A 48,554-nucleotide genomic window follows, 5' to 3' on the forward strand; every position below is an offset into this window, starting at 1 on the left:
CTCCGAGGCCGCGGCGATCCGATTCAACAATTCCATGAAGTCGATCGGCGATGCGGGGCGCGAGGCGTTCGGATCGATCGCGCAGGCGATGGCGGATGGTAAGATCACGGCCGACGAGTTCTCATCGGTCCTGACGTCGCTCCAGTCTCGCCTGATCCAGATGGCAGCCAACAAGGTGTGGGACGGAATTTTCGGGACAGCCGCCGGTGCAGCTACAGGCGGCGCGGCGGGAGGCGGCATGTTCTCGTGGATCTCTGGCCTGTTCGGCTCGGCCAACGGCAACGTGTTCGCCGGCGGCAACATCATCCCGTTCGAACGCGGCGGCATCGTCGACAGGATGCAATATTTCCCGCTCGCGAACGGCGGGATCGCGTCGATTGCCGAAGGCAATAAGCCCGAGGTCGTGATGCCGTTGCGACGCACGCCGGACGGCCGGATGGGTGTGGCTGCGACGGGTGTGGGGGGTGGCGGGTCAACGAACTTTACATTCAACGTCGTCAACAACTCGTCGGCGCAGGTCCGCGTCGAGGAGGAGTCGGACGGCCGCGGCGGCCGCAAGCCACGCATCGTGATCGACGAGATGGTCGCCGGGTCGATGCGCCCGGGCGGCGCCGGGAACCGGTCGGTGCTCGGCGCGCTCGGCGCACGCCAGCGGCCGCGGCGAATGGGGGCCTGATCATGGCGGTCGCGGTCTGGCCGGGCGAACTCCCGGAGTACGTGCTGGTCGACGGGTTCTCGCTGACGCAGCCGGACGGCCGGCTGCGCACACCGACCGACACCGGGCCTGGCAAGACGCGCCTCAAGAACAGCGCGGCGATGACGCCAGTCGCGGCGCAGGTTTACCTCAAAGGGCCGAACGACATGGCCAGGTTCCGCCGGTTCTGGGCCGAGGATCTGGCCGGCGGCGTGCTGCCTTTCGTGGTCCGCGATCCGCGTCACGATGGTGCGCTGCTCGGCGACGAGGACGGGCTCGTCCTGGCCGACGAGGACGGCGCGCCGATCGAGGTCTCGGCCTATTGGCTGGCCGAGTTCGACGCGGCGCCGGCCGAGTCGCAGGTCGCGGGCTACTTCTCGCGGCTGTCGTTCACGTTGCTCGTGTTCCCGGGGTGATGGTGAGCCTTCAGCTCGTGGGCGAGCGGGGCGGGCGCACGGGGCTGTGCGGCGTGACCGGGGCGGAACGCTGCGCCGGGACGAGGCGGGCCGCCACAGGATTCGGCGTGTGGTCGAGCATTGCGCCGGAGTTGCCGTCGGCGAGCGCGCCGATCACGCCGCCGACGATGATGTTGCCGGCGCCCGCGACCGCACCGCCGGCGCCGACCTCGGACTTCACGGCGATGGTCTGCGGCTCGAATCCGGACTTCTCGAACGTGACGCTGAATTCGAACTTTCGCGGCAGCGGCATCTCGCACGGCGTGACGCAGGACAGGCCGTTCGAGAGCCGCGCCAGCGCGCCCTCCGGCTCAGACACGAACCGCACCTGTTCGTCGGTGCCACGAACCATGGTGGCGCAGCCGGCGCACATCAGCGCGGCCAGCATGACTGGCAATACACGCATGATCCCCTCCCGTGTAGACGCTGGACGCTACGACCGGCGCGAGCGCGGCACAATCGGGAGGCGGTAGCCCGTGCCGAATGAGATCCCGAGTGTTGTAAAACAGCAACTAAACGCCGAGCGGTCGACGACCGACTACGCCGTGCTGGTGACGATCGACGACGACACGCTTTCGGCGCCGCTCCGGTACACCGACAAGGCGGTGACGCGGCTGTCGAGCGACCCGATCCGCTACGGTCTGGTGTCGGCCGGCGAGACCTACGTGCACGCGCTGCTCGGCAGCGTGCTCCCGGACGACACGAGCGAAAACGCGCAGTCGACGACGATCACCATCGACAACGTCGTCGAGGACGTGTGGTCGTCGATCCGCGGGTTGACCGCCGACGCCACGGTCTCGGTCGCGCTGGTGATGATCGCCATGCCGGACGAGCAGTTCCTCGCCTACACCGGACTGCGGGTCGTGGACCGCTCGGTCAAGTACGAGGCGATCACGCTCGAAGTGTCCCGCCACGCCAACCGCTCGGGCGCTGCCGATCTGCTCTACCCGCTCAGCGGGGAACGGCAGACGAAGCGCAAGGCGCCGGGGCTTTTTAGGTGAGAGGCCCCGCGGCTTCGCGTCTCGGCCACGCGGTCCACCGAGACGGGCTCCGTACTGCCGCAATGAGCGCGCGCGAAGCCGCGAGACGACCCACCAATACAACAACGGCGAGCTGAATGAAACCCCCACCCGATCGTAAGGCGCCGGGGTTTTTTCGCTGAAGGAGAGTCACTATGGATCGTCGATCGTTCTTCCGGTTCGTCGGACTGGCGGCGCCGGCTGCGGCAACAGCACTGCTGCCGCAGCGAGGGTATGCGACGGGTGGCGTCGTAGGTCCGGGTGTGCGCCCGTTTATCCCAGGTGCCGGGCGGATTTGCGAGGCCGGGCCCGAGGCCGTGATGCCGCTGCGGATGACGATCGAGAACCGCGTCGGCGCGGCGATCATCATCTCAGCGATCGGCGGCAAGCGTGAAGCCGGTCACTGATCGCCACTGGTCGGCCGCGTGGCTCGGCATCCCGTACCTGGAGGCCGGGCTCACGCGGGCCGGCGCCTCGTGCTGGGGTCTGGTCCGGCTCGTCTACGACCACGAGCTCGGCATTACGCTGCCGAGCTATGCTGGCGCGCCGTGCGAGGCGGAGCGGGCCGAGATCGCCGGGGCGCTCGCCGGTGACGCTGCGGCCTGGCCGTGGCGCGAGGTGCCCGTGGACCGGGCCGAGCCGTTCGATCTGATGCTGTTCCGCTACGGCCTGACCGAGTCCCACGTCGGGCTGGTCGCATGGCCCGGGCATCACCTGCACGTCATGACCGGCATCACCAGCCGGATCGAGGCCTACCGTCGCGCGCCGTGGGACGGGCTGGTGTCGCGAGTGCTGAGGCACGTGAATGTCGGCTGATCTCCTCACCACGACGCGGCCGGCGCCGTTGCCTGACCTCGGGCTGGTGCGCGCCCGCGTGCTGCCCGACTTCGGGCCATCCGATCGCGCCGTCGACTGGGTGGCGCCACTCGGCGCCAGCGTGCTCGACATGGTGCTCGGCACGCTGCCCGGCCTGCCGCCGGCGATGTACGACCGGTTGCGGGTCACGATCGGCGAGCACGTGATCCCGGTCGAGCGCTGGGGCCGGGTGCGGCCGCGGCCCGGCGTCGTCGTGCTGATCCGGGCGATGCCGGGGGCGACGGACTATTTCCGCTCGGCGCTGTTCCTGGCTGTGGCCGTCGCGTCGATCGCGACCGGTCAGTTCTACGGCGTGGCGGCCGCAAACGCTGCCCTAGGCGCTGCCGGATTGACTGGTTTCACGGCGACGGCTGCGACCGTGAACCTTGCGACGTCGTTGATTTCCGCCACCGCGTTGTTCGGCGGAACTTTGTTGGTCAACGCGCTCGTTCCGGTCCGCGGCGCGGATCAGTCGAAGGACGACCGCGCCGTCTACTCGATCAACGGATTCCAAAACAGGCCGAATGCCAATGGGCCGGTTCCGCAATTGTGGGGTCGCGTGCGCGTTGCGCCGCCCTACGCCATGTTGCCCTACGGCGAGGTGGTCGGGCGGCAGCGCTGGATCCGTGCCGCCTTCCTGCTCGGTCAAGGCCGGATGGATTTATCGGCTGCTGCGCCGGCGATCGGCACCACGGCGCTGTCGAAAATCGACTCCGGCGACTATCAGATCACGTTGCGTGAGGGCACAACAGGCGACGATCAGCTCGTCTACTGCACATCTCAGGTGATCGAAGAGAATCTCAACATTCAGGTTCGGTACGACGAGGGGGCGCAGATTCGAACGACCGCGACCGAGGTCACGGCAGTCGAAGTCGAGATCTTCTTTCCGGGCGGGTTGTTTCACGTCAAGAACGACGGTTCCTACATTGCGTGGACCGCAACCGCCGTCGTCGAGACGCGCGAGGTGGGCGCAACAGAATGGAATACGCTCGGAACGGTCTCGGCTACGGCAATGGAGCGTCGGCCGTTCTGGGCAGCGCAATATTTTGCGCTCCCGTCGCGTGGTACGTATGAAATCAAGGTGACGCGCTACGCCGTCGACGATGGGTCGTCGTCGCAACAGACGGCGTGGTCGTGGTCCGCGCTGCGCTCGTTCCGACCGGAATATCCGCTCGCCTTCGACGCGCCGATGGCGGTGGCCGAGCTGCGCATGCGCGCCTCAGGCCGGCTGAACGGCACCCTCGACAATTTCAACCTGCTCGCGACCCGCATCGTCCCAGACTGGACCGGCAGTGCGTGGGTGACGCAGGCGACCCGCAACCCGGCCTCGATCGCGCGCGCCGCGCTGCAAGGACCGCAAAACGTCTGGCCGGAACCGGACGAGGCACTCGATCTCGATGCATTCCAGGACTGGGCCGAGTTCTGCGACAGCGAAGGTCTGGAGTTCAACGCCTACCAGGTCGACGAGATCACGCGGGACGATTTCCTCACCGACGTCGCCTCTGCGGGCCGCGCCATCGTGATCCGGCGCGGCTCGGTCTGGACGGTCTCGATCGACCGTGAAAGGACGACCTTCTACGACCTGATCAGCCCGCGCAACTCGTGGGACTTGACCGAGACCGACACACCGCCGAATTTCCCCGATGCCTTCGCGATCGACTTTCTGGACGAGACCAACAACTACGCGCCGAGCCGTCGCGTGGTGCGCTGGCCCGGCTTCGTCGGCGATCCTGTCGTGATCGAAGAATTGCGGTTGCCAGGTAAGACGCACCCCGACGAGATCTGGATCGAGGCGCGGCGACGGCAATACGAGGCAATCTATCGGCGCCGGTCGTGGACCGTGTCGCAGGATGCAGAGCACCTGATCCTGACCCGCGGCGACGCCGCTATCCTGGTGCATCCGGTGATCGACCGGAGGCAGACCGGCGGGCGTGTCATTGGCGTCGACTCCGGCGTCGTCTATGTCGACGAAGTGGTGTCGGTCGAGGCCGGGCTCGTTTATCGCGTTGCGTTCCGGGCCGCAAACGGCACCATCACGGATCGGCTGCTCTCGACGCCGGATACAGGGGAGACGCGGCGGCTGGTGCTGGCCGACGCCGGCACGGATCCGGCGGTTGGTGACCTCGCCACGGTCTACACCACGGCCTCGCCGGCGATCGAGGTCATCGTCCAGAAGATCGAGCGCGGCGACAATCACACGGCCGTGCTGACGCTGGTCCCGCACGCGCCGGAGATTTTCACGTCGACCGCGGCCGAGGTGCCGCCAGCGTGGGATCCGGCGATCGGAGACACGATCGGCGATTCGCTGATCCCAGCGCCGGCGACGCCTGTGATCACGTCGATGGTCTCGACCGTCGATGAAATCTCCTGGTTCTTCTCGGCAGGCGACGCGACCCCGGTGCTGCAGTATCAGCTCCGCCACCGCGAGCAGGGGACCAGCACTTGGACGACTGCGACGGCGCTCGGCGGTTCCGACTCCATCACGCTCGACAGCTCACCATACGGCTCTGCCGACGTCGTCGAGTTCGCGATCCGCGCCGTCGGCGTCAACAGCCTCACGTCGAGCTGGTCGGCGACCTACGAGCACACCGTCCCCGGCACCACCTTCGCAGAGGCATGACATGACTGATCCGATTCGATTGCCGAACAAGCCCATCGGCTCCGTGCCAGCGTTCACGATCGGACTGCAGGACGAGGGCGGCGGAAACTACAGCGTCAAGAAATTCCCATCGCTCACCACCAATCCCGGGCTCACCTATTCATCCCGCGCAGCACTGTACGCCGCCACGAAGCCGGCGAACACGCAAGCCTGGGTCAATGGCGACAGCATCCCGGCCTACAACGGAGTGTACGAGAGCACTGGATCGGGGTGGGTGCGAAAGAGCGACCTCCCGATCCCGTTCATCATCGCCGTGGACGCCGGAGCCGGCACGCCGAACGCCATCCTCGCGACGGCTGCCTACCCGATCGGCGAAAGCAACCTCGTGCTGCTCAACATCTACGAGACGAACACGGGGTCGCCTGTGACGGTGTCCTTTGACGGCGGCGGCACGACACTCACGATCAAGACCAATACGGGCAACGACGTCGCAACCGGTGGACTGGTCGCCGGCATGCACGTGCTCGGAAAGCAAGTCGGCGCGACGTTCCGGATCGTCACCGATCAAGTGTCCGCCGCGATCATAGCGTCGGCAGAAGCAGCGGAGGCGGCTGCGGTCGCAGCCAGAGATGCCGCGGTCGCGGCAGCGAGCGAGGCAGTCGCCGCGACGAAGTTCGACCCCCTTCTTTCCATCCAGATTCACGGCTGACAGGAGAGCATGATGTCGACGACGGCCAATTACGCATCGACCCCGCGGTGTGGTGCCGCTCAAGTCTCAGCGGCCAATACCAATCTCGACGGATCCGGGACGGTCGTCATGATCCTGACGGCAGGGTCATCGGGAAGCAGGATCGACAGAATCGACATCAAGGCCGTGGTGACGACGTCGGCAGGTATGATTCGACTGTTCGTGCACGACGGTACGAATTACAGGCTGTGGAAAGAGGTCCCCGTTTCTGCGGTGGAGAAGTCCGCGTCGGTCCCGGCATTCGGAACCACCATCGACATGTCGCACCAACCGCTCGTTCTTCCGTCGGGCTACTCGCTTCGTGCCGCGACCGAAAAGGCCGAGGCTTTCAACATCATCGCGACGGGCGGAGACTTCTGATGCACGCGGGACTATATGGTCGTATCGACAGGCTGCGGGCTCCGGCGTCGCCTCCGATCATTCGCAACCGGTTCGACCCGATCTATGCACATCGGGATTTCGGAATCGGAAACGGAAACGGTGCCGAGCCGGAGGATGCGGCGTTACAGAAGCTCTTCGACGACGGCGCAGGCCGGGTGATCGTGTTCGAAGGGCCTCTGTTGACGGTGTTCCACACTCGTCCTCTGTATGTGAGATCGAACACCCGGATCATCGGTAACGGCGCGACGATCAAGGCTCACCCCGTCGCGGATATCAATTGCACCGGCATCCATCTGACGTCGGAAACTTGGCTTGGTTCCGGCCCATCCAACGTCATAATTCAAGATTTGCGATATGACGGTAACGCGGTTTCACGTCGCGCTGCCGGCGTTCTGCTGCCATATCTCGGTGTCGGACAATTCGGGCAGGCGGCTGCATTCTACCTCATCAACGCCGAGAACTGCATCATCGACGCATGTTCGGTGATAAATGCCGTTTCTGATTGTTTTTATATGGGTGGCACTGTATCAGACGGCAGTTCCACCAATTCCCATTTTCGCAACTGCTATGCGAAGAATAGCAGCAGAAACGGTTTTTCGTTTGTCGGTACGCAAAATTGCACAGCGTCCGGGTGCGTGTCCAAGGACCACAATTACGGAAATAGCAATAGCAATATATCGTGCGGGTTCGATGTCGAGCCGGACGGCGCGGCGACGGCTAACTACGGCTTGATCTTGTCCGGATGCATTGCGACAGATTGCACGACGGCTGGTTTTGCATGTAACAATTCTGCTTATAATTATTCTGTTACATGGGCGTATCCTTACACAAGGTCGTGCGCGGTAGGATTTCATCGTGCCAGCGCTGGCGGAACAAAGATATTCGCTGCTCAATACAATTTCAACACTACGAACTTTGATGGCATCACGGAAAAGATTTCAGGCTTCTGAACGTCCGCGCTGGTGACAAGCTGAAACCCGCGCCCGGCCGGCTGCCGGGCGATCCCCTGAATCAACGGAGAACCGCCATGCCGACCTGGCGTGTCGCGCGCGCGTTGCTCGCGCTGCGTGACCAAATCGACGCCGCGCGCCCGCGGCGGAACAAGAGCCACGACGGGACGATCGGAGACACGTCGCACGCGGCGCGCGCGAGCGACCACAATCCGAACGCGGCCGGCGTCGTCACGGCGATTGACATCACCCACGACCCGTCCGGCGGCGTCGACACCTACGCGCTCGCCGACTGGCTGCGGAAGCGGCGCGACCCGCGCATCAAATACCTGATCTCGAACGGCCGGATCTGCTCGTCCACGGTCTCGCCCTGGACGTGGCGGCCGTACAGCGGCTCGAGCAAGCACGACAAGCACCTGCACATCTCCGTGTCGGCCGACCCGGCGCGCTACGACGATCCGGCGCCGTGGGACCTGTCGATCGGCGCCGCGGCCCCGGCCCGGCCGGCTGCCGCCGCCGACATCCGGTCTCGCATGGGCAAGGCGATCCTTGACTTCGAGGCGCGGCGCGACGCCAAGGGCCGCCTCGCCGTCTACCGGCTGCCTGCCGGCGACGGCGGTGGAACCTACGAGGTGGCCGGCATTAACGACCGCTATCACCCGGCCGAGGCCGCCGCGCTCAAGGCGCTGATCGAGGCCGGTCGGCACGCCGAGGCCGAGCAACGCGCGATCGGCTACGTGCTCGCCTACACGTCCGGCGTCGCCGGCTGGCACCCGGACCCGGGCGTCGAGTTCTTCCTCCGCGACACGGCATTCAACCGGGGCCCGACCGGCGCCGCGCGGATCCTGCAGCGTGCGGTCCGCGTCACGCAGGACGGCGTCGTCGGTCAGACCACTCGGTCCGCCGCGGCCGCGATGCCGCCGGCGGCCCTCCTTGATGCGCTGCGCGCGGCCCGAGAGGGCTACGAGCGCGACGTGGTCGGCTACCGCGCGCAGTTCTGGCGCGGGCTCACCAACCGCTGGGACAACGCACTGACGACCGCCAAGGCGTTCTCGGCCGAGTCCGGGTCGGGCCGAGGCGCGGCCAGTGCGGCGGCCGGCACCGCGGCGGCTGGGGCGGCTGCGGGCGCCGCCGCCGGCGTCGAGCAGGGCTGGGGCGCCACGGAGTGGACGCTGTTCGCCTTCGCCGCGCTGTTCGTCATCGGCCTCGGCGTCATCGCCTGGCACGTCTGGCGGCAGCGCCGGCGCACGGCGGCCGCCATGCCGGCCGAGCCGGTGTCCACCGATCTCGACACCACGGAGGAGTAGTCCATGGACTGGAAAGACCTCGGGGGGCAGCTCGCGCGAGCCGGCGCCCCCATCATCGGCGGGGCGCTCGGCGGGCCGCTCGGTGGCATGCTGGGCGGCGTGGTCGGCAACGTGCTGGCCGACGCGCTCGGCACCGACGCAACCCCGGAGGCGGTCGGCAAGGCGATCGCCACGGCGACGCCGGCCGAAGTGGCAGAGAAGCTCGCGGCGGCCGACGCCGAGGCGCACGCCCGTTGGCCGGCTCTCGCCGAGATCGCCAAGGCCGAGCACGAGGCGCGGGCCCGCGGCATCGAATCCGTCAACGAGACGATCCGGGCCGAGGTGCAGGCGGCGGCCGCGCGGCCGGACGGCTGGTGGTCGTCCTGGCGGACGATCCTCGCCTACGAGCTCGCGGTCGAATGCCCGGTCTGGGCCGCCCTGATGATCTGGGCGACCGTGACGGGCCGTGTCGCCGACGTGGTCGCGCTGTCCGGCCTGCTCACCACTTGGTGGGGCGCCCGCTTCGGCCTGCTCGGCGTGCACGTCTGGACCGGCTCGCACGAGCGCCTCACCGCCATCACGGGCCAGCCGGCGCCGTCCGTCGTGGGCGAGATCGTCAAAGCCGTGAAGGGCAAGAGGTGACACCATGATCTGGATGTTCGCCGCCGTCTCCATCTACCTGATGATCGGCTGCATGGTCGCAGTCCTGATAAGCCGCAGCTCCTGTCCGCACGGTGCGGCGTGGTCAGTCATTCTATGGCCGCTGTGGCTGTTCCCGCGATCTAGCTGAGAGAGAGCATGATCAAGATCGATACACTCATGCGCCCCGGCCAGCACGTCCCGGGCGTCACCCCTGTGCGCCTACCGCCGGCACCTGTCTCGCGGAACGAGCCGAGCCAGACCGCCACGACCGATGTGACGCGGCAAAAGTAGCCCCACCTCTCGGCTCGCGTCCGCGCGCCGCTCTCCCCTGTGTGCAATGTGCGTCGCCGGCCCGGCATATGGGTGCCCCCGAATGGATGACATGGAAATGGCCGAACCCTGCCCAGAGCCGCGGCGCCCTTGCCCTTTCGACGGCGAGGCCCGCGAGCGGATCGCCGTGCTCGAAGCCGAGGCTCGACACACACGGGAGACGCTCGATCGGATCGCGGCCCACGTCGAGCGGATCGACGACAAGGTCGAGAAGGTGAGCAACGAGTTCCTCGCGGCGATCTCGGGCGCCAAGAGCGGATGGTGGGTGCTGGTCCAGGTCGGTGGGCTGGCGTCGATGTTCGTCGCCGGGCTCTGGTATCTGGTCAGCAAGATTCCGTGGTCGAAGCTGTAGTGGCAAGCGCGGCAGGATTCGAACCTGCGCCCGCCGACGTCAAAGGTCGGTGCTCTACCGTTGAGCTACGCGCCTGTGGAATTGGTCAGGGAATTAGAAATCGCCCAACCACGACGCCGAGAACGTAGAATCCGAACAACGTCGCCCACATCCGAACCGGCGATATCGTGATCATCTTCCTCTCCTCCTGCTGCCCGCGCTCGCGGGCGGGGGTCACGTCCGTCGTTGCTGCTCCAACCGGATTAGAAGCCGGTCGATGCTATCCCGCAGCGCGTTGGCTGCTGTCTCGGTCGCCCACCAATCGCGGCGGCTCAGCCCGGCATGGAGCGCCTGCACGTGTCGCTGGCGGATATCTGCAATTATCGAGGAAACCGGGTATGGGTCGCCGAGGAACGTGTCGTTGAGGCCGTTCTGCGCCTCGCCATCAACGCCGGGGACCGTGACGCCGCGCAGCCGCTCGTTCTCCGCCCGCAACCGCTCGATCTGGTCGCGCTGCATTCTGATGTGCCCTGGTAGTCACGGCACTGCTCGTGGCCGGGGTCGCACATCGGGTGATCGGGTTCGTCGTCGTCATCGCTCATCTTGATGAGGCTCCTGCGTCAGATTGCGTCGGGATCGATTTCATCCGGGGCATCGCACTGACGGCACTGCTCCGGCTCGTACTCGTCAAGTTCTTCCTCGGTGCAATGGAACGCAGCCTTCAGCAGATTGCCGCACACGTTGCACCACACCCCGTCGTCGTTCCTGCTCCACCAGTCCATCCCTCATCCTCCATGCGCCAGCGGCGCTGGTGGTCAGTTCTCCGGCCCGTAGTCGTCGCAGTAGTAGTCCAGGACAACGTCATAGATCGCGTTGATTTCAGCACCGGTCAGCGGCGGCTTGAACTCGTCACCGGTCAGCACGGTGTTGAGCGGGACACCGTGCTGGTCCGCGGTGCGCTGCTCGTTCGTCGCCAGCCACCACGTGTCCGGGCCGCCGTCGGCCCACAGTTCGAAGGATGCACCGCGTAACTGGAACTCTTCGTTCAAGCATCGCTCGGCCATGTCGTTCCCCTCTTGACAGTCTCAAATAAACGTACCATAGAAATGCGATGGGACGCAAGCCGAAGAAGACAGAATTACGAGCCCAGGCGGTGAGCATCACGCTCGCCCCCGGTCAGCGTGACAAGATCGACGCCGTCGTGGAACGGGGCGAGGTCTCGTCACGATCGGAGTTCATCCGCCGCGCGGTCGAGGTCGCGCTCAAGCGGGCGGAGAAGAGGAGAGAGGGATGACGGAAAAGTGGCTGATCTACATCGTCGGGTACGGGTACTTCGAGTTTGAAGGAACCGAGGAGCAGGCCGAGCAGAAGCGACGCGACAAGGCGTCGTGGGAGCGCGCCAACGGCTACAAGTGCCGAATGAGCGATGCCGCCGCGGTCGAGAAGCTCAAGGCGCGTGCCGTTCGCGATTGTGAGGTGGTCTAACCGCCCCGCCCGCGCTGGCGGCAGGGTGAGGAGGAGCGCCGGAGGAGCCGGCGAAGGAGGGGTGATGCCGACGTGCATCGTGGATGATGCGTTGCGGCTCTTCAACGAGACGCGGGCGTCGATCGGACTTGCGCCAGTCGATCGACTCCCCAATAGGCGACGCGGCGTTTGGTGCGAGAAAGCGATGTGGGCGAGTGTCGCCCGCCGCCGGCAGGCCGACCAGCACCCGTAGAGGGAGGAGAGGGGATGGAACTGCCACTGCAAGCGCAACAGCGGTTGTGCCGGCCGCGTCCGAAGCGCCATCTTCCCCTGAGATACGCCAAGCCGTACCCGATCGTGCTTGACGACATTCGCCGCTACAGGCTGCGGCGCCTCCCGATCGTGCGGTCGTATCGTGGGAGTTTCCTCGCTGCGTGGTTTCTTTCCTGGAATCGGAGGCGGGCCCGAAAACGTCCCCCAGCAAAATCAACGGCGAGCCGTTAATCACTTCCTAACCATGACCCGCTGCGTCCACTACGTCGGCTTCCGTGACGACGCCTATCTCCGGGCCCGGCGCGTGTTCGGCGGGCCCGCCTTCATTCACAAATGGTGGGATCGCCGCGCCGCCCGCGAGATCGGCCCCGACGACCTCGTGGTATTCGCCACCGGAGAGCACGATCAGCCGCCCCGGCCGTGGAACGCGCCGGACGTCGAGGAGGACAGGGGATGAGCGAAGTGTGCGACATGCGCCACGCGAAGCTGATGCAGGAGCTTCGCCAGTCTGGCGTTACGATCGAGGACATCGCCCGGGCGTGGGCGTCGATCGACGGGAAGCGAGACGCCTTTGACGCAGAGAAGGGCAAGAGCGTGTCCGATGACATCACCGGCCACTATCTCGGCTATCTTTCAGAGGCCGAGGAGCTTGTGACCAGGGCCGCTAAGTACGCGCGCGAGCGGCGCTGAGTTGGGGCGGCGCGCTGGACCATCGAGGAGGGACGAGGGACAACGACCCTCAGCGCCCCTCTCGCCTGGAGAGGAATGCCTTGGCGATGTCTGCGAACACCTCCTCGCCCCAGTCCGACAATGCGGCGTTGATGCTGGCGAGCACGATCCGGCAGTTGCTCTGAACGTACCCGCGGGCCGGGACGATGCGGTCGATCGACGGGGCGTAGGGATCCCAATTCGTCGCCCTCTTCACTTCTTTGAAGAACGGAATACCGGTGACGGCGCACCGCAATCCGTTTCGCTCGACCTCGGCCAACGCCCAATCGAGCGTCAAGTCGCTCTCCACAGCTTTCGAAACTTTCCGACACTTGGCCGCGGCCACCCTGACCCGTAGGGCGCCCTCGATCCGCTGACGCAGGCTGCGTTCGATCGTGTGTGCCGCGGCGGTCACCTTGCGCGCGCGGCTTCTGGCGCGGCGGGGAAAATCCGGGGAATGGGCAACCGTCGTCATTTATCCCTCTGATATTGCTTATCGTTGCCGGCTCTCCCCCAAGAGCCGGCCGCACCCCTTTTATACGCTGAAAAATCAACGAAATCCATCTGTTATCCGGCACGTTCGCGTCGTTTGGTGCACGAACGGAACACGCACACGATGCAACGATCTGGGGAAATTTTGGGGAATCTGTTCACCCTTCGGGCTCGCCCGGCAGGTCGTCGACCCGGCACCACTCGTCGCGCGGCACTACGTGCGCGTAGCGGGCGGCCGAGCGCGGGTCCGACCAGTTCCCCGTCGCCACCAGCCCCTGCACGTCGGCGCCGCCGTACATCCGCATCCAAGTCGCCCATGTGTGCCGGAAGGTGTGGAAGTTCACCCACGCCAGCCGGTAGTCGAGCCGCGGCCGGCGCTGGCCCTTCTTGCCGCGGGGCGGCATCGGCACGTCGCACACCGCGAGCTTGGCGCGCAGGAACTGGTCCTTCAGCCGGCCGCCGTAGGCGAACTGGAACACCCGGCCGGCGCCGGTCTCGGGTCGAATGGCACGGAGCTGCGCCACCAGGTCGGCCCGGAGCTTGGCGGTGCGCGCCTCCCCGGTCTTGGTGAGCCCGACATAGGCCGTCCCACCGGCCAGGTCGATGTCCTCCCACCGCAGCCGCAGCGCCTCGTTGATGCGCATCCCGGTGTAGAGCAGAAGCCGGAGGAGCAGCCCGAGCCGAGCGTCGATCTGGTCGGCCTCGCGGATGATGGCGAACGCATCCGGCTGCGTCAGGAACCGGGTAACGACCCGCCCCTTAGCGCCCTTGGGCCGGCGGATCGGGCGATCGACGCCAGCATGGCGCAGCACGGCCGACAGCGGCGTGTAGAAGCACGTGTTGCGGGTCTGCGGTTGGACGGCCGGATAGAGCTCGACAGCGGCCCGGTCGATCTCGGCTTGCGTGATCCCCGACAGCGGCGTGTCGCCGAACCGGTCCAGGAGCTTCAGGAGGTACTTGCGGCGCCGGCCGGCTCGGACGTAGCCCTCGACGGCGTCGGCGAACGTAGGCTCGTGGCGCGGGGCAGGCGGGGTGCTCCACTCGCCGGCCTCGATCTCGCGCTCTACCTCGCGGAGCCGCCGTTCGGCGATCCGCCGGTCAGGAGAGCCCGCACTGCGCTCGACCGCGATCCCGCGGTGTGTGCCGCGGATTTCCCAGTTCGGCGTCCGGCCGAGGCGGGGCGGGCGGAGACGGAGAGCCATTGCATGGTCTCGGCGATGCGGTCCAGGTCTCGGGGGCTGAACAGCATAGTGCGACCCGCGCGGGTGTAGAAGGGGCGCCCGGTGTGGTCTACGGGGTGAGCCCGCAGCCACGACCGGAGCCAGCGCGGCCCCTTGCGGAACCGCTCGGCAGCCTCCCGGATGGTCAGGAGGTCGGGCATGGTCACCCTCTCTTCGGCATGCGGTTCTTGTTCCACCGGAAAAACTGCCCGAGACAGCGCCAAACCCGGCGGTTGCGCTTCAGACGGAACCTGAACCTCACCTCCAGGAACGGGCTCCCGCGCAACCGCAAGAACCCGTCGGGCACGATCTGGTGCGGGCGGCGCTTCTTCGGCAGCTCGGACCAGGACGGGCGGCGCATGGTCAGGCGGGCTCCATGCCGGACGGCAACGCCTTGCGTGGCGGCGGCGCTTTCTTGGCGTACTCGCGCACGTCCTGGAATATCGGCGCCTTCGTGTCGATCCCGTGCTTCTCGATCCACGCATCGATTGCGGCGTTGACCATGTCGGCGAGATCGCGTTCTTGATCGGCTGTGAAACTGAGGAACTCACCGTCCTCGTTCATCCGGTCTTCGTTCTGGCCGTAGAACAGGTCATACAGTACATCAGCGTCGACATGCAGGTCGAAGTCGCCATCCTGGCACTCGGCGACGAGGCCGTAGCCATAGTCATCGAGACGCGCGAGCGCTTGTTCTTTGGAATCGCACAGATCGGTGAAGAACTCGCCGCCGACATCGGTCGTGAACCACCAGCGATAGGGCCGCTCCGCAGCGACGACGGGAGTCGCCACTGGCGCAGCGGCAGACTCGCAGACAGCCGCAGGGGTGGCGCTGATTGCGGCAACCGCGGGAACAGCAGCGGCGACTTTCAGAACAGAGCGTCTCGAAAATTTGGACATCCTCATCTCCTGTTACCCGCACGCCGGCCGCGCGGGCGGGGTGGTCAGCCCTTCGCCTTCCACGCCCGGAGCGCGGCGATGCAGATCAGCTCGTCAATCGTCACTGCCGCCTCCCCTGGACCGAAACGTCGGCCATCCCAGATGCCGACTGAAACAACTGCTGAGACGCACCCTCACATAGCGTGTTCATCACGCCGGGATCGCCGCGGGACGCGACGGCGATGGTGAGCCCGAGTGAATGGACGAGCCGCTCGATCATGACGGCGGCGCGAGCCGGGTCTTTGCGGGCGTGGACGCACTCGCGTGAGCAAAGCTTGGAGAGCTGGTCGGAGAAGTCGGGGTCGATGGTCATGTCACTTCTCCTCGGCCGGCGGGGCGCTACTGATGCGGTAGTGAGTCGGGAGGATTGTCGTGTCGTCTTGAAATTGAAATACATCATGTCCCGTTAGAAGCCCCCGCCAACGTTGGCCGTCCCAATACCCGTGGCCTAACCGGAGATCACGCCAAGACTTGATCACCGCGGATTTCGGACCCCCACGACAATCGTCAAGCTTCAAATCGCGGTAGAAATACTCGACTTGACACGGCGCGGCGGGGAGATGTTCGATGGGCTCCCACGCGACCCGCTCCGCCGCATCCAGCGCATCCCTGATCAGCGTTTCGGTCACGCTCGGCGGTGCGTCGATCATGTCGCGCAGGATTTCCGCTGCCGCCTCGATCTGCTTCTCGGTCGCCATGGTCACGTTCCTTTGAACGCGTTGGTCAACACGTCGCGGCAGCGGAGCAGCCGGCGGCGTCGCTCCACCGCGCCTTCCCGAACCGTCAGCAGATCATTTAGACGGCCCGACATGTCCTTGAACACGACGTACATAGGATCGTCCGGCGACACGCCGTGCTCGTCAGGACTCTCGTCGAACGAGAGTTCCGCGACTGTCATGGAGTCCATGTCCTCGTCGTCCAGATCGGCCACCATCGTGGCCAGCATCGAGATTGCCATCGCTCTACCTCTCCACCCATCCGTTGCCCTGCTCGCGCGCCGGCCCGGCGCCGCTGGTTTGCACGTTGATCGCATTGACGCGAGCACGCGGGTTCTTTGCGTTGATGAAAAACCTCGTCTCCGAACCGTCCTGATCGGTGATGCAGACAAACCATGACGAGCCCGACATGCGCTCGATCTGCACGTCAGCCCCGCGGGCCACGACCTCGTCGATGGCGCCTGCGTCGTCGTGGCGGAGGTCAGGCATTGGACGGCTCCCGCGCCACCGTGACCGGGACGACCTTCCATCGATCGTCGTCGCCCATGATGCGCCTCGCGTTGTTGAGTCTGATCGCCTCGTCAATGTTGCCGAAGGCCGAAGCAGCCCAGACCTCGCCGAATCCATGCTCCGGGTGCCACGGCGCCCACATCTTGATGGTGGTCTCAGCCATCGGCGTTGCCCTCCATCACCTTTCGGATCGCGTCGCGTATCTCGTGCTGCCGCTTCCAGTAGCGATCGGCCGTGTCGCGCGACACGTACCCGTCCCCGCCATACTCTCCACCGCACAGCGGGCACGGCTGCTCTTCCTCTCCGCAGACGCACAGATCGCCTCCGCAATGGCAGGCGATCTCGCCATCACCGTTGCACCGCGGGCAGAGGACGTGATCAGTCGGGATGCTGGGCTCATGGTAGTCGTCCTCGTTGTCACACATCGGTCTTCTCCGTGCTCTGCAGGCGGGCGATAAGGTCGCTGGCCGTGTGCAAAACAGCCGTGCGCCCACAGGTGCATGTATTGCCGCCGCGACAGAACCCGACGTGCGCAGACCAGCGCGCGATCCATCCTTCACACGCCTCCAGAGCCTCCGCCGCCTCGGCCAGATCGCGCCTGGCGGCGTCTCGGTCGGCCTTCACCCGCGTCAGTTCGGCTTCGTACTCGGGCCACACCTCGCCGCCAGCCGCCGCGCGCGCCAGAAAGTCGGCGGTCTCGGATAGTTCGGTGTTGGTCGTGACGAACGCAGCGCGGATGTTCTCCGGCGCCTCGTCGAGCGACGCGATAATGCCGCGGCCGGCCGTTGATGAGGCACACCAGAAGCAGCACGACGAAGAACGCCACAAGCCCAACCGTAATCGGCCAAAGCGCCACAAATGCTGCAAGGCGCTCATCGCCCGCCCCTCCTCAATCTCTGAGCACGACTGATCCGTCCATGCGCTTCTTCCACCGGCTATCGCGTGAGCAGGGGAAGCGTGACGGCTTTCGGATTCCCAAGTGCTTGGCCTTTCGACGCTTCGCCCGCGCGATCGTCGCGAGGTCGCCATCCGGCCCGTAGGTCTTGGCGTCGGCGCAGGCCTTGTGCGCCGGCCGCAGCTCGCCGCGATCGTCACTGCCACCCAACCCGAGCGCCGTGGGGTGCTCGACGATCCACCCGTCGCCAGCCTCGATCTTCCCGCCACAGCAACAGCAGACCCCGCCGGCGCGCTCGAAGATCGCCAGCCGCTCGCGAGGCGACAGCTTCCGGCGCTGCGTGGTGGAGACGTCGGTCATGCGGCGTTCTCGGCTTGACTGGTGAGCGCGACGCTCGTCGTACCGATCAGGCCCGATACGATATCGAGGACCCGTTGCTTGCTTTCGTTGAACACTTTACCGCCCATCGCTCGCATCGACTGGCTCTTGGCCGTGTAGACCGACACGACTGCTTCTGACACCGTGACCACGGCGAACTCGTCCATCGGTCCGACAAACGCTGCGACACGGTGGGCCTCGGCTTTCGACGCGCAGACGATCGATCGCTCGTCGCAATACCCGGCCTTGATCAACGCCCATTTCCGCAGCGCTTCGGGGTTGGGGAACTGGTCGGCCATGTGCTCGGGGAGGTTCCGCCACGCTTCGGTCAGGGCCGCGAAATAGAAACGATGGCTCTTGGCCGACCGCTGTTCGACCACCTCCAGATTGTACACCTCTCCGACGACGAAGTCCTGATCAGCTCGTTTCCGGAACGAGTTGAGCACAACGAATCCGTCGCCATCCCATCGGGCAGGGGTCATGCCGCACTCCCATACATACGCTGAAGCGTTGCGATCTTCTCGTCCATCTCAGCGAGGAAATCGACGACGGCCTTCTCGATCTCGACGATCTGCTCCTCATCCCACCGAATCCGTCTCACGAACAGTTTCATGGACTCCGGCATCCGGTTGTCGAACGATACAAAGTCGCACCATCGGCGATTGGTGCAGCGCATCTGCCACAGCATTTGCTTGACGTATTTGCTCGGGATTGAGCCGCCGATCAGAGTCTCGATGTGCGTCGCGGTGTTCGGGCACTTGATCTCCACAAGCCCGTCGTCGTCGACAAGCCCATCAGGGCTGGCGCCGGACATCCGGATGACAGGATGCGGGACGAACCCGACCTCCGCCACGGTACTGCCGGTCACGAACTCGTACGCGGCGCGTGCCTCGGCCTCAGTCTCGATCCCCCAGCGCATGGCGTCGGTGGTGAATCCCTCGGCCGGGACGCCGGTGAGCCGCTCCGAGATCAGCGTCGCCATCAGGTTCGCCCGGGACGCGCCCCACCCCGTCTTGGTGCGCGCCATCAGGTCGGCGATGCGTGATGCCGTGACGCGGCCGGCCCTGGCAGCTTTCCATTCCTCTGAGCCCTGGACCAGATCGGCTGTCATGCGCTGGGCTCCGCAGCGCGTGCGGCTTTCGCCTTCAGTGCCGCCACGGCCTTGTCGTAACTGGCGGCCGGGATGTCTTCGATCGCCCCGATTTCGCATTTGCACGCCTTCGCCATGTACTTCAAGAACCCCGGGATGTCCGTCCCCGTGGCGACGATGCGCGTCTGAAGATCGGCCACTTGATCCTGCGTGATGGTGTCCGCCGGCTCGGCGCTCTTGGCGTCGTCGTCGGCGCTGGCCGCGAGCCCGAGCGCGGCTTTGAGCGTGTAGCGAGACAGGTACGTCACGGCGCTGGCGACCGCCTAATGGCTGTTCTTGTTGCCGGTGTCGTCACGCCCGGCGCTCAGCGTGTTCTCCTCGAAATAGCCGTCGCGGTGCGAGATGATGCACGTCACGGTCACCGGCTCGTTCACCGGAGACTGCGTGCGGAACCGGTACGAGAGGCCGTGTCGCGCTAAGATCGGGTCGACGACGCTGGCGATCCCGGCGAGGTCTTCGTGTCGGTAGTGCGTCCTCCCCTTGGTGGACGTGAAGTCGACCTCGCGGTTCTTGAAGATCACCGGGATCTCGGCCTTGGCGTTGGCGATGGCCGCGTTGAACGCCTTGCGAGCCTCGTTCGCCTCCCACCGCTCGTGCAGCGACATCAAACGTTCCATGACGTCGATGCCGGCGCCGCGCTCGACCGCGGCCTGAAGCATCGCCATCGGCGTCATGCCGACTGGCGCCAGCGGCGTGTCTTCGTGAACGATCACCTGTCCCATCTTACTCTCCAGTGCTCCGACGACGCCGGCCGCCGCCTGCCCAATGCTGATTGCGTCGCGCTCGCTCATGCCTCGCTCCCGATGCCGAGCTTGGCCCGCACCGCGGCGATTGCGGCCAGCGTCTCGGCGTCGCCGCGCTCGATCTTGGCGTCGACCTTCCGGATCCCGTGAAGCACCGAAGTGTGATCTCTGCCGCCGAGCACGCGGCCAATCTCGGGCAGGCTGATGCCCTTCACGTCCCGCAGCATCCAGTAGGCCAGATGCCTCGCCCGGACGATCGGCGCATCCCGGCGCGGCGCCCGCAGGTCCATCGGCGAAAAGCCGTAGTGCTGGCCCACGATCTCGACGATGCGGCGATGCGTGATCATGACGTAGCGCGTCGGCACGGTGTGCGGCGACCGATACCGGACCGTGCCGTTCTCAAACCGCACCGCGACGTCGGGGTCGAACTCGACGACGTGGGTGATCGGCGCCGGGCCCGGTGTTGGCTCGGGCGCGCTCTCCGGCACCGGCACCGGGATCGCGATCAGGAACGGCCGGCGCTGTGCCTCCGGATCGGGCCGGGCGTTGGCCGACATGCGGGCGAGGCGCGCCCGGTGGTCGTTGAGCCACGTCGCCGGGTTGAACGGGCGCATCCGGACTTGGCTGGGGGCTGAGGCGTCGATCGCGGGCATGGGCGTCAGTCCAGCGTGATGGTGCAGCGGCGGACGCGGTATCCGGCCTTCTTGGCGGCCCCCCACCCGGCGACCAGGTCGTCGTCGAACATCTCCGCAATGTTTCTCCGCACGTCCTTGGCGAGGCTTTCTGTCGACCATGGAAGGATGACGACGACGCCATCTTCGTCAGTGGTTGTCGCGACATACGCCAGCGTCGATGTGGATTCGCGTGCCATGGTCAAGCCGCCTCCAGCCGCCCGACGACCGTCGCGATCAGCTCGGCGACCGTCGTGTCCCCGCTCACCGCGTCGGCGCCGATCCGGACGCCGAACTCGATCTCGAGCCGCACCGCGATCTCGTCGACCTCCAGCTCGTCGGCGTGCAGCGAGTACAGCGTCCGGTCGTCGGTGATCTCGTCGGGCTCGTAGCTCACGACGCTGCACAGAACGGCGCGAACTTGGTCGGCGGCGGTCTGCTTCGGGTGGACCATGACTTGCTCCTGTCTGGTGGCAGGTTGTGCTTGATCGAGGATTCGCATCGGCGTCGTGAGGTGGCTCATGACGGTGCCGTCCATTCGAGAGCGATCGTCTCGCCGTCCATGTCCCACGTCGCGTCATCGACATTCGCCGGGACCGGCAGGTCTTTGTCGCGCAGCCATTCCAGGATCATCTCTTTCAGGTCCTTCTTGGCGAAGGCGTACCGGCGTGTGATCTGGCGTTCCATCTTGGCCTCACGCTGCATCGTTGGGATCGAACGGGTCGCACACCACCGCGCCGAGGTGCTTCGACGGCGCCGGCAGGTCGACCACCGCGTCGCGCGCGATGGTGTCGATCGCGGCGCTTGGCCGGCAACGGAGGTTGGCCGGCCACATGGCCCGTCTGGCCCGCTGCACCTGCAGCCCGAGTGCGCGGCGATGGATCAGCGCAGGGTCCGCCTCGATCGGGATCACGTCGCCGTCGTGGCGGGTGGCTGGGTCTTGGTTGCGGCGCTGGCGAGCGAACCAGTCGAGCGGCTTGCGGACGATCTGTGCGGTCATGGTGTCACCCATTCATGTTCGGCAGGCATTCCATCGACACGACTTCCTTGCTGCCGAGCGAGATGCCCATTTCGCGCAGATCGCCGTACCCCTCAATGAAGGTCGTGTACTTGTCGACGAGCCCGCGGGCGTAGAGCTGAGCGATATGTTCGATGTGGCGCTCGATGGTGTCGAACGGGTAGAAGCTCGCGCGGTACTCGGCCATGAAATCCGGCGTGAACTTCTTGCGGTCGATCGTAATGCTGACCTCTTGGGTCACAGATACGGTTGTAGTGCGCATGCGCCATCCTCCGTCGATCACCAGCGCTTTGGTATTGCCACGAAAATCTTGTCTGCCCAGTCAGTCCGATCTGGCGTCTTCGCCAACAGAAAGCCTGCGCTCTCGATTGCGTCGATCGCCTCTTTTGCGACGACCTCCGCATTGTCCACGCCGACTCGCCGGTTTGACAGAAGATCGGAGACAATGCGGACCAGCTCGTCATAGTGCGGGCTCAGATTACTCATCGATCACCTTCGACGGCCGCCGCGATCTGGTTGAGATGCGTCCCGAGTTCTGGATGCTCATCGCGCACCAGACTCCGGATGTCGTTCGGGAGCCCGTCCCACGCATCGAGCAACGGGCCGATCAGAGGCATGACGCGAGCGGCTTGCTCCGCCCGGAGCGCAGCGCGCTCGGCCTCAGTGACAGGCTCAGTGCCGCCCTCGGCACGCGCTATCAGCGCCTCGTTCTCGCGAATCTGCCAGTCGATCGGATACGGCGGCTCAGAGTCGTAGGAGTGAAAGTGCTCGCGCAACGCCTTGAGCTTCGCCGTGTTGTTTTTCAGCTCGTTCACGGCGTCGTCGATCAGCTCGGCCGCCATGATGGGCAGAGCGGCATCGGCAGCGCGGTCGCGCCAGTCTTTGGCGTACCATCGAAGCGCTTCGGATACGGTTCTAACGATCTTGGTCATGATAGGCCTCTTACAGTCCTATGGTCTTGGCGAACCTGTCGCGTGCGCCCCGCAGGTATGAGTACGCCTCGGCGCTCGGGAATTTCACATGCGGCTCTTTCCACACCGCATCGAACTCGGCGACAAAATGCATCCCGGCGGCGACAATCTCGACGGTTTGTTCAGGGTGCGGGAGGCGCAGTTTGGAGATAGCGCGCTCTTTCAGAGCGGTGGTCTGCGCGGCGAGGTGGGGACGGTACGGGTAGAGGGCCTCACTTTGGGCCGCGAGGACCAGATCATCGATCATTTTTTCGGCGTCATCTTTGGTCATCCTCACGTCTCCGCAGCATCGGACGTCACGACATGGTCGTTGATAGCTCTCAACGACACGGCGAATGCGTGGTCGCATGGCTGAACGCCATACAGCCTTCCGTTCCCCCACCGCTCTGCCTTGGCGCCGCAGTCATATTCCCAGAACGCGAAATCGTCCTCTGTCTCGTCGGCGCTGTCGTGCAACCGGCTGCCACATGCCGGGCATAAATCGGGCATGATCTTCTTCATGCTTTCTCCAGAATATGAGTTGTTGATGCGATCGAGATCAGCACATCACGGAATGCTGGCGGCGTCGCATTCCTGATGCGCGTCTTGTCCTTTCCGCCGACCATGGCGGTCATCCCGATGCGCCGCGCCTTCTCATAGCCGTAGCGGGCAAGCGCGGTCGGGTGCAGGCGCTGCGCGCCCTTTGACCAGTCCAGTTCGGGGAGTGTCGTGTGAGCGGCGTAGAGCCACGTCGGTTTGCGGCTCATGTGTCCGTAATGGCCTTGTTCGACATAACAGGTGTATCCGATCAGATCGCCGGCTGGCTGCCAGCCTGTGTGACGCTTGGGCCGGTCAATGCCGAAGTGCTTCCACGCATGACTGTCAGCCGGATGTTCGAGGACTCCGCCCCAGCGGCGAACCGCATAGACCGCAGCAGAGAAGCACCCACCGTCATCGCCGAGCTTGAATTGGTGTGGCTTGCGTGTGCTGCCATGCCAAAAGCGGCCCCATCGCTGACACGGCGGATGTGCGACGACCGGCCACGGTCCGGCATAGTTCCTCGCGTCGCGCTGCTCGTCCCACGGGTCGACTCCTTTGATCCCGGAGTAACAACCCCCCGCCTCGACAAACAGCGCGGCAATCACCCCACCCTCCTGATCTGCTCGCGCCCCGCCACGGTCAGCCCGAGCCGCCACAGCCTGGGCAGGCCGCGGGGCTGCACGATCTCCGTGATCTCGACCAGGCCGAGCCGGCTGAGGCTCTGCGCGTGCGACCAGAGGATCGCGCGGGCGCCCGGCGAGATCGGCTTGAACGTCGGCTTGGTTCCCTGTCCGCGGTACGGGTGCAGCACGAGCGCGTGGAGCGCGCCGAGGTGGCGAGTGGTGAGGTCGGTCATGGGGTGCGGCCCTCGGCATCCTGCGCCGCAGGCGAAATAAAATCGCGCACCCACTGCGGTAGCCGCGAAATCCGCTCGCTCGTGATCGCCGCATAATCGTAGTTGGGCTGCTTCGTATCGTCGTAGTGAAGTAGCCACAGAAACGGTTGCTCGATCCACGGGCACACGAACTCGCCGCGGTTCCGAAGCTTCATAAGATTGTGGCAGAGCGCTTCGCGCGCGTCGTGGTAGCCGACCCACACTCCGTCATTCATGTGACCGCTCGATCTGACGTTCCGCCAGTCATCGACTTTTGGCATCCAATTGTATGAGACCTTAGCCGCATTCACGGTGTTGCCGCGGAACGTGTCGAATGACAGCAGCAAGCCGTCCCGGTGGGCGAACACGAAAAAAGTCTCGATCACGCCGTTATGCGACGACGGCCACTCGTCGGCCAGCACTTGCTCGAACCCGAGTCTGTCCAAGATCGATAGGTAGCGCGCGAGGGAGTCGCCATACGTGGTGTCGCCAACCTCATGCAGCGCATCGCGCTTCATCTTGCTGTGCGTGCAGGCGAACAGGAGCCCGAGTGCAGCCGTCTCGTCATTGAGCGACTCCCCCATGCGCTCACCCGTCAACCCTTCGGCCGCAGCCAACGGATCAAAACTCAGCAGGTCGTCGATCTTGCTCACGCTCACCTCCCCGTCATCACGAACCGCGCCGTCTCGGCGCTGACATGCACCGTCGCGCCGACCCGCGGCTCCGACATCACGGCGAGCACCGACGGGACCCAGTGGTCGAGCCGGTACCGCCGCATCCAGCGCGCGATGAGCAGGGCCTCGCGGGCGGCCCGGAACAGCGCCGAGTCCGGGGTCCGCCGTTCCTCGGCGATGCGGCGCTCCCTGATCACGTGCCAGCGCAGCGCCTCGCAGGCCTGCGTCGCGTCGGCCACCTGTCGTCGGATCAGGAGATCGATGACGGGGCCGAACCAGATTCGCGACTGGTCGTTGTCGGGGCCGAGCCGGATCGTGCGCTCGGCCGCCAGCTTCATGTTGTTCGGCTCGCGGAACTCGGCCCGGAACGCGGCCGTAATGCCGGCCTCGTGGGCGGCGAGCGCGTCGGCGCCGGAGGCTTTGGCCTGGGCCGTGGCGACGGCGGCGACGCGCGTGAGGCGAGTACGGCGCGGAACGTGAGTGATGGGCGTGGCGATGCGGTCGAGCATGGCGGGCCTCACATCTTCGAAGACAGGATCAGCAACGACAGCCAGCCGGCGCCGGCACCGGAAAGGAAGCTCGGGATGTCAGCGTCCGGCGACGTCATCGCCACGGCGACGGCGAGCGCGGTCACGAGGATCGTCGACCAGCGGAATGTGGTGGCGAGCATGGTGTTCATCCCCAGAACGAAACGGCCGACGCGATGATCGGCGCAGCGGGATCGGGCAGAGCGGGCGGCGGCGCGTCGGCGAAACGGTCGCAGCACTCGATCAGTTCGGCGCGCTCCGCGGCGTCGGCGTCCCAGGCGCAGATCAGCGTCAGGGCCGAAGCGCGCCAGTTCTCCCAGCGGTCGTGGTCGAGCCGGACCGACAGCGTCGGGCGGCGGGCGCCGAGCTGGACGGCGCGAGAGATGAGTCCGTGCGACGTGGTGAACATGGCGGACTCTAACGTCCGAGCCCGAGGACGACGTATCCCGGCTCAATGCCAAACTGCCCCCCAGTCAGCACGTATTTGATGCGCCGCCGGAGTTCGTAAGGTCGGTTGTCGCTGATGGTACGCGTGAAATTGTTACGCTCTCGATCCCACCGTTTGAGGATCAGGGTATCGCCCTTCTGAAAGCCGCGATCGTCACGGCGAACCTCAAACGTTTTTTCTCCGTTGGAGATCGCGTCCCAATAGACGTCCCAACATTTCAGATCGTGTTCGCGAGCCATCGCATTCATGCTTATCCGGTTGGCACACACAGCCCTAGATGTTGTGGTCATCGCCATCGCCCAAAACTGAGTTGAAACCACGCCCATCGAATCCACCAGATCGTTTCGCCATCGGCTTTGGCAGTTTCGGTTAGGTCGCGTCGAAAGCGTGCGCTCGGCAGAAGCCAGAAACCAAAGGGGTTTAGCTCCAGAGAGATACGAGTGGCGCGCAAGGGATAAGGCAGGGGGTTTTTCATGGCTCATCCTCTTCAGGGGGTCGAAGGCTGTCGATATGCACGCCGCATCGACCGCAAATCTTCGGATCGCTCTTGCTCGCGACGTGGCCGGTGCAAGCCTCTTCGGAAAACCAAGGCCCATACAGTTCGAGAACCTCGCTCTCACCCTCCATCTTTATGACATCGCAGGGGCGGGCGGCGGTTCTGCCGGCTTCCAAGGCCGAATTGATAAATCCAAATCCGGTCGGGACTGGCGCCAACGGATGGTCGCGAAGCCATTGGCAAGAGAGACAGACGCAAGTCTTGGCCTCGTAAGATGCGGAGATCGAACGACCGCAGTCTTCGCAGGTGAAGTGCGTGGCGCCCTCTCGATCAACAAACGGGATCAACATCTAGTATGCCTCAGCGCTTGTGTGCGTTAACCGGATAAGCATGATCGCATTCCTCCTCACAGCAGTCCGTCGCGCCGCAGCGCCGCGGCCAGATCAGCGGCCGGCGCCTGGCGCTTCGCCCGGTACGTGGCGACGTTCATTTCGTGGTTCGCCCGGAACTCCGCCGTGTCGATGCCGGCGTCCCTGATCACGCGCTTGATCCAGCCGAGCGCGGTCGGGTCGTCGATCTTGAGCGCGCAGACCAGTCCGTACAACGCGAGCCGGAGCATCACGCCGTCGGTGAGCGCGCGGCCCGGCAGCATGGGGATGGGCTCGCTCATGACGCGGGCTTCGTGGTGCGGGCGGCGGCGAGGGCGGCGTTGACTATCGTAATTGTATAACGACGCTCGGGCACAAGCCGGATGCTAGGAGCATGCAGTCGAGCGATCTGAGCGCCTCCGTCAGCTTCTCGATCAGCGCGGCTTGGCGTTCGATATTCGCGGTCAACCGGCCGTTCTCGGCCATCAGGTCGCAGACTTCGTCGTGGTGTCCCATTATCCCCTCCTCACGGCCACAAACGGCCAGAACGTCCTCGCATCGGGCAGCCGGCGCCTGACCGGCGGCACATGGCTGGCGACGAGCCGCGCCGTGACGCTCGGACCGCGCCCGGCATCCCAATCGGCCCGCAGCTCGGCGAGACGGCGCGGCTGCTCCGGGAGGCGGCGGGTCATGATCAGGACTCGCTGCCCGCGACCTCGACCGGATGACCGGACTCGTCGAGCGAGTACCAAGTCATCGGTGTGATGCCCTCGCGGCCGACGATGCCGGCCCAGACGTGAGTAATCGCGCCGTCATCGTCACGGCGATCGAGATGCAACGCCGATCCTGCAACGCCCCGCACGCGGCCGTAGCGACCGCTCGCATGGGCGGTAGCCGTAGCGTGCATGGCCGAGGCCGCGCCCCTGTAGCCGGTGGCCGAGGCCGCGCCCCTGTCGCCGGTGGCCGAGGCCGCGCCCCTGTAGCCGGTGGCCGAGGCCGCGCCCCTGTAGCCGGTGGCCGAGGCCGCGCCCCTGTCGCCGGTGGCCGAGGCCGCGCCCCTGTAGCCGGTGGCCGAGGCCGCGCCGCTGTCGCCGGTGGCCGAGGCCGCGCCGCTGTCGCCGGTGGCCGAGGCCGCGCCGCAGTTGCCGGTGGCCGTTTCGCCCTCGATCGTTGCCCGCGACCACACATAATCCCAGGCGCGCCGCACGAGGTCGCTGATCGAGAGTTCGACGTTGATCGTGATCCGTGCCGCAGCGATCTTCGTGTCGCTGTCGTTGCCGTCCATCTCGCCGGACAGCGTCACCTCGGCGTAGCGGTTGCTGGCTGGCGCGTAGTAGCCGAAAACGTCAAGCGGGTGTTCGCAGGCGTGGAAGCCCGAAGCGCAGGCTTCGATCTTGCCGGCGTGCTCGTAGGTCTTCCCGACCTCGTACTGATAGCCGCGGCAGCGAAGCTGCGCGTCGAAGCCCTTGAAGGCCGTGACAATATTCTCCACGGCCGGGGCGATTTCTGCGGTCGTGGCAGTCACCTCGGTCTTGCGTCTGCGAGCCATGTCGGTGGCCTTTCGGAGTGATCAGGATCGGAAGGGTGAAAGCGGCAGGGTTTGAGCCCCGCCTACTGCATCAGCGGTCCAGCGCGGCGCCGAGCCGCTGCGCCTCGATCCGGTCGGTCTCGACGCCGTCCCGGGCGTACCGCTCGCACGCCGCGTCGTAGGCCGCGGTCAGGTCGACACCGACGGGCACCGGCGGCGGGAACATGGGCGGGTGCTCGGCGAGCATCGCGGCGTGGCGAGCCGCGGCACGGGGCGGGACGGCGCCCGCGCTGCTAAAGCTGATGCGGTCGGTGATGGTCATGATCACTCTCCCCCCGGCGCGGCGGCAAAACGCTCGGCCGCGGTATGGAAGGCATCGACATTCGTGATACCGAGACCGCCGAGAACATCCGCGGCGAGCAGCGCGTCTTCTCCGAACATCGTCAGGAAAAAGCGGGCAAGAACGGCGACGACCACATGGTCGTCGATGTCGATGGCTGCGTCGGTGGTCATGGTCCTCTCCTGATCAGTTCAGCAAGTGGGGGCTTTCGCCCCCGCCGTCACTTCAGCTCGATCAGGTCGGCGAGGAACTGAACTTCCTCGATCAGCTTCGCGCGCTCCCGGGCGTTCTTGGTGCGAGCGACCTGGGCGGCGACCCGGTCGTATCGGGACGCCAGCTCGAGGCGGGCGGCTTGTCCGTGGCGGCGGTTCAGTTCGTTGCGGCGGCGGCTGGTCATTGGTAGCTCCCGTTCCCGTGCTTCGATGGTCTAAATGTACACGAGGTGCACACGGATGTCCAGGGGGCATGTGCATGTCATGTAAAAAAATGTTCAGCAGACCTTGCCGCCGAGAGGCGGCTGGGTCATCTTTGATGCGCGTGTCGTTGCTGAAAGGCCGGGCGAAGACCTCGGCCGCAGGGCAGGCAGGCAAAAAGAAAGCCGGGCAGGGTGGCGACCCTCCCGGCTTCGATCGGGGGCGTGCTGAAAAGCCCCGACCGCTTGGTGTGTACGGTTTACATAGCGGCCGTTACAAAATCAAGCGTCTTCCCTTTCGGGTCAGCACAAATCGCCGGCATAGGGCGCGCACCTCGTCGTGTGTTGCGCCTCCGCCCGCGATAGAGGGCCGAACCCGCGGAGCATGACGTGGGGGGACGAGACCGGCGAGAGCCGGAGACGAGCGGTGCCGGCAACGGCACCTCGGAGCCCTCGATCCCACGAGGGTCCGGACCGGGCTCCGGCTGGCGCCGACCCGGTGGGCGCGCCCGGCTGGCGGATCGGCTTGGCGATAAGCGCCCGCGTCAATGACAGACGTAAAGCCGACAGCGTGACCCCGGCTTCCCTTCCTCGACGAAGGTCGTTCGATCCGTCCGTGCTCGTGGCCTCGCCTAACTTCGGGGTTCAGAGGATGGCTTCGCCCTCGCTGGCGAAGCTATGCCCGGACCAGCAGCCTTCATCGAGGTTCAGGGGCCTTCTGAAGTTGCTTCTACCCTTACGAGAGTCTACGGTTGAGAGATCAACGCAGGGGTGGTTTATCATGCGCAATGTGATTGCAATCGCTGCACTTTCGTTTTTCGTCGCGGCCGGATGCGCCGGCACGCCGACTGCGCCTCCTGTCGCAATCGCAGCCGAGCCGCCGCCGGCGCCGGTCGTCATCACGTCGAAGATGCGGTCGGCGATCGAGCGGGGCGCCAGGCAAGGCCTTAAAGACCCCGACAGCGCGCGATTCGGCGACATGAAAGCCTCCACGGGCAAGGAGGGCCTCGTCAACGTTTGCGGTTGGCTGAACGCCAAGAACAGCTACGGCGGGTACACCGGCATGGGTCCGTTCACCGGGCAGCTTGCGGGCGAAACCTTCGTGCTGCTCGGGTCCGGGACGTTCGATTCGATCGGCGGGCGCGCTGTCTTGGAGATCTGCCGGACGCGCTATGGGCTGCCGCTCGACTAATCGACACGGAGTCGGGCGATGCTGCCGTCGCGGGAGGGTCAGTGCTTGTCGTCCAGCACGGCCCGGGCGTGGCGGGCGATCTGCCGGCGCTGATCGGGTTCGGCTGACGAGAGCAGCATGTCGAGCTCATCCGGCTCGTCGGGATGCCGGGTCAGCAGCGTGATCGGGTCGGTGCCGTACACCGCGGCGAGCGCCTCGAGCAAGTCGCCTGTGTAATCCTGCACGCCACGCTCGATTCTGGACAAGCTGGCGTGGCTGTAGTCGATCTTGGCGCCGACCTCCTCAAGGGTCATCTCGCGCTTTTCCCGCCACTCTCGCAGGTAGTTCCTGCGGCGGCAGACCCTTCGCCTCTTTGCACTAACCATCTTTGCCATGTGCACATGATGCACCGGCCATCCCTGTGAATCCATGTCGCTGGGTGCACAAGGGGGCTGGACGATCATGTGCACAGGGTGTACATTACGCGACATGACGAAGACCTCGAAGCCCAAGACGAAACTCGCGGCCTGGATGAAGGACAACGGCATTACGGATGCCGACCTCGCCGAAATGGTCGGTACGTCCCGCGAGCAGATCAACCGCGTCCGAAATGGCGTGAGCTCCCCGTCGTGGGGGCTTGCGGCCAAGCTGAAGGCCGCGACACGAGGCGTCATCACGGCTGACGACTTTCTGCCGGACGCCGCGGCATGACGCTTTCAGTTGCACCCGCCGCGCGCCGGCATCCGCAGCACGCCAGCCGGCGCCACGATGCGCGCCACCACCACGCGTTCGCGGGTGCGGCCGTCCAGGCTGGTCTGCTCCGTGTAGAGCGTGAGCCGCTCGTTCGGCCCGATCTGTTCGATGGCGCCGATGCCGTCCGCATACACGTCCGGAATGGGCGTGATCTCGACCAAATGCGTCCTGCTCATCGCAATCCCCTGGCGCGCTCTTCTGTCGGCGCGCGGGAATTGTGTGCGCGGATCGCTGTTTCATCAACCTGAACTGGTAAACGATCATCTGATTAGCTCCCGGCTTGGTTAAGGCGAGCATCTGACGATCTGATCAGATCATCGGTTGTTGCGTGAAACCTCGTAAGCGTCTGTCCGTAGGAAAAACGGGTGATAGCATGAGCATTGACACGCAAGCAGACCAGCGCCGCCACACGCACCCGGCGCCGCCGCGGATGCCGCCGGACGTGGAGCCGATCACACAGCCGCTCGTCTTCACACATCGCCCTCTGTCGGATGTTGAGGTCGCCGTGCTCCGCACGATGCGACCGGCGGGCGATCTCTACGTCCACGAGCCCGACCTCTCCCTCCACGTCATCAGCATGGCCCTCGCCGCGATCTCCGGCGCGCTGGTGGGATTCGTCATCAGGGGGCTGCTGTGAGCCCGGACCTGCACTCCACGCGCGTCCGCCCCGAGTTGGCCGGCTCCGCCCTCATCGTGCTGCTCGGCTTCATCGTCGCGGCGGCGCTGATCACGATCCTTGTGCTGGTGGTGGTGTCATGACCCAGCACCGCACCGAAACCGACCGCCTCGTTGCGATGTGCTCGCCCGTGGTGGCGGACGCGCGGCGGACCCGGATCGCGCTCGACGCTCTCGCTGCGCACATCGAGTGCAGAACCGCCGTGCTGCGGGAGATGCGGCGCGAGGCCGCGATCGGCGCGCGCGTCGCCGAGCTGAAGCGCATCTCCGGAGCGAGCTGATGAACGACGTCCGCCCTTGGCACACCGAAGTCGGCACCACCCTCGTCACGATCCCAGCCGTCCTGCTCGGCAGCACGTGGCTGCTCATCAACCTCGCGGTCTGGCTCGCCTGGAGCGCCAGCCTCTTCGTCTCCGCGCCGCTCGCCGCCGTGTGCCGCGCGGTCGCTGCGGATGTGGCGGGGCCGCGATGAGCACTCTTCGCGCGCGCCGTCGAGCACGTGATGTGGCCCCGCGGGCTTGCCTGCACCTGTGCTGCAATAGGCATGAGGACGGGTCCTTTGCGGGGCGCGTGTCGGCGATCGAGGTCGCCCGCCGGGGCGAGTCCGTTGCGCTGGAACACTGGTCCCGCGGCGTTCGTCTGACGCTCGACGACGGCGGCCTGCGGCTTCTGCGCCGTCGGTGTGTCGTGCTCGACAGCAAGCAGTGGGTCGGGAACTGGTCCTGGAACCTCTACGTCGTCCCGGTCGCGGACGTCGCAGCCGTGATCGAGGCAGCCATGTCGGCCGGGTTCACGTGCGAGTCGGCAACCGGCGAGCACGCGATTCACCTGAGTGAGCTGCTCGACGCGCGCCGAGCCGGGCCGTGGGCCGGGTCGTCGGCTGAGATCGAGATTGCCCTCGCGGCTTTCGGTGAGTGCGCCTGACATGCAGATCCCCACGCGCACCCGTTCCTCCCGGTGCTCCATCCCCCGCGGGGCCACTGGCGCCGGCTCGCTGCTCCGTGTGAGCGCGGCCGGCGCCTCTTTCATCACGAGGTTCGCGCCGGCTTCGGCCGTGCGCCTCAAGACCCTGGCATCGCCACCGACGCCGATCGATGCGGTGGCGTTTGCGATCCCGCTGGCAGACCGGGTGGGGCACGTCTGCATGGTGGGGAGCCGGGCCGCGGACGCCTCGCGGCCCGGCTCCTTACGCCCTGCGACCCGGTACGCGAGACCGGTCCGGACCGCGGCGGCGAACGTGATTTGCTCATTGGTTTGAACGGTGATCGTCATGACCACATCGTCCTCTGCGACCGCGGTTAAGGCAAATGGGCGGGGGTACAGCTCGGCTGTCATTCGCAGCCAACCTGGCACCGCTCAGTCGATTTTGTCGAAGTTCTTCAACGAAAGGATTGGTCGGCAGCGGAAACCGTGGGCGCTGCTCTGCGTGTGGCTCGGGATCGACGAACACACCGCCAAACACAGGCTCGCCGAGCGCCGGGATTTTTCCCCAGATGACATCGTGACCGCGCTTCGCGGCGAACTCGGCGGCGACCTTCTAGCCGCGATCATGGGCGACTCCAAGGCGGCTTGGTACGCCAAATACAAACGCACGCTCGACATTGCCAACCTCAGGAAGTTGCAAGCCGAGCACCAACGACTGCTCGAAAAGTTGGAACAGGACGCTGCCGAATGAACGGGTTTTTGTCTGATCTCTGCATTTGGCAGTCCACACGACTGCTGATCCGCTCGCGCCAATGGTCCGAGTGGGCGCGGATGCTCAATCACTCCGATCGGCTGACGGCCGTGCGGAGACTTTACGAGGCTCATTGGCGCGAACGCGCAGTTGCAGGGCTACAGCCGAGCCGTCGCGATTAGGCGCTGAGAACGCGCCGCAGGCTCCACCTCCGGCCTGCAGAGATCGCGTCACAGGAGGAAGAGAGGGTGGAAATGTTGGACCGTCTATTTGGAACTGCCGAGCCGATGGCGCCGCGTGCGCCGGTCAAGACAGGCATGGGTGACCCGGACGTGCTGTCGTCCATGAAGGACACTGGGGACGCCCGCAAGCGTCTGCGCTGGTGGTGCCAGGAGGCGAACAAGGAGCCACAGGCGCACTTCTTGACTATCGACCCCTCGATGGCGTGCGCCATGATGGAGCGGAACCAGGACGACGAATGGCGCAATCGCCCGTCGAGCGAGAAGGGCGTGCGCCGCTACGTCCGCGCCATGAAGACTGGGTGGAAGCTCACAGGCGAGACGATCGTGTTCGGCCGCAGCGGGCGTCTGCTCAACGGTCAGCACCGCCTCAAGGCGTGCATGGACTCCGGGGCGACGTTCCCGTGTCTCGTCGCGTTCGGGATCGACGACAACGCCTTCACGTTCATGGACAGTGGCATCAAGCGGACCGCCGGGCACATCTTCGCGATCGACGGGGTGCCGAACGCTGCCGGTGCCTCGGCTGCGGCTCGTCTTCTCTACGGCTACGACAAAGAACGGGATTGGGGCGGGAACGCGCCGGACGTCGACAGCGACCCGCTGCTTGCCTTTTACCACGAGAACGAAGGACTGGCCGAAAGCGTGAACGTCGGCCAGCGTCTGTATCACACCCGCCTGATGGTCATCAGTTGGGCGTCGTTCCTGCATTACGTGATGACGCGCAAGAGCCGGTCCGAGGCCAACGACTTCTTCGAGAAGCTGATCACCGGCATTGGGCTCACCAGTAAGAACGACCCGGTGTGGAAACTTCGGAACAAGCTCGAAACCAACGCGCGGTCCGACAGCGCCAGTCTCAGCCTACCGCACATCGGCGCGTTTACAGTCCAGGCGTGGAACGCCGTCCGGACGGGGTCATCTCGTGACCTGTTCCGTTGGCGCGGCGAGCAGGCCCCCAACCAGTCCTTCCCGCGAGTGGTGTGACGTCATGAAGCTGGACAACATCGAAGTCTCGGCGGTCATCGTGCCGCCGGGTCGGCGGGAGCCAAACATGGCACGGGTCCGCGAGATCGCGGAAAGCATCCGCCGTGTCGGGTTGCTCCAGCCGATCGTCGTGCGCGAGCAGGCGCACGGCTACAAGCTAATCGCCGGGCGCCATCGGCTCGCGGCGGTCACTCTCTTGGAAGAGCCGTTCATTGACGCCTTCTTGTTCAAAGGAGACGACATCGGCCAACGGCTAGCCGAGATCACGGAGAACCTGCACCGAGCGGACCTGACGGCGCTTGAACGCGACGAGCAACTAGCCGAGTGGATTAGGCTAACTGAGGCGCAGCAAGTTCAATCGTTCCAATCTGAAACGATTGAAAGCAAGCGAGTAGACGGCAAGGGGCATCGGCAAGAGGGCGGCGTTAATGCTGCCGCCCGCGACCTCGGCGTCAGCAAGGCAGACGCCCACCGCGCCATGAAGGTGTCGACCTTGTCAGAGTCGGCTAAGCAGGCCGCTCGCGACGTCGGACTCGACAACAACCGCACGGCGCTGCTGAAGGCGGCGGCGGTGCCGGTCGATCGTCAGGCCGAAGCGATCAGGCAAGAAGCCGAGGCGCGCAAGAAAGACAACAAGGCCCGCAACGAGATCATCCGCGACGACCACACGGAAGAATTCGCCGAATGGCTATATCAGCACGGCGGGCAGGAGCTCCCGTCGCTGATCTCGTGGCTTGAAGTCTGCAAGCCGAAAGAAGTGATCGAGGCATTGCGGCGCATTTCACGAGGGGCCGCCGCATGACCGGCACCTCGTCCTACGACACCCTGAGCCCCGGCTGGACCGACGAGCGCGTGGCAGAGCTGCGCCAGCTGTGGGCTGACGGACTATCGGCCTCTCAGATCGCGGTCGAGCTTGGCGGCGCGACGCGGAACGCCATTCTAGGCAAGGTCAACCGGATGAAGCTTGAAGCGCGAGGCCGCGGCCACATCGTCAAGCCGCGCGGCGAGCCTCGCCCCAAGCCCGACAAGCGCAGCCACGCCCGGAAGCCCGACACGGATAAGCGCGCCCCGGTCCGCCGTCCGCCCGTGATCGAGCCCGACGACACCCCACTGAGAGCCGCGCCGATCGAGTGCGTGGTCCCGCTGCTCGACCTGACCGAAGGCATGTGCCGCTACCCGTCCGGCGACGGTGCCGACATCCGGTTCTGCGGCGCCCCGAAGGCGCGCGGCTCGTGGTGCGCGACGCATGCCGCGCTCGTGTACGTGCCGCTGCACCGCCGGCCGGAGGGCGTCGACTACCGGGTGAAGCGGGGCGACGCGATGAATGCGATCCGCTGGCGGCAAGGTCGCGGCACGACGCAATACGCGGCTGAGTGATCACGACAACCGAAAGGCACCAGCATGGACAAGGAAATGCACGCTTTGGCCGAGCGGTGGGCCAACCTGGAAGACCAGCGGAAGCAGATCGCCGACGACATCAAGGATCTGCGCGCCGAAGCCGAGGGCCGAGGCTACGACCCGAAGCTGCTCGCCAAGACCGTGCGCATCATGCGCATGGAGGCCGACAAGCGCGCCAAGGAACTGGACCAGCACCAGTTATTCGATGTGTACCTCGCCGGCTGCGGCCTGATCGCGAGCGCTCCGGTCGGCCGAGCCGTGGAGCGCGCGGCGAAGAGCACCAAGCCGCGCCGCGCCACCCCAGACCACGACTCCGACGGAGTCATCCACGAGCCGGCGAGCCACGACGAGGCGGCCTGCACGCTCGACACGGAGGAGGGCGACAAGGCCGACGACTTGGACCCGGCTGGCCGCGATTGGGAGCCGCCGCCGGCCGATAACGAGGTCAGGGAGGCGACTGCCGCCGCGAACGAACTCGCTCGCCTGCTACGTGAAGACGGCGCGACTGGTTCGCTGAGCTTCCGCGACGAAGACGGGACCGAGCGCGACATCACGCCAGCCGTGATCGCTGCGGTCGGCCGGTCCGCGATCGACGACGGCCTCGACATCCCGGCCAACCTGCGGCGGTTCTGATGACCGCGATCGTCCTCGACCTTCCGATTCCGCCCCTCGTGAACCGCACCCGTCGCATCGACTGGTCGGCGCACCGTTTGGTCAAGGCGTGGCGCCGCACCGCCGACGGCCTGATGCTCGTCGCACGCTGTCGCAAGGTCGATCCGATCAGGCTCGCCGCGCCGCTCGACAGGTTCGAAGTCGAGATCATGCTCTCGTCCGAGCACACCAAGGGCGACCTCGACTCGGTGATCAAGACGACCATCGACTACCTCAAGCACGCCGGCCTGATCGTCGACGACGCGCAGAAGCATCTCCGCCGGCTGACCGTGGGTTGGACATGCTCCGAATACGCGAGCGAGGGCATGCGCGTCACAGTGCGGGAGGTGATTTCCTGATGCTCGACCACAGTTGTCAGGTTCAGAGAGCCCCGCTATCCGAGCGCGGAGACGACTTCTATGCCACCCCGCCGGTCGCGGTCGAGGCGCTGTTGCAGGTCGAGCGGTTGCCGCGCCTGATCTGGGAACCAGCATGCGGCGACGGCGCGATTGTCAACGTGCTCCGCGCGGCCGGATATGACGTGGCCGCCACGGACTTGGTCGACCGCGGTTGTCCGGACAGCGCGGCCGGCATCGACTTTCTGATGGAACACCGCGCGCCCGCGGGCGTCCAATGCATCGTGACCAATCCGCCGTTCAAGCTGGCGGAAGAGTTCGTCGTCAAGGCGCTCGATCTCTGCCCGCGCGTCATCATGCTTCTGCGCCTCGCCTTCCTGGAGTCAGAGCGGCGGTCGTCAATTCTGGACTGTGGCCGGCTGGCGCGCGTGCATTGTTTCTCGCGCCGCATCCCGATGATGCACCGCGGCGGGTACGAGGGAAAAAAGATTGGCAACAGCGGCATGGCGTTCGCGTGGTTTGTCTGGAATCGCGACCATCGCGGGCCGACCGAAGCCATGAGCCGGATGAACATTGAGCAGCGCGATTTGATTATCGCTCTGGCGAAGGCCGGCACGCCACCAATCGAGATCGTGCGCAAGCTGGCCGACTGCTACCAGCGCGTCGGGCTGGAGACGGTCAGAAACGTCATTACCTATGAGCGAAGCAGGGGGCGGCTGATTCCCCGCTGCACCCGCCGCGGCGCTCCGATTGTCATGCCAGACGTCAAGGCCAGCCTGAGAGAGCACGCTACTCGACGCCGGATGACGGTCCGGGCGCTCGCGCGGGAGATCATCACGACTGTGGTTGCGTCCGGGATGGTTGATGCCGTGCTCGACGACGGGGTGCAGCCATGACGCCTCAATCCCGCGACCCGCTGCACCGGGAGATCGCCGCGCTTCGTGAGCAGGTCGAGGGGCTGCAAGCGGGGATCGATCGGCTTCGGCAGATCAATGCAGTCGACCCGTTCGAGCCGCCGATCCCATGGGCGCAGACGCAGGCTGCGATTGATCGCCGATACATGCGGCTTTTGATCAAACGCGCCAAACTCAGCCGCGCCTACCGGGACGTCCTACAGACAATCGTGAACCTCTGGTTCCGCAACCGGAGCAACGGCGGGGTCATCCATCCCGGCAGGTCCAAGATCGCAAAGATGGCCCGGGTCTCGGTTCCGACCGTCACCCGAGCACTGTCGGAATTCCGCGAAAGGTCGTTCATCAAGGCGACGGCGTACCAAGATGGGGGAGCAAGGGTGACCCGTTATCTGGTCGACCTGAACGCCATCCGAGACGCGCTTACGCCGCCCCATCTCATCCCCGTGACGGTTCCGGGCACGCTCGGCAAGATCGTTGATCTGAGAGAGCGCGATCTGCCGAAAGAATACGACGAACCAATCGGTTACGATGCATGGCTAGCCGATACCGACTATCACTGTAACCCGGATCAAAATGATCCACGGATAATAGACTCTCCTAGAGATGAATTCGACCAGCGCTCTCCCGAGCCGATAGGCACGGAAGGCCCCGGCCAAGAAGAGACCGGGCAGGATGTCCGGCTCCCTGGTTCCAATGTCATCCCGTTTCGCCCGTGGTCGTCCATCTTTTGGCTAGGGTCATCTTCGATGCTCACGGCTTCGTCGCCACGTCAGCTCCGCCCGCATCAGCAGTCCGCAATCGACATGCTTCGGGACTCGCTTCGCGCCGGGAACAAGCGAGTGATCCTTCAAGCGCCCACAGGATTCGGCAAGACGATCACGGCCGTAAAGATCATCGGCGCTTCTCTGGCTAAGGGGCACAGGGTGCTGTTCACGGTGCCGAGGCTGTCTCTGGTCAATCAGGCGATTGCCGATTTCGAGCGGGACGGTCTGTCTCATGTCGGCGCGATGCAGTCCGACCACCCGCGAACCGACGACAGTGCTCCGGTTCAGGTCGCCACGGTCCAGACGCTCAAGCGTCGGCTGCGCAATGGCAACATGGACGAGAATTTCGGGTTGGTGATCGTCGACGAATGCCACGAGGATTTCACGGTCATTCGCGAAATGATGGCCCGCTGGCCGACGCGAGTGTTCGTCGGTCTCTCTGCGACGCCATGGACGATCGGGCTCGGCAGGCACTGGCAAGACCTGCGTATTGCCGCGACGATCGGATCGCTGATCGAGGCGGGCTACCTGTCGAAGTTCGTAGCGTTCGCCCCGGACAAGCCGGACTTGAGCAAGGTCCGAACGGTTGCTGGGGACTATGCCGAAAACGACCTTGAGCAGGTGATGAGCGAAAACAAGCTCGTCGGCCACGTCGTGCAGACGTGGCTTGAGAAGGGGGGAAACCGGCCGACGCTGGTGTTCGGCGTGAATTGTAGTCACGCCAAGGTTTTGCAGGAACAGTTTCTGAGAGCCGGGGTGTCGGCGGGATACTGTGACGCACACACCGACATCGTGGCGCGCGAGCATTTGAAGCGCCAATTCATCAGCGGCGAGATCAAGGTTGTCTGCTCAGTCCGGACGCTCACCACAGGCGTCGACTGGCCGGTGTCGTGCATCGTGGACGCCGCCCCGACCAAATCCGAAATGCTCCATGTGCAGCGCATCGGCCGTGGGCTCAGGATCAACCCAGGCACCGAAGACCTCGTGATCTTGGACCACGCCGGGAATTCGCTCCGGCTCGGGCTCGTGACCGATATCCACCACGCGGTGCTCGACAAGGGTGAGGGCGGGAAGGCGAAGGCGCGGCGGAAAGCGGAAAAGCTCCCGAGGGAATGCAGCGCGTGCGGCGCGCTCCACACTGGCCGGGTCTGCCCTGAGTGTGGACACGAGAGCCGGCGCCCGTGTGAGGTCGAGACGGTTGACGGCCGCTTGGTCGAGATCACCGGTCGGGCGAAGGCGCCAACCCAAGCCGAGAAACAACGGTTCTGGAGCATGGCGCTCGACATGGACGACCATCGGAAGCGTGGCGGAAAGCTGGCTCTCGGGCTCTACAAGTCGAAATTCGGTGTGTGGCCCCGCGGCTTGCTCGACGTGCGGATCCCGTTCGACGGCGCGTTCCAGCGCTACGAGCAGAGCCGGAGAATTAGGTGGGCAAAGAAGATGGAGTCTGAGCGTCGTGCTGTTGGGGGCGTTCGATGAAGGACCAGACGAAACTCGAAACGCGCCTCGGGCATGGCGTTTGTGGGGTTTATTCGATCGCAACGCCAACGGGAAAAGAGTACATCGGCTCAAGTGTTGACGTTCGCCGGCGGTGGTATGAACATCATTGGCGAATGAAGAACGGGAGGTCGAGCAGCCCTCAGTTGAGCAGGGCGTATGGGAAATATGGCTTGTTGTTGAAATTCTCCGTTCTGGAGGAATGCGACCCAGGCGAACTGAGGCGTCGTGAACAGTGGCATATAGACACACGAAAGCCTGCTCTGAATGCGTCTGATAATGCTTATTGTGCCGCGTTGTGGGCGGCCAAGAAGGGGGCGCAATTATCAGCGGGTGCTCAAGCGCGCCGCTGCGCCGTTGAAGATAGCATGGGCCGCCTGTACGAAAGTATTACATTTGCGGCAAAGACTATGGGTTGCTCGCAAGCGATGATGGCTCGGCGGATAGCCCACCATGATCCGTTTCCATGTGGGCTCCGATTTAGACGAATCGGTGAGATTTGGAAGCCGCTTCGCCCATCTCCTGAGGTGCGGAAGCGTGATGCCATAATCAAATCTCAGATTGAGCGACGCGCGGCTGGTAAGCTGGTCCACAGTGAGAAGGCGAAACTTGAGAAGAGCCTACGGACTAAGGGGGTTCCGTGGAGTCAGGAGCGACGGGCTAAGTTCTACGCCAAGAGCATGCTGAAGCAGCGTGGTGCCGCCTGATGGCGTTTCACGAGAAGACAGCCCTGGCGGCGACCGGGAAGTGGCGCGGCATCCTGCTCAGCTTCGGCGTTCCGGAGCGCGCCCTGTCAGGCAAACACGGCCCGTGCCCGATCTGCGGCGGGACTGACCGGTTCCGGTACGACGACAAGGACCGTCGGGGCACCTGGATATGCGGCCAGTGCGGGGCAGGCGATGGGATGAAGTTGGCGATCGAGTTTACCGGCAAGCCATTTTCCGAGGTCGCGGCCCGCATCGACGAGATGCTCGGCAACCTAAAGCCGGATTCGACGCTGCCGAAGGTCGACTTGACGGACGAGCAGCGCATCAAGGCTCTGAGGGCCATTTGGGTTGAGACCCGTCCTGTGACCCCGGGCGATCTGGTGCATCGCTATTTCGATGCGCGCGGGATTGAGGAGCGGGTCGTCTATCCGAGGGCTCTTCGGTTCGGCGAGCGCCTCAGGGACGGGGATGGTGGTGTCCGACCAGCTTTGGTCGCCATGGTCGGGTTGTTCGGAGTGCCGAAGTTTGTGTCGATGCATCGGACGTTTTTGCGGCCGGACGGACTCGCTAAGGCCGAAATGCCATCGCCTCGCAAGCTGATGCCCGGGAGCCTCCCGGATGGTGCCTGCGTCATGCTGAGCGACTACACCCACGGCCCCCTTGGGATCGCCGAGGGGATCGAGACTGCACTGAGCGCCAGCATCCTGTACGAAATGCCGGTGTGGGCTGCGATCAATTCGGCTCTCATGGCGAAATGGCACCCGCCACCAGCGTGCGATGAGGTCGCCATTTTCGGGGACAACGACCCGAAATACGGCGGTCAGTATGCGGCCTATTCGCTCGCCCACCGTCTCGCCGTCAAGAATATCGAGGTGTCAGTGCATATCCCCCCGATCGTCGGGCAGGACTGGAATGACGTCCTTATGGCGTCCCGGGGCCTGTCAGGCGGTGCCTAGCAGAAAGGGCAAGCGGCATGACCCTCACCGTCCACAACGCACCAGAGCGGCCGTCTCAGCCCGCTGTCGCGGCCGGGGCTTACCCGTACTGGCTCATCGCCCTGATCGAGCCGCAGCACGAAAAGCGGGCGCGTGACTGGCTATGGGAGTCCGCCGAGATCCCGAGCTATCTGCCGGTCGAGCGGGTGACGCAGGTGCGGCGAGGCCGAAAGGTCGATGTCGAAAACCTGATGATCCGGGGCTACCTGTTCGTGCCGGCGCTGTACGCCAACCATGCCCAGATCCAGCGTGACGAGGTCCGCGGCATCCGAGGTCAATGGCGTTACGCCAGCGGCGCGCTGAAGCTGGTGCCTGACGCCGCGCTCAACCCGATTCGGACGATCGAGGCCAACCTCAACGACCCGGCGTGGCTCGCCGGCAAACCGCGCAAGTATCGAGCGGGGCAGGCCGTTCGGCTGATCGATGGCGCGTGGCGCGGGCTGATTGCCACGGTCGACTCGCTTCGGGATGGGCAGAGGATCGTGGTGGACATCGGCGGGGTGCTCGGGCACGTCGAGCTTGGGGAGGAGCACGTAACCCCGGCCTGATCCGCTTGACAAATCAACATGAGTCTGCATTACCTGCATGCAGCGTAGCGTGACCGCCCCGGCAATGCCCTGAGAGATGGGCGAGGACCGCGCACTTGGGCAACGGTCCAGGCTCAGGACACCGTTCTGAGTCGGCGTGCTGCTGCATCCACCGAAATCGCGAGACGAGATGCCCAGGCCACCGGCCATGCCGGATGAGGCACGGGCATCCGGTCCCATAGGACCCGACATGACCGTCACCCTCGTGCTGTGGCTGATCGTCGGTGGTGTCGACATCGCCGGACCGGGCATCCGCATGCCGGACCTCGCTACATGCCAGGCGCAGGCCGAGAAGTTCATGGCGATTGCGCCCCCCGATGAGGCGCAAGCCTACGGTGCGGCGTGTCTGATCACCCTTGGGAGCCGCAGCTAGGTGGCTCGCCTATCAGCCCGACAGCGTGGCTACTCGACCGCGTGGGACAAGGCCAGGGCTGGCTTCCTGCGCGATCATCCCTGGTGCGCGATATGCCTCAAAGCAGGCCGCTACACCCAGGCAACAGTGGTTGACCACATCAAGCCGCATCGCGGAGATCAATCTCTGTTTTGGGATAGGTCGAACTGGCAAGCCTTGGACGCGACATGCCATTCGAGTGCGAAGCAGAAGGCGGAGAAAAGCGGCAAGCCTGTGAGGGTGACCGGGGTAGACGGGTGGCCGATCGATTGACCCCTACCCGGGTCTGGATCTTGGGGGAAATAGGGGCAGGACCGCGCCGGTAGTTGACTTTTCATAACCGGCCCCAAAAAAGGTTCCATAACACATGACGCCTCGCGGACGGAAATCTGCCGCCTCGCTTGAGGTTCTTCCGGCGAAAATTGAGGCTGTTCAACGACCTGACGCGCCATACGACCTGACGGACGAGCAGGCGGCGGAGTGGTGGGCGGTCGTCAATCGGATGCCGGCGGACTGGTTTCCGCGCGAGACGCACGGGATGCTGACCGCGTATTGCCGGCACGTTGTGGCGGCGCGCCGGGTGGCGCAACTGATCGAGCAGGCCGAAAAAGCCGACCCGTTCGACGTCGCGAACTACAACACGCTGTTGATCATGCAGGAGCGCGAGGGCCGGGCGCTGTCGTCGCTCGCCACCCGGATGCGTCTTTCTCAGCAGGCCACGTTTGACAAGAAAAAGTCCAAACCGATCCAAGGCAAGAAGCCTTGGGAGGCCTGAGACCCGCGCTGAGCGGAACATCCGGTGGATCGAGGAATTTTGCCGAATTCCAGAAGGGCGCGACGTCGGCAAGCCGGTTCGGCTCAGGCCATGGCAGCGCGACGAGATTCGTAAGATCTACGACAACCCGGCCGGCACGCGCCGGGCGATCCTGAGCTTCGGGCGGAAGAACGCCAAGACGACGCTGTCGGCGTTCCTCTTGCTTCTCCACCTGTGCGGCCCGGAGGCGCGGCCGAACTCGCAACTGTTCTCGGCGGCGCAATCCAGGGATCAGGCCGCGCTGCTGTTCGCGCTGGCTGCGAAGATTGTCCGCATGTCGCCGGACCTCTTGGGCGTGGTAACGCCACGCGACACGGCAAAGCAATTGTACTGTTCCGATCTCGGGACGCTATACCGAGCGCTGTCGGCAGAGGCCAGCACGGCATACGGGCTCAGCCCGGTGTTCATCGTCCACGACGAGCTTGGCCAGGTGAAGGGGCCGCGTTCCGAACTCTACGAGGCGCTGGAGACAGCAACCGGGGCGCAGGACAGTCCGCTATCGATCATCATCTCGACACAAGCGCCGACTGATTCAGACCTGTTGTCGCTTCTGATTGATGATGCGATGGCTGGGCACGACCCGCGGGTCACGGTCTCACTCTATACGGCGCCGCAAGAGGACGACCCGTTCGTCGAGGCGACCATCCGAAAGGCCAACCCGGCGTTCGGAGACTTCCTGAACGCCACCGAAGTCCTGGCGATGGCGGCTGACGCCAAGCGGATGCCGAGCCGCGAGTCGGAGTACCGCAACCTCGTCCTCAACCAGCGCGTCGAAGCGGCGTCACCGTTCGTTTCTCGTGCCCTGTGGCAGTCCTGTGGCGCCGACCCGTTGTCGATCGAAGACGTTGAGGTGTACGGCGGACTGGACCTCTCAGCGGTCAACGATCTGACAGCGCTGGTCCTGATTGGAAAGGTCTCCGGGGTTTGGCAAGTCCACCCCACGTTCTGGCTCCCCCGTGACGGGCTGGCAGACAAATCAAGGACTGATCGCGTCCCCTATGATCTGTGGGAGCGGCAGGGTCAGCTTTGCACCGCGCCTGGGCGATCGATCGACTATGAGTTTGTGGCGAGCATTTTGCGCGAACAATGCCGAGCGCTCGACATTCGCAAGATCGCGTTCGACCGTTGGAACTTCAAGCACCTCAAACCGTGGCTGCTTCAAGCCGGGTTCACAGAGGACGAGATCGCGGAACGGTTCGTCGAGTTCGGGCAGGGCTTCCAGTCGATGAGCCCGGCGCTGCGCGACCTCGAAAGTGAGATCTTGAACGGCCGGATCGCACACGGCAACCACCCGGTTCTTGCGATGTGTGCGGCGAACGCCGTGGTGCAGACAGACCCGAGCGGGAATCGCAAGTTGGCGAAGAACAAGAGCAGCGGGCGGATCGACGGCATGGTTGCTCTTACCATGGCAATGGGCGCGGCGCCGTCGGAAGACGAATCCGCCCCCCGCCCCTTCATCACCTTCCTCTGAGGCATCGGTCGTATGAGCTGGAGGAAGTGGCTGTTCTGGAAGACTCCGACCGAGGTCAAAGCGGTCGAGTTTTCGCCGGAACTGCTCTCCGCGATCCTGACCGGGTCGTGGGGCGGCCCGGCCAAGTCCGGCGCCTCGGTGTCGACCGGCTCGGCCCTGCAGGTGGCGGCGTGGTGGCGCGGCATCAACGTGATCGCCGACGGCATCCGCCAACTGCCGGTCGAGATCTACCGCGAGCTGCCGGACGGCCGCGGCTCGGAGCCGGCCAAGGACCACCCGCTCTACGACGTTCTGCGGCACAAGCCGAACCAGCACCAGAGCGCGGCCGACTTCTGGGGCACGGTGCTGCTGCACGCCGCCGGCGCCGGCCGGTCGGTGAGCTACAAGAACACGGTCGCCGGGCAGGTCCGTGAGCTCATCCCGGTCCGGCCGGACTGGGCGCATGTCGAGACGCTGGCCGACATGAGTCTGCGCTACCGCGTGACGTTCGAGAACTCGCGCAGCGCGACGCTCGAGCAGAACGAGGTGTTCCATCTCCGCGGCCCGAGCTGGGACGGCGTGGACGGGCTCAACCCGGTCGACCTCGGTCGCGAGGCGCTCGGCCTCGCCATGGCGACCGAAGAAAGCCATGCGAGGTTCCACGCCAACGGCGCGCGGCCCAGCGGCGCGCTGGTCGCGGACAAGGCGGCGAAGGCACTTGACCCTGCGGAGATCGACCGGCTCCGCGCGATGTTCGAGGAGAAGTACGTCGGCACGGCCAATGCCGGGAAGCCGATGATCCTGCAGGGCGGGCTCGACTGGAAGCAGATGCAGATGACGGGCGTCGACGCCCAGCATCTCGAAACCCGCAAGCACCAGGTCGCCGAGATCGCCCGCGTGCTCCGGCTGTGGCCGATCATGCTCGGGCTCGGCGGCGACGAGAGCCCGACGTTCGCGAGCGCCCTGGAGTTCATGCGGGCGCACGTCCGGTTCAGCCTGCAGCCGTGGCTCACGTCTATCAAGGGGGCGATCGAGTGCCAGCTTCTGACGCCTGAGGAGAGGCGCGAAGGCTACCACGTCAAGATCGACACGGCCGAACTGCTCCGCGGGTCACCGCAAGAGCGCGCCGAGGCCTACAAGGCCGCGCTCGGGACGAACTCGTCGCCGGGTTGGGTGTCGATCAACGAGGTCCGCGAGGACGACGGGTGGAATCCGCTTGAGGGTGACCAGTTTTCGCGCCCGTGGACGCCGAAAGACTACGGCATGGACGGCGGAACCGCTGACGATCAGGGCGCGCTAGCTGATGGCGAGTTCTACGACGAGAACGGCGACCCGGTCGAGCCCGATCAGATCGTGAAGGTCGACGGCGAATGGTACGAGATCAAGCGGAAGGTTAGCAAGAAACCGGCCGGTGGCGCGCGACCGGACTTTCGCGAGGAGCTGCACCGCCGGGACCGCGGCGGACGGTTCGCGCCGAAGCCCGATGCCAACCGCGGCGCCGCGCCGTCTCGTGATTATTCCAGCTATACCATGGACGACGGCGCGCTCCGGGCCGGGCGCGACGCTGGGATCTGGACCGACGAGGCCGACGCGAAGCGGCTGGTCGACAAGATGATGTCCGGGGTGCCGGTGGGTGAGCGGCTGCAGGTGACCGTGACGCGCATGCCGTCCGGCGACATCTTCGTCCGCGGGCAATCGGCCGGCGCGCGCGTCGAGCGCAGCTTTACGCGCGACGTCGAGTACGAGGCCGAGACGGGCCGCGTCGGTTACAAGGCCCGACACGAGCTGTTCTCGCTCGCGCCGAGCTATCAAGGCGGCGGGCACGCCAAGAAGATGCTCCGCGACGCGATCGACGAGTATCGGGCTCGCGGAATCACGGCGATCGAAGCGCAAGCGAACATCGACAAGGGCGGGTACGTGTGGGCGCGCCTCGGTTTCCGGCCACAGGCGCGAGCGACGAGGTTGATCAGGTCGGACACGCTCGATCACGTCGCGAAGTCGACGAAGCTCTCCGCTGCGCACAAGAAAATCATCACGGACATCGTGAACAACAGCAGCGACGACGACCTGATGTTCAACCTCGCCGCAGCGCGCGGCCCGCGCGGCAAGAAGATCGGGTACAGCCTGCTCGCCGGCTCAAACTGGTTCGGACGGCTCGACCTCACAAACGCAAAGGCCTACCGACGCGCCGTAAGGGCTTTGGCGTCCTGATCAATCTGATCTGGCGTTGTCTTGGTCTGCACCATCAGCGTCAGCAGCATGGAGACGGGCTTCGGAACAGGGTACTCACCGGAAAGCCACCGCCTGACCTGCCGTCCGTTGCCGTGGCCTAGAAAGCGACCGGCGGACTCTTGGGAAAGCCTGAGTTTGTTGAGGGCGGCGCGTAGCTGAGACGGGGTCATGGTCAGCCCCGCATCTTCGCCTGCCGTTGGTTCGGGGTCAGCGCAAACCACCGGCGATTGATCTCGGCAGAAATCAGGTCGAGATTGCGCTGAGCCATGGCGCGGGTCTGGGGCCGGCTGGTGGTGTCGGCGACGTCCTGGAGCCGGAGCTGCTCGGCTCCGAGTTGTTCGGTGGCCCATGTCCGGTACTCGGCGCGGGCGGCGGCGGCGGTGTTGAGGTTGGTGGTCACTGGTTTCCCCTCCGTTTCAATATCTGAACTATAGCGGACAACTCGTCCTAGGTCAAGCGGTCCTATGAAAGATTCCGTGGTCTACGACTTTTCCGGTTTTGCTCCGGCTGATGCGACCGACGGCACGGAAGAACTCCTGCCGGACGGCGATCTCGACGACCTCGACGATGACGAGGCGCTGGTCGGGTTGCTGAAAGATGCCATCGCCGCCGGGGCGGCTGGCGAGAAGGACTAACGCAATGGACATCCACGTCCTCGGCGCATCGCTCGAAATCAAGTTCATGGACGGCGGCGACTGCGCGCCCGGCACGTTCGAGGGCCTGGGAGCGGTTTTCGGCAACGTCGACAGCGTCGGGGATCTGATCGAGCCCGGCGCGTTTTCCAAATCGCTCTACGCCTGCAAGGCCTGCGGCAAGTACCCGCCGATGCGCAAGATGCACGGCATGGGCGCGTCGAGCCTCGACCCGATCGGGGTCTGGGATCACATGGAGGAGGACAGCCGCGGCCTGATTGTCAAGGGCCGGCTCGTTGGGCTCGACACCGAGCAGGGCAAATGGAACTACGCGCAGCTCCGCGAAGGCGCGCTGAAGGGCCTCTCGATCGGCTACCGCGTGTCGCCGAATGGCTCGCGCCGCGGCTCCGGCAAGATGGGCGAGCCAGCCCGCTACCTGAAACAGATCGACCTCAAGGAGGTCAGCCTCGTCGACATGCCGGCGAACGCGCTGGCCACGGTCACGGCGATGAAGAGCCTGTACGGCGCCGCCGCCGACATCAGTTTCGATCCTCGCGAGATGGAGGGCGCCCTGCGTGATGCCGGGCTCTCGCGCGCCGACGCCGTCAAGGGCGTGGCGGTCTTCCGCACCTACCTCCGGCGTGATGCCGGGGATGCCGATCCTGCCCTTCGTGACGAAGCGGCCGCGGCTGAGCTGGTCACTGCCATCAAGGCGGCGGCCGATCGCCTCCGGGCCCTGTAGCCCGACCGCACGAAGGACCATCATCATGGAAGACGCGAAGCAGGCCATCGACGGCCTGATGACGGCGTTCGAGGAGTTCAAGTCCACGAACGACGCCCGTCTGAAGGAGATCGAGAAGAAGGGCACGGCCGACCCGGTCGTGACCGACAAGCTCAGCAAGATCGAGAACACGATCGCTGGCTTCGAGGGCATCAACCAGCGGCTCACCCAGGCCGAGGCGCAGAAGAAGGCGCTCGACGACCTGAAGAGCCAGTTCGACGCGATCGAGCTGAAGGTCGGGCGCATCGTCGGCAAGCCGCGCGACGAGGG

The 48,554-nt window shown here is 65.2% G+C and carries 87 protein-coding genes, 1 tRNA gene and 1 pseudogene (2 of these 89 only partly in view); 43 read left to right on the top strand and 46 right to left on the bottom strand.

Annotation, left to right across the window (positions count from 1 at the left end; all coding sequences use genetic code 11):
* Positions 1-676, top strand: partial view of a phage tail length tape measure family protein gene (locus CCR97_RS08005; protein WP_111355260.1) — the final stretch only. 2,108 nt of this gene lie to the left of the window's left edge; the window shows 676 of its 2,784 coding nt (coding positions 2,109-2,784); the start codon falls outside the window, past its left edge; its stop codon occupies positions 674-676.
* A 2-nt stretch (positions 677-678) separates the two neighbouring features.
* On the top strand, positions 679-1,110 hold the full coding sequence (locus CCR97_RS08010; RefSeq protein ID WP_111355261.1) for a hypothetical protein: 432 nt from the start codon (positions 679-681) through the stop codon (positions 1,108-1,110).
* A 10-nt stretch (positions 1,111-1,120) separates the two neighbouring features.
* Here CCR97_RS08010 and CCR97_RS08015 read toward each other — a convergent pair whose 3' ends face one another.
* Positions 1,121-1,555: a translation initiation factor 2 gene (locus tag CCR97_RS08015; protein WP_201159427.1), complete on the bottom strand. Its 435-nt coding sequence runs from the start codon at positions 1,553-1,555 to the stop codon at positions 1,121-1,123.
* A 70-nt stretch (positions 1,556-1,625) separates the two neighbouring features.
* On the opposite strand from CCR97_RS08015, the gene CCR97_RS08020 reads away from it, so the two are divergent.
* The 11 genes from CCR97_RS08020 (at position 1,626) to CCR97_RS08070 (ending at position 10,311) form a co-directional block, all read left to right on the top strand.
* Positions 1,626-2,150, top strand: coding sequence for a hypothetical protein (locus CCR97_RS08020; RefSeq protein ID WP_146618617.1), 525 nt, complete (start codon positions 1,626-1,628; stop codon positions 2,148-2,150).
* Between the two features lie 173 nt (positions 2,151-2,323).
* Positions 2,324-2,575 (top strand): hypothetical protein, encoded by a 252-nt coding sequence (locus tag CCR97_RS08025; protein ID WP_146618618.1) that lies wholly within the window; start codon positions 2,324-2,326, stop codon positions 2,573-2,575.
* Positions 2,559-2,984, top strand: coding sequence for an NlpC/P60 family protein (locus tag CCR97_RS08030; RefSeq protein WP_111355263.1), 426 nt, complete (start codon positions 2,559-2,561; stop codon positions 2,982-2,984). Before CCR97_RS08025 ends, CCR97_RS08030 begins: the two co-directional genes overlap by 17 nt.
* Before the next feature lie 58 nt (positions 2,985-3,042).
* Entirely contained in the window at positions 3,043-5,643 is a 2,601-nt protein-coding gene (locus tag CCR97_RS08035; protein WP_201159428.1) for a host specificity factor TipJ family phage tail protein, read from the top strand.
* A gap of 1 nt (position 5,644) precedes the next feature.
* Complete coding sequence (locus tag CCR97_RS08040) at positions 5,645-6,331, top strand: hypothetical protein (RefSeq protein WP_146618619.1); 687 nt, start codon at positions 5,645-5,647, stop codon at positions 6,329-6,331.
* Between the two features lie 9 nt (positions 6,332-6,340).
* Positions 6,341-6,730, top strand: coding sequence for a hypothetical protein (locus tag CCR97_RS08045; protein ID WP_146618620.1), 390 nt, complete (start codon positions 6,341-6,343; stop codon positions 6,728-6,730).
* A complete protein-coding gene (locus CCR97_RS08050) occupies positions 6,730-7,701 on the top strand; it encodes a right-handed parallel beta-helix repeat-containing protein (RefSeq protein WP_146618621.1) in 972 nt (323 codons plus the stop codon). Before CCR97_RS08045 ends, CCR97_RS08050 begins: the two co-directional genes overlap by 1 nt.
* 77 nt (positions 7,702-7,778) lie before the next feature.
* The gene (locus CCR97_RS08055; RefSeq protein ID WP_111355267.1) at positions 7,779-9,008 is read left to right on the top strand and encodes a lysozyme family protein; all 1,230 of its coding nucleotides are present in this window, start codon (positions 7,779-7,781) and stop codon (positions 9,006-9,008) included.
* Positions 9,009-9,011: 3 nt separating this feature from the next.
* Positions 9,012-9,629, top strand: coding sequence for a hypothetical protein (locus CCR97_RS08060; protein ID WP_201159429.1), 618 nt, complete (start codon positions 9,012-9,014; stop codon positions 9,627-9,629).
* 4 nt (positions 9,630-9,633) lie between these two features.
* Positions 9,634-9,777, top strand: a complete 144-nt coding sequence (locus CCR97_RS08065; RefSeq protein WP_170145732.1) for a hypothetical protein — start codon at positions 9,634-9,636, stop codon at positions 9,775-9,777.
* A 240-nt stretch (positions 9,778-10,017) separates the two neighbouring features.
* Positions 10,018-10,311, top strand: coding sequence for a hypothetical protein (locus CCR97_RS08070; RefSeq protein ID WP_111356248.1), 294 nt, complete (start codon positions 10,018-10,020; stop codon positions 10,309-10,311).
* Here the strand turns inward: CCR97_RS08070 and CCR97_RS08075 are convergent.
* The 4 genes from CCR97_RS08075 to CCR97_RS08090 form a co-directional block, all read right to left on the bottom strand.
* A tRNA-Gln gene (locus CCR97_RS08075) sits at positions 10,312-10,386 on the bottom strand. It abuts the gene before it with no gap.
* Between the two features lie 138 nt (positions 10,387-10,524).
* Positions 10,525-10,809: a hypothetical protein gene (locus CCR97_RS08080; protein WP_111356249.1), complete on the bottom strand. Its 285-nt coding sequence runs from the start codon at positions 10,807-10,809 to the stop codon at positions 10,525-10,527.
* A 101-nt stretch (positions 10,810-10,910) separates the two neighbouring features.
* A complete protein-coding gene (locus CCR97_RS08085) occupies positions 10,911-11,072 on the bottom strand; it encodes a hypothetical protein (protein WP_170145733.1) in 162 nt (53 codons plus the stop codon).
* 33 nt (positions 11,073-11,105) lie between these two features.
* Positions 11,106-11,339 carry a hypothetical protein gene (locus tag CCR97_RS08090; protein ID WP_146618679.1) on the bottom strand — a complete coding sequence of 78 codons (234 nt, stop codon included), beginning with the start codon at positions 11,337-11,339 and terminating at the stop codon, positions 11,106-11,108.
* Between the two features lie 104 nt (positions 11,340-11,443).
* Here CCR97_RS08090 and CCR97_RS08095 point away from each other — a divergent pair, with 104 nt between their 5' ends.
* From CCR97_RS08095 to CCR97_RS08110, 4 genes are all read left to right on the top strand, one after another.
* Complete coding sequence (locus CCR97_RS08095) at positions 11,444-11,584, top strand: ribbon-helix-helix domain-containing protein (RefSeq protein ID WP_201159430.1); 141 nt, start codon at positions 11,444-11,446, stop codon at positions 11,582-11,584.
* A complete protein-coding gene (locus CCR97_RS08100; protein ID WP_111356252.1) occupies positions 11,581-11,775 on the top strand; it encodes a hypothetical protein in 195 nt (64 codons plus the stop codon). The genes CCR97_RS08095 and CCR97_RS08100 overlap by 4 nt, the downstream gene beginning before the upstream one ends.
* Positions 11,776-12,271: 496 nt before the next feature.
* A complete protein-coding gene (locus CCR97_RS08105) occupies positions 12,272-12,484 on the top strand; it encodes a hypothetical protein (protein ID WP_111356253.1) in 213 nt (70 codons plus the stop codon).
* A complete protein-coding gene (locus CCR97_RS08110; RefSeq protein ID WP_111356254.1) occupies positions 12,481-12,717 on the top strand; it encodes a hypothetical protein in 237 nt (78 codons plus the stop codon). Before CCR97_RS08105 ends, CCR97_RS08110 begins: the two co-directional genes overlap by 4 nt.
* Positions 12,718-12,766: 49 nt before the next feature.
* On the opposite strand, the gene CCR97_RS08115 is transcribed toward CCR97_RS08110, so the two are convergent.
* The 38 genes and pseudogenes from CCR97_RS08115 to CCR97_RS08305 all read right to left on the bottom strand — a co-directional run bounded on the left by CCR97_RS08115 (position 12,767) and on the right by CCR97_RS08305 (position 28,606).
* Positions 12,767-13,210 (bottom strand): hypothetical protein, encoded by a 444-nt coding sequence (locus CCR97_RS08115; protein WP_111356255.1) that lies wholly within the window; start codon positions 13,208-13,210, stop codon positions 12,767-12,769.
* A gap of 175 nt (positions 13,211-13,385) precedes the next feature.
* Positions 13,386-14,429, bottom strand: coding sequence for a tyrosine-type recombinase/integrase (locus CCR97_RS08120; RefSeq protein ID WP_111356256.1), 1,044 nt, complete (start codon positions 14,427-14,429; stop codon positions 13,386-13,388).
* Between the two features lie 381 nt (positions 14,430-14,810).
* The gene (locus tag CCR97_RS08125) at positions 14,811-15,344 is read right to left on the bottom strand and encodes a hypothetical protein (protein WP_146618680.1); all 534 of its coding nucleotides are present in this window, start codon (positions 15,342-15,344) and stop codon (positions 14,811-14,813) included.
* A 100-nt stretch (positions 15,345-15,444) separates the two neighbouring features.
* Complete coding sequence (locus CCR97_RS08130) at positions 15,445-15,696, bottom strand: hypothetical protein (RefSeq protein WP_111356259.1); 252 nt, start codon at positions 15,694-15,696, stop codon at positions 15,445-15,447.
* Position 15,697: 1 nt separating this feature from the next.
* Entirely contained in the window at positions 15,698-16,081 is a 384-nt protein-coding gene (locus CCR97_RS08135) for a hypothetical protein (protein ID WP_111356260.1), read from the bottom strand.
* A gap of 2 nt (positions 16,082-16,083) precedes the next feature.
* Positions 16,084-16,341 carry a hypothetical protein gene (locus CCR97_RS08140; RefSeq protein WP_111356261.1) on the bottom strand — a complete coding sequence of 86 codons (258 nt, stop codon included), beginning with the start codon at positions 16,339-16,341 and terminating at the stop codon, positions 16,084-16,086.
* Positions 16,342-16,345: 4 nt separating this feature from the next.
* Entirely contained in the window at positions 16,346-16,588 is a 243-nt protein-coding gene (locus CCR97_RS08145; RefSeq protein WP_111356262.1) for a hypothetical protein, read from the bottom strand.
* Positions 16,581-16,772, bottom strand: a complete 192-nt coding sequence (locus tag CCR97_RS08150) for a hypothetical protein (protein ID WP_111356263.1) — start codon at positions 16,770-16,772, stop codon at positions 16,581-16,583. Before CCR97_RS08150 ends, CCR97_RS08145 begins: the two co-directional genes overlap by 8 nt.
* Positions 16,765-17,034 carry a hypothetical protein gene (locus tag CCR97_RS08155; protein WP_111356264.1) on the bottom strand — a complete coding sequence of 90 codons (270 nt, stop codon included), beginning with the start codon at positions 17,032-17,034 and terminating at the stop codon, positions 16,765-16,767. The genes CCR97_RS08150 and CCR97_RS08155 overlap by 8 nt, the downstream gene beginning before the upstream one ends.
* On the bottom strand, positions 17,027-17,485 hold the full coding sequence (locus CCR97_RS08160) for a hypothetical protein (protein ID WP_170145734.1): 459 nt from the start codon (positions 17,483-17,485) through the stop codon (positions 17,027-17,029). Before CCR97_RS08160 ends, CCR97_RS08155 begins: the two co-directional genes overlap by 8 nt.
* Before the next feature lie 13 nt (positions 17,486-17,498).
* Complete coding sequence (locus CCR97_RS08165; RefSeq protein ID WP_111356266.1) at positions 17,499-17,864, bottom strand: hypothetical protein; 366 nt, start codon at positions 17,862-17,864, stop codon at positions 17,499-17,501.
* Positions 17,861-18,364, bottom strand: a complete 504-nt coding sequence (locus CCR97_RS08170; protein WP_111356267.1) for a hypothetical protein — start codon at positions 18,362-18,364, stop codon at positions 17,861-17,863. The genes CCR97_RS08165 and CCR97_RS08170 overlap by 4 nt, the downstream gene beginning before the upstream one ends.
* The gene (locus CCR97_RS08175) at positions 18,361-18,993 is read right to left on the bottom strand and encodes a lambda exonuclease family protein (protein ID WP_111356268.1); all 633 of its coding nucleotides are present in this window, start codon (positions 18,991-18,993) and stop codon (positions 18,361-18,363) included. Before CCR97_RS08175 ends, CCR97_RS08170 begins: the two co-directional genes overlap by 4 nt.
* Positions 18,990-19,823 (bottom strand): annotated as a pseudogene (locus CCR97_RS32260) (ERF family protein). The gene CCR97_RS08175 and the pseudogene CCR97_RS32260 overlap by 4 nt, the downstream one beginning before the upstream one ends.
* The gene (locus CCR97_RS08190; RefSeq protein ID WP_170145735.1) at positions 19,820-20,428 is read right to left on the bottom strand and encodes a helix-turn-helix domain-containing protein; all 609 of its coding nucleotides are present in this window, start codon (positions 20,426-20,428) and stop codon (positions 19,820-19,822) included. The pseudogene CCR97_RS32260 and the gene CCR97_RS08190 overlap by 4 nt, the downstream one beginning before the upstream one ends.
* Before the next feature lie 5 nt (positions 20,429-20,433).
* Positions 20,434-20,646 (bottom strand): hypothetical protein, encoded by a 213-nt coding sequence (locus tag CCR97_RS08195; protein WP_170145736.1) that lies wholly within the window; start codon positions 20,644-20,646, stop codon positions 20,434-20,436.
* Between the two features lie 2 nt (positions 20,647-20,648).
* The gene (locus CCR97_RS08200) at positions 20,649-20,900 is read right to left on the bottom strand and encodes an acyl carrier protein (RefSeq protein WP_207199411.1); all 252 of its coding nucleotides are present in this window, start codon (positions 20,898-20,900) and stop codon (positions 20,649-20,651) included.
* 65 nt (positions 20,901-20,965) lie between these two features.
* Entirely contained in the window at positions 20,966-21,133 is a 168-nt protein-coding gene (locus CCR97_RS08205) for a hypothetical protein (RefSeq protein WP_170145737.1), read from the bottom strand.
* A 7-nt stretch (positions 21,134-21,140) separates the two neighbouring features.
* Positions 21,141-21,446, bottom strand: coding sequence for a hypothetical protein (locus CCR97_RS08210; RefSeq protein ID WP_146618681.1), 306 nt, complete (start codon positions 21,444-21,446; stop codon positions 21,141-21,143).
* Between the two features lie 4 nt (positions 21,447-21,450).
* Complete coding sequence (locus CCR97_RS08215) at positions 21,451-21,726, bottom strand: hypothetical protein (RefSeq protein WP_111356275.1); 276 nt, start codon at positions 21,724-21,726, stop codon at positions 21,451-21,453.
* Between the two features lie 17 nt (positions 21,727-21,743).
* A complete protein-coding gene (locus CCR97_RS08220; RefSeq protein WP_111356276.1) occupies positions 21,744-21,950 on the bottom strand; it encodes a hypothetical protein in 207 nt (68 codons plus the stop codon).
* Entirely contained in the window at positions 21,947-22,396 is a 450-nt protein-coding gene (locus tag CCR97_RS08225; protein ID WP_111356277.1) for a hypothetical protein, read from the bottom strand. The genes CCR97_RS08220 and CCR97_RS08225 overlap by 4 nt, the downstream gene beginning before the upstream one ends.
* Before the next feature lie 10 nt (positions 22,397-22,406).
* On the bottom strand, positions 22,407-22,706 hold the full coding sequence (locus CCR97_RS08230; protein ID WP_111356278.1) for a hypothetical protein: 300 nt from the start codon (positions 22,704-22,706) through the stop codon (positions 22,407-22,409).
* A gap of 2 nt (positions 22,707-22,708) precedes the next feature.
* On the bottom strand, positions 22,709-22,936 hold the full coding sequence (locus CCR97_RS08235) for a hypothetical protein (protein WP_111356279.1): 228 nt from the start codon (positions 22,934-22,936) through the stop codon (positions 22,709-22,711).
* Positions 22,933-23,559, bottom strand: coding sequence for a hypothetical protein (locus tag CCR97_RS08240; RefSeq protein WP_111356280.1), 627 nt, complete (start codon positions 23,557-23,559; stop codon positions 22,933-22,935). Before CCR97_RS08240 ends, CCR97_RS08235 begins: the two co-directional genes overlap by 4 nt.
* Positions 23,556-23,810, bottom strand: coding sequence for a hypothetical protein (locus CCR97_RS08245; protein WP_111356281.1), 255 nt, complete (start codon positions 23,808-23,810; stop codon positions 23,556-23,558). Before CCR97_RS08245 ends, CCR97_RS08240 begins: the two co-directional genes overlap by 4 nt.
* Positions 23,807-24,481, bottom strand: a complete 675-nt coding sequence (locus tag CCR97_RS08250; RefSeq protein WP_111356282.1) for a hypothetical protein — start codon at positions 24,479-24,481, stop codon at positions 23,807-23,809. The genes CCR97_RS08245 and CCR97_RS08250 overlap by 4 nt, the downstream gene beginning before the upstream one ends.
* Positions 24,482-24,483: 2 nt before the next feature.
* Positions 24,484-25,011, bottom strand: a complete 528-nt coding sequence (locus CCR97_RS08255) for a hypothetical protein (protein ID WP_111356283.1) — start codon at positions 25,009-25,011, stop codon at positions 24,484-24,486.
* An 8-nt stretch (positions 25,012-25,019) separates the two neighbouring features.
* Complete coding sequence (locus CCR97_RS08260) at positions 25,020-25,172, bottom strand: hypothetical protein (protein ID WP_170145738.1); 153 nt, start codon at positions 25,170-25,172, stop codon at positions 25,020-25,022.
* Between the two features lie 5 nt (positions 25,173-25,177).
* Positions 25,178-25,438: a hypothetical protein gene (locus CCR97_RS08265; protein ID WP_111356284.1), complete on the bottom strand. Its 261-nt coding sequence runs from the start codon at positions 25,436-25,438 to the stop codon at positions 25,178-25,180.
* An 8-nt stretch (positions 25,439-25,446) separates the two neighbouring features.
* A complete protein-coding gene (locus CCR97_RS08270; RefSeq protein ID WP_244670331.1) occupies positions 25,447-25,803 on the bottom strand; it encodes a DUF3850 domain-containing protein in 357 nt (118 codons plus the stop codon).
* 576 nt (positions 25,804-26,379) lie between these two features.
* Positions 26,380-26,643, bottom strand: a complete 264-nt coding sequence (locus CCR97_RS08275) for a hypothetical protein (protein ID WP_111356285.1) — start codon at positions 26,641-26,643, stop codon at positions 26,380-26,382.
* A gap of 43 nt (positions 26,644-26,686) precedes the next feature.
* Positions 26,687-26,857 (bottom strand): hypothetical protein, encoded by a 171-nt coding sequence (locus CCR97_RS08280; RefSeq protein WP_170145739.1) that lies wholly within the window; start codon positions 26,855-26,857, stop codon positions 26,687-26,689.
* Positions 26,857-27,033, bottom strand: a complete 177-nt coding sequence (locus CCR97_RS08285; protein ID WP_170145740.1) for a hypothetical protein — start codon at positions 27,031-27,033, stop codon at positions 26,857-26,859. The genes CCR97_RS08280 and CCR97_RS08285 overlap by 1 nt, the downstream gene beginning before the upstream one ends.
* 2 nt (positions 27,034-27,035) lie before the next feature.
* Positions 27,036-27,890 carry a DUF7666 domain-containing protein gene (locus CCR97_RS08290; RefSeq protein WP_207199412.1) on the bottom strand — a complete coding sequence of 285 codons (855 nt, stop codon included), beginning with the start codon at positions 27,888-27,890 and terminating at the stop codon, positions 27,036-27,038.
* Positions 27,891-27,960: 70 nt separating this feature from the next.
* The gene (locus CCR97_RS08295) at positions 27,961-28,191 is read right to left on the bottom strand and encodes a hypothetical protein (protein ID WP_111356287.1); all 231 of its coding nucleotides are present in this window, start codon (positions 28,189-28,191) and stop codon (positions 27,961-27,963) included.
* 2 nt (positions 28,192-28,193) lie between these two features.
* On the bottom strand, positions 28,194-28,382 hold the full coding sequence (locus CCR97_RS08300) for a hypothetical protein (protein WP_111356288.1): 189 nt from the start codon (positions 28,380-28,382) through the stop codon (positions 28,194-28,196).
* Positions 28,383-28,429: 47 nt separating this feature from the next.
* A complete protein-coding gene (locus tag CCR97_RS08305; protein WP_170145741.1) occupies positions 28,430-28,606 on the bottom strand; it encodes a hypothetical protein in 177 nt (58 codons plus the stop codon).
* 796 nt (positions 28,607-29,402) lie between these two features.
* Between CCR97_RS08305 and CCR97_RS08310 the strand changes: the two genes are divergently transcribed.
* The gene (locus tag CCR97_RS08310; RefSeq protein WP_146618683.1) at positions 29,403-29,813 is read left to right on the top strand and encodes a hypothetical protein; all 411 of its coding nucleotides are present in this window, start codon (positions 29,403-29,405) and stop codon (positions 29,811-29,813) included.
* Between the two features lie 38 nt (positions 29,814-29,851).
* On the opposite strand, the gene CCR97_RS08315 is transcribed toward CCR97_RS08310, so the two are convergent.
* Complete coding sequence (locus CCR97_RS08315) at positions 29,852-30,340, bottom strand: helix-turn-helix domain-containing protein (RefSeq protein WP_111356290.1); 489 nt, start codon at positions 30,338-30,340, stop codon at positions 29,852-29,854.
* Between CCR97_RS08315 and CCR97_RS08320 the strand changes: the two genes are divergently transcribed.
* Entirely contained in the window at positions 30,282-30,503 is a 222-nt protein-coding gene (locus CCR97_RS08320) for a helix-turn-helix transcriptional regulator (RefSeq protein ID WP_201159424.1), read from the top strand. The two genes, CCR97_RS08315 and CCR97_RS08320, sit on opposite strands and share 59 nt — an antisense overlap.
* A 5-nt stretch (positions 30,504-30,508) precedes the next feature.
* On the opposite strand, the gene CCR97_RS08325 is transcribed toward CCR97_RS08320, so the two are convergent.
* Positions 30,509-30,721, bottom strand: a complete 213-nt coding sequence (locus CCR97_RS08325) for a hypothetical protein (RefSeq protein WP_146618684.1) — start codon at positions 30,719-30,721, stop codon at positions 30,509-30,511.
* Between the two features lie 197 nt (positions 30,722-30,918).
* Between CCR97_RS08325 and CCR97_RS08330 the strand changes: the two genes are divergently transcribed.
* The 21 genes from CCR97_RS08330 to CCR97_RS08425 all read left to right on the top strand — a co-directional run bounded on the left by CCR97_RS08330 (position 30,919) and on the right by CCR97_RS08425 (position 46,850).
* Positions 30,919-31,182 (top strand): hypothetical protein, encoded by a 264-nt coding sequence (locus CCR97_RS08330; RefSeq protein WP_111356292.1) that lies wholly within the window; start codon positions 30,919-30,921, stop codon positions 31,180-31,182.
* On the top strand, positions 31,179-31,304 hold the full coding sequence (locus CCR97_RS32030; protein ID WP_274611497.1) for a hypothetical protein: 126 nt from the start codon (positions 31,179-31,181) through the stop codon (positions 31,302-31,304). The genes CCR97_RS08330 and CCR97_RS32030 overlap by 4 nt, the downstream gene beginning before the upstream one ends.
* The gene (locus CCR97_RS08335; RefSeq protein ID WP_111356293.1) at positions 31,301-31,501 is read left to right on the top strand and encodes a hypothetical protein; all 201 of its coding nucleotides are present in this window, start codon (positions 31,301-31,303) and stop codon (positions 31,499-31,501) included. Before CCR97_RS32030 ends, CCR97_RS08335 begins: the two co-directional genes overlap by 4 nt.
* Entirely contained in the window at positions 31,501-31,692 is a 192-nt protein-coding gene (locus CCR97_RS08340; protein ID WP_111356294.1) for a hypothetical protein, read from the top strand. The genes CCR97_RS08335 and CCR97_RS08340 overlap by 1 nt, the downstream gene beginning before the upstream one ends.
* Before the next feature lie 98 nt (positions 31,693-31,790).
* Positions 31,791-32,144: a hypothetical protein gene (locus CCR97_RS08345; protein ID WP_146618685.1), complete on the top strand. Its 354-nt coding sequence runs from the start codon at positions 31,791-31,793 to the stop codon at positions 32,142-32,144.
* A gap of 346 nt (positions 32,145-32,490) precedes the next feature.
* A complete protein-coding gene (locus CCR97_RS08350; RefSeq protein WP_146618610.1) occupies positions 32,491-32,895 on the top strand; it encodes a hypothetical protein in 405 nt (134 codons plus the stop codon).
* 248 nt (positions 32,896-33,143) lie between these two features.
* A complete protein-coding gene (locus CCR97_RS08355) occupies positions 33,144-34,115 on the top strand; it encodes a hypothetical protein (RefSeq protein ID WP_146618611.1) in 972 nt (323 codons plus the stop codon).
* A gap of 4 nt (positions 34,116-34,119) precedes the next feature.
* A complete protein-coding gene (locus CCR97_RS08360; protein ID WP_111355229.1) occupies positions 34,120-34,917 on the top strand; it encodes a ParB/RepB/Spo0J family partition protein in 798 nt (265 codons plus the stop codon).
* Positions 34,914-35,492, top strand: a complete 579-nt coding sequence (locus CCR97_RS08365; RefSeq protein ID WP_111355230.1) for a GcrA family cell cycle regulator — start codon at positions 34,914-34,916, stop codon at positions 35,490-35,492. The genes CCR97_RS08360 and CCR97_RS08365 overlap by 4 nt, the downstream gene beginning before the upstream one ends.
* A 24-nt stretch (positions 35,493-35,516) precedes the next feature.
* Positions 35,517-36,146 (top strand): DUF2312 domain-containing protein, encoded by a 630-nt coding sequence (locus tag CCR97_RS08370; RefSeq protein ID WP_111355231.1) that lies wholly within the window; start codon positions 35,517-35,519, stop codon positions 36,144-36,146.
* On the top strand, positions 36,146-36,523 hold the full coding sequence (locus tag CCR97_RS08375) for a RusA family crossover junction endodeoxyribonuclease (RefSeq protein ID WP_111355232.1): 378 nt from the start codon (positions 36,146-36,148) through the stop codon (positions 36,521-36,523). The genes CCR97_RS08370 and CCR97_RS08375 overlap by 1 nt, the downstream gene beginning before the upstream one ends.
* Entirely contained in the window at positions 36,523-37,416 is an 894-nt protein-coding gene (locus tag CCR97_RS08380; RefSeq protein WP_201159425.1) for a hypothetical protein, read from the top strand. The genes CCR97_RS08375 and CCR97_RS08380 overlap by 1 nt, the downstream gene beginning before the upstream one ends.
* On the top strand, positions 37,413-39,677 hold the full coding sequence (locus CCR97_RS08385) for a DEAD/DEAH box helicase (protein WP_111355233.1): 2,265 nt from the start codon (positions 37,413-37,415) through the stop codon (positions 39,675-39,677). The genes CCR97_RS08380 and CCR97_RS08385 overlap by 4 nt, the downstream gene beginning before the upstream one ends.
* Positions 39,674-40,402 carry a GIY-YIG nuclease family protein gene (locus tag CCR97_RS08390; RefSeq protein WP_111355234.1) on the top strand — a complete coding sequence of 243 codons (729 nt, stop codon included), beginning with the start codon at positions 39,674-39,676 and terminating at the stop codon, positions 40,400-40,402. The genes CCR97_RS08385 and CCR97_RS08390 overlap by 4 nt, the downstream gene beginning before the upstream one ends.
* Positions 40,402-41,358 carry a toprim domain-containing protein gene (locus tag CCR97_RS08395; protein ID WP_111355235.1) on the top strand — a complete coding sequence of 319 codons (957 nt, stop codon included), beginning with the start codon at positions 40,402-40,404 and terminating at the stop codon, positions 41,356-41,358. Before CCR97_RS08390 ends, CCR97_RS08395 begins: the two co-directional genes overlap by 1 nt.
* Positions 41,359-41,375: 17 nt before the next feature.
* Positions 41,376-41,945, top strand: coding sequence for a transcription termination/antitermination protein NusG (gene nusG, locus CCR97_RS08400; protein ID WP_111355236.1), 570 nt, complete (start codon positions 41,376-41,378; stop codon positions 41,943-41,945).
* A 229-nt stretch (positions 41,946-42,174) separates the two neighbouring features.
* On the top strand, positions 42,175-42,357 hold the full coding sequence (locus tag CCR97_RS08405) for a hypothetical protein (protein WP_111355237.1): 183 nt from the start codon (positions 42,175-42,177) through the stop codon (positions 42,355-42,357).
* A complete protein-coding gene (locus CCR97_RS32510) occupies positions 42,358-42,648 on the top strand; it encodes an HNH endonuclease (protein ID WP_111355238.1) in 291 nt (96 codons plus the stop codon). It abuts the gene before it with no gap.
* A 94-nt stretch (positions 42,649-42,742) separates the two neighbouring features.
* Positions 42,743-43,150: a hypothetical protein gene (locus CCR97_RS08415; protein WP_146618612.1), complete on the top strand. Its 408-nt coding sequence runs from the start codon at positions 42,743-42,745 to the stop codon at positions 43,148-43,150.
* Positions 43,098-44,660, top strand: a complete 1,563-nt coding sequence (locus CCR97_RS08420) for a terminase large subunit (RefSeq protein ID WP_111355240.1) — start codon at positions 43,098-43,100, stop codon at positions 44,658-44,660. Before CCR97_RS08415 ends, CCR97_RS08420 begins: the two co-directional genes overlap by 53 nt.
* A gap of 12 nt (positions 44,661-44,672) precedes the next feature.
* Positions 44,673-46,850 carry a phage portal protein gene (locus tag CCR97_RS08425; protein WP_111355241.1) on the top strand — a complete coding sequence of 726 codons (2,178 nt, stop codon included), beginning with the start codon at positions 44,673-44,675 and terminating at the stop codon, positions 46,848-46,850.
* Positions 46,851-47,043: 193 nt separating this feature from the next.
* Here the strand turns inward: CCR97_RS08425 and CCR97_RS08430 are convergent, their stop codons facing one another.
* Positions 47,044-47,271: a hypothetical protein gene (locus tag CCR97_RS08430; protein ID WP_111355242.1), complete on the bottom strand. Its 228-nt coding sequence runs from the start codon at positions 47,269-47,271 to the stop codon at positions 47,044-47,046.
* A 76-nt stretch (positions 47,272-47,347) separates the two neighbouring features.
* Here CCR97_RS08430 and CCR97_RS08435 point away from each other — a divergent pair, with 76 nt between their 5' ends.
* The 3 genes in view from CCR97_RS08435 to CCR97_RS08445 are tightly spaced (at most 25 nt apart) and all read left to right on the top strand, a layout consistent with a single transcriptional unit that may run on beyond the window.
* On the top strand, positions 47,348-47,506 hold the full coding sequence (locus CCR97_RS08435) for a hypothetical protein (RefSeq protein ID WP_170145652.1): 159 nt from the start codon (positions 47,348-47,350) through the stop codon (positions 47,504-47,506).
* A gap of 4 nt (positions 47,507-47,510) precedes the next feature.
* Positions 47,511-48,245 carry an HK97 family phage prohead protease gene (locus CCR97_RS08440; protein WP_170145653.1) on the top strand — a complete coding sequence of 245 codons (735 nt, stop codon included), beginning with the start codon at positions 47,511-47,513 and terminating at the stop codon, positions 48,243-48,245.
* A 25-nt stretch (positions 48,246-48,270) separates the two neighbouring features.
* A protein-coding gene (locus CCR97_RS08445) for a phage major capsid protein (protein ID WP_111355244.1) crosses the window boundary here: on the top strand, positions 48,271-48,554 show its beginning. Its footprint extends 979 nt past the window's final position; the window shows 284 of its 1,263 coding nt (coding positions 1-284); its start codon is at positions 48,271-48,273; its stop codon lies beyond the right edge, outside the window.

Source organism: Rhodoplanes elegans (assembly GCF_016653355.1).
In the GTDB taxonomy this organism is placed as follows: domain Bacteria; phylum Pseudomonadota; class Alphaproteobacteria; order Rhizobiales; family Xanthobacteraceae; genus Rhodoplanes; species Rhodoplanes elegans.

Bases quoted from the DNA above. Each gene is read 5' to 3' on its own strand.
- CCR97_RS08010 (WP_111355261.1), top strand. From the start codon at position 679: ATGGCGGTCGCGGTCTGGCCGGGCGAACTCCCGGAGTACGTGCTGGTC.
- CCR97_RS08015 (WP_201159427.1), bottom strand. From the start codon at position 1,555: ATGCGTGTATTGCCAGTCATGCTGGCCGCGCTGATGTGCGCCGGCTGC.
- CCR97_RS08025 (WP_146618618.1), top strand. From the start codon at position 2,324: ATGGATCGTCGATCGTTCTTCCGGTTCGTCGGACTGGCGGCGCCGGCT.
- CCR97_RS08040 (WP_146618619.1), top strand. From the start codon at position 5,645: ATGACTGATCCGATTCGATTGCCGAACAAGCCCATCGGCTCCGTGCCA.
- CCR97_RS08045 (WP_146618620.1), top strand. From the start codon at position 6,341: ATGATGTCGACGACGGCCAATTACGCATCGACCCCGCGGTGTGGTGCC.
- CCR97_RS08050 (WP_146618621.1), top strand. From the start codon at position 6,730: ATGCACGCGGGACTATATGGTCGTATCGACAGGCTGCGGGCTCCGGCG.
- CCR97_RS08055 (WP_111355267.1), top strand. From the start codon at position 7,779: ATGCCGACCTGGCGTGTCGCGCGCGCGTTGCTCGCGCTGCGTGACCAA.
- CCR97_RS08060 (WP_201159429.1), top strand. From the start codon at position 9,012: ATGGACTGGAAAGACCTCGGGGGGCAGCTCGCGCGAGCCGGCGCCCCC.
- CCR97_RS08065 (WP_170145732.1), top strand. From the start codon at position 9,634: ATGATCTGGATGTTCGCCGCCGTCTCCATCTACCTGATGATCGGCTGC.
- CCR97_RS08070 (WP_111356248.1), top strand. From the start codon at position 10,018: ATGGCCGAACCCTGCCCAGAGCCGCGGCGCCCTTGCCCTTTCGACGGC.
- CCR97_RS08080 (WP_111356249.1), bottom strand. From the start codon at position 10,809: ATGCAGCGCGACCAGATCGAGCGGTTGCGGGCGGAGAACGAGCGGCTG.
- CCR97_RS08085 (WP_170145733.1), bottom strand. From the start codon at position 11,072: ATGGACTGGTGGAGCAGGAACGACGACGGGGTGTGGTGCAACGTGTGC.
- CCR97_RS08100 (WP_111356252.1), top strand. From the start codon at position 11,581: ATGACGGAAAAGTGGCTGATCTACATCGTCGGGTACGGGTACTTCGAG.
- CCR97_RS08105 (WP_111356253.1), top strand. From the start codon at position 12,272: ATGACCCGCTGCGTCCACTACGTCGGCTTCCGTGACGACGCCTATCTC.
- CCR97_RS08110 (WP_111356254.1), top strand. From the start codon at position 12,481: ATGAGCGAAGTGTGCGACATGCGCCACGCGAAGCTGATGCAGGAGCTT.
- CCR97_RS08115 (WP_111356255.1), bottom strand. From the start codon at position 13,210: ATGACGACGGTTGCCCATTCCCCGGATTTTCCCCGCCGCGCCAGAAGC.
- CCR97_RS08120 (WP_111356256.1), bottom strand. From the start codon at position 14,429: ATGGCTCTCCGTCTCCGCCCGCCCCGCCTCGGCCGGACGCCGAACTGG.
- CCR97_RS08125 (WP_146618680.1), bottom strand. From the start codon at position 15,344: ATGTCCAAATTTTCGAGACGCTCTGTTCTGAAAGTCGCCGCTGCTGTT.
- CCR97_RS08130 (WP_111356259.1), bottom strand. From the start codon at position 15,696: ATGACCATCGACCCCGACTTCTCCGACCAGCTCTCCAAGCTTTGCTCA.
- CCR97_RS08135 (WP_111356260.1), bottom strand. From the start codon at position 16,081: ATGGCGACCGAGAAGCAGATCGAGGCGGCAGCGGAAATCCTGCGCGAC.
- CCR97_RS08140 (WP_111356261.1), bottom strand. From the start codon at position 16,341: ATGGCAATCTCGATGCTGGCCACGATGGTGGCCGATCTGGACGACGAG.
- CCR97_RS08145 (WP_111356262.1), bottom strand. From the start codon at position 16,588: ATGCCTGACCTCCGCCACGACGACGCAGGCGCCATCGACGAGGTCGTG.
- CCR97_RS08150 (WP_111356263.1), bottom strand. From the start codon at position 16,772: ATGGCTGAGACCACCATCAAGATGTGGGCGCCGTGGCACCCGGAGCAT.
- CCR97_RS08155 (WP_111356264.1), bottom strand. From the start codon at position 17,034: ATGTGTGACAACGAGGACGACTACCATGAGCCCAGCATCCCGACTGAT.
- CCR97_RS08160 (WP_170145734.1), bottom strand. From the start codon at position 17,485: ATGAGCGCCTTGCAGCATTTGTGGCGCTTTGGCCGATTACGGTTGGGC.
- CCR97_RS08165 (WP_111356266.1), bottom strand. From the start codon at position 17,864: ATGACCGACGTCTCCACCACGCAGCGCCGGAAGCTGTCGCCTCGCGAG.
- CCR97_RS08170 (WP_111356267.1), bottom strand. From the start codon at position 18,364: ATGACCCCTGCCCGATGGGATGGCGACGGATTCGTTGTGCTCAACTCG.
- CCR97_RS08175 (WP_111356268.1), bottom strand. From the start codon at position 18,993: ATGACAGCCGATCTGGTCCAGGGCTCAGAGGAATGGAAAGCTGCCAGG.
- CCR97_RS08190 (WP_170145735.1), bottom strand. From the start codon at position 20,428: ATGCCCGCGATCGACGCCTCAGCCCCCAGCCAAGTCCGGATGCGCCCG.
- CCR97_RS08195 (WP_170145736.1), bottom strand. From the start codon at position 20,646: ATGGCACGCGAATCCACATCGACGCTGGCGTATGTCGCGACAACCACT.
- CCR97_RS08200 (WP_207199411.1), bottom strand. From the start codon at position 20,900: ATGGTCCACCCGAAGCAGACCGCCGCCGACCAAGTTCGCGCCGTTCTG.
- CCR97_RS08205 (WP_170145737.1), bottom strand. From the start codon at position 21,133: ATGGAACGCCAGATCACACGCCGGTACGCCTTCGCCAAGAAGGACCTG.
- CCR97_RS08210 (WP_146618681.1), bottom strand. From the start codon at position 21,446: ATGACCGCACAGATCGTCCGCAAGCCGCTCGACTGGTTCGCTCGCCAG.
- CCR97_RS08215 (WP_111356275.1), bottom strand. From the start codon at position 21,726: ATGCGCACTACAACCGTATCTGTGACCCAAGAGGTCAGCATTACGATC.
- CCR97_RS08220 (WP_111356276.1), bottom strand. From the start codon at position 21,950: ATGAGTAATCTGAGCCCGCACTATGACGAGCTGGTCCGCATTGTCTCC.
- CCR97_RS08225 (WP_111356277.1), bottom strand. From the start codon at position 22,396: ATGACCAAGATCGTTAGAACCGTATCCGAAGCGCTTCGATGGTACGCC.
- CCR97_RS08230 (WP_111356278.1), bottom strand. From the start codon at position 22,706: ATGACCAAAGATGACGCCGAAAAAATGATCGATGATCTGGTCCTCGCG.
- CCR97_RS08235 (WP_111356279.1), bottom strand. From the start codon at position 22,936: ATGAAGAAGATCATGCCCGATTTATGCCCGGCATGTGGCAGCCGGTTG.
- CCR97_RS08245 (WP_111356281.1), bottom strand. From the start codon at position 23,810: ATGACCGACCTCACCACTCGCCACCTCGGCGCGCTCCACGCGCTCGTG.
- CCR97_RS08255 (WP_111356283.1), bottom strand. From the start codon at position 25,011: ATGCTCGACCGCATCGCCACGCCCATCACTCACGTTCCGCGCCGTACT.
- CCR97_RS08260 (WP_170145738.1), bottom strand. From the start codon at position 25,172: ATGCTCGCCACCACATTCCGCTGGTCGACGATCCTCGTGACCGCGCTC.
- CCR97_RS08265 (WP_111356284.1), bottom strand. From the start codon at position 25,438: ATGTTCACCACGTCGCACGGACTCATCTCTCGCGCCGTCCAGCTCGGC.
- CCR97_RS08270 (WP_244670331.1), bottom strand. From the start codon at position 25,803: ATGGGCGTGGTTTCAACTCAGTTTTGGGCGATGGCGATGACCACAACA.
- CCR97_RS08275 (WP_111356285.1), bottom strand. From the start codon at position 26,643: ATGAGCGAGCCCATCCCCATGCTGCCGGGCCGCGCGCTCACCGACGGC.
- CCR97_RS08280 (WP_170145739.1), bottom strand. From the start codon at position 26,857: ATGGGACACCACGACGAAGTCTGCGACCTGATGGCCGAGAACGGCCGG.
- CCR97_RS08285 (WP_170145740.1), bottom strand. From the start codon at position 27,033: ATGACCCGCCGCCTCCCGGAGCAGCCGCGCCGTCTCGCCGAGCTGCGG.
- CCR97_RS08290 (WP_207199412.1), bottom strand. From the start codon at position 27,890: ATGGCTCGCAGACGCAAGACCGAGGTGACTGCCACGACCGCAGAAATC.
- CCR97_RS08295 (WP_111356287.1), bottom strand. From the start codon at position 28,191: ATGACCATCACCGACCGCATCAGCTTTAGCAGCGCGGGCGCCGTCCCG.
- CCR97_RS08300 (WP_111356288.1), bottom strand. From the start codon at position 28,382: ATGACCACCGACGCAGCCATCGACATCGACGACCATGTGGTCGTCGCC.
- CCR97_RS08305 (WP_170145741.1), bottom strand. From the start codon at position 28,606: ATGACCAGCCGCCGCCGCAACGAACTGAACCGCCGCCACGGACAAGCC.
- CCR97_RS08310 (WP_146618683.1), top strand. From the start codon at position 29,403: ATGCGCAATGTGATTGCAATCGCTGCACTTTCGTTTTTCGTCGCGGCC.
- CCR97_RS08320 (WP_201159424.1), top strand. From the start codon at position 30,282: ATGACGAAGACCTCGAAGCCCAAGACGAAACTCGCGGCCTGGATGAAG.
- CCR97_RS08315 (WP_111356290.1), bottom strand. From the start codon at position 30,340: ATGCCGTTGTCCTTCATCCAGGCCGCGAGTTTCGTCTTGGGCTTCGAG.
- CCR97_RS08325 (WP_146618684.1), bottom strand. From the start codon at position 30,721: ATGAGCAGGACGCATTTGGTCGAGATCACGCCCATTCCGGACGTGTAT.
- CCR97_RS08330 (WP_111356292.1), top strand. From the start codon at position 30,919: ATGAGCATTGACACGCAAGCAGACCAGCGCCGCCACACGCACCCGGCG.
- CCR97_RS08335 (WP_111356293.1), top strand. From the start codon at position 31,301: ATGACCCAGCACCGCACCGAAACCGACCGCCTCGTTGCGATGTGCTCG.
- CCR97_RS08340 (WP_111356294.1), top strand. From the start codon at position 31,501: ATGAACGACGTCCGCCCTTGGCACACCGAAGTCGGCACCACCCTCGTC.
- CCR97_RS08350 (WP_146618610.1), top strand. From the start codon at position 32,491: ATGACCACATCGTCCTCTGCGACCGCGGTTAAGGCAAATGGGCGGGGG.
- CCR97_RS08360 (WP_111355229.1), top strand. From the start codon at position 34,120: ATGAAGCTGGACAACATCGAAGTCTCGGCGGTCATCGTGCCGCCGGGT.
- CCR97_RS08365 (WP_111355230.1), top strand. From the start codon at position 34,914: ATGACCGGCACCTCGTCCTACGACACCCTGAGCCCCGGCTGGACCGAC.
- CCR97_RS08370 (WP_111355231.1), top strand. From the start codon at position 35,517: ATGGACAAGGAAATGCACGCTTTGGCCGAGCGGTGGGCCAACCTGGAA.
- CCR97_RS08375 (WP_111355232.1), top strand. From the start codon at position 36,146: ATGACCGCGATCGTCCTCGACCTTCCGATTCCGCCCCTCGTGAACCGC.
- CCR97_RS08380 (WP_201159425.1), top strand. From the start codon at position 36,523: ATGCTCGACCACAGTTGTCAGGTTCAGAGAGCCCCGCTATCCGAGCGC.
- CCR97_RS08385 (WP_111355233.1), top strand. From the start codon at position 37,413: ATGACGCCTCAATCCCGCGACCCGCTGCACCGGGAGATCGCCGCGCTT.
- CCR97_RS08390 (WP_111355234.1), top strand. From the start codon at position 39,674: ATGAAGGACCAGACGAAACTCGAAACGCGCCTCGGGCATGGCGTTTGT.
- CCR97_RS08395 (WP_111355235.1), top strand. From the start codon at position 40,402: ATGGCGTTTCACGAGAAGACAGCCCTGGCGGCGACCGGGAAGTGGCGC.
- nusG (WP_111355236.1), top strand. From the start codon at position 41,376: ATGACCCTCACCGTCCACAACGCACCAGAGCGGCCGTCTCAGCCCGCT.
- CCR97_RS08405 (WP_111355237.1), top strand. From the start codon at position 42,175: ATGACCGTCACCCTCGTGCTGTGGCTGATCGTCGGTGGTGTCGACATC.
- CCR97_RS08415 (WP_146618612.1), top strand. From the start codon at position 42,743: ATGACGCCTCGCGGACGGAAATCTGCCGCCTCGCTTGAGGTTCTTCCG.
- CCR97_RS08425 (WP_111355241.1), top strand. From the start codon at position 44,673: ATGAGCTGGAGGAAGTGGCTGTTCTGGAAGACTCCGACCGAGGTCAAA.
- CCR97_RS08440 (WP_170145653.1), top strand. From the start codon at position 47,511: ATGGACATCCACGTCCTCGGCGCATCGCTCGAAATCAAGTTCATGGAC.